Genomic DNA, 57,671 nt, shown 5'->3' on the forward strand with positions numbered 1-57,671 from the left:
CTTCAATTCCTAATTAATCAATGAACTTAATACTAGGTCTCGAAAAGAATTATGCTTCCTCTTTTTGTCTGAGTTCAAAGAGGTCTTCTACTTTCAGATTAAAAACTTGAGCAATTTTAAGAGCCATTTCCAGCGAAGGATTGTAACGGTTATTTTCCAAGTGAAGAATTGTCTCGCGTCGCATGCCGATGAGGTCGGCTAACTCCTGCTGGGTCATGCCTGTGGACTCACGAACAGATTTGAGATTAGTAATAATATTGCTTTCTTTGGACATACTTATCCTCTCCGTTCCAAGATAAGATAGACAACCGCAAAGATGAAAATCAAGGCAGCTATGCTAATAAAGATCTGGCCCATGTAAAGAGTGAGAGACCCCATATACCCAATGATAACTGCTAGAATCATCAGTGCGCCTAGTATAAAAACAAACATTAAGCTTGCTGCCTTTGCTAAATTAGCATAAAAGCGTTCGTCCGGAGTTTCCTTGACATTTTTCAAACAGAAAAAACCAAATACAATCACTTCAATAACGAGGCCAATTCCCAAAATCCATTCTTTAATACCAGAACTTTCGCTTGGGGTCGCAACCCAAATTCCTAATGTATAAAAAATACTTGCTGCAAACAAAAGTATCGTGTAAAGCTTAGCAGACAAGTCAAAAATAATCTTTCCCTTACCTTTCTGACTTTTATGAGACCATAGTTTCATATGTAGCCAGCTCCAAATAGCTATAATTTGACCTGACACTGAAATACCAGTAATAACTAACTTGGGTCCCCAACTAAGATTAGAACCAAATAAAACAATAAAATCAATAATGAGAGCTACGGCAATCATTGCAATGAGGCCACGCATTTTTTGACTTTTTTTCATGATAGACTCCTTTTTTTGTGTTATAAATACATAACATTTAAATGTTATGTTATAAATATATCACACTTAAATTTAGAAAGCAAGAATTTTATGTGTCAATGTGGTAATTATTTGAAAAAATTTTTTAATTAAAGACCTCGCTAGTCAAACAACTAAAGAATTCTTTGAAGCAATGCATCTGATTTGGTTTGGATAGTTTCGTTAATAATATTTGATGATAAAGAATTTTTGGAAAATCTAGATACTGTATGAATCTCTGCTTTTTTCTTAGACTGTATAAAGTCTGTCAGAATAAGCTTTGTAGGTGTAGAAGTTAATTTTTACAGAACTATATTATTCCCCTGTTTAGAATCTATGAATTCATATTTTATAAATTAATTAGTAGATATCGTTCTTAAAATCCTTGATATTTCGCTGTTTTTAGTCTAATTAAAATCTATACTTTCCAAACCAGATCTTGAGAAAAAAGGTAGAGAAAAAGGTAGAGTTTGAATTGAAATACAGTGCAATATATCGCATTTGACAAAAAGAAAAAACGCTTTAAATCAGCGTTTTTCTTATGTATCGATTCGTATTGAATGCTTACTTCACTTCTGTAAACACAACGTGTTTGCGAAGTTTTGGTGAGTATTTCTTCAATTGAAGACGGTCTGGAGTGTTACGTTTGTTTTTAGAAGTAAGGTACAAGCGTTCACCAGATTCTTTGTGTTCAAGTGTAATATTTACGCGCATGGTATCTCCCTTCTATTATTCAGCTGATGCAGCTTTAGCAATCTTACGTCCTTTGTAGTATCCTTTAAGTGATACGCGGTGAGAACGTGAGTAATCTCCAGTAGTTTCGTCAAAGTTTACAGATGGAGCTGTTACTTTGTAGTGTGTACGACGTTTGTTTTTCTTCGCTTTTGAAGTGCGACGTGCAGGTACTGCCATTTTGTTTTCTCCTTTTAAGATATAATTCAGTTAGGTTTGATTTTCATCAACTTTAATAGTATATCAAAACTTTTTTGTAAAGTAAAGTTACTTGACAAAAAAAGATTAATTTTTTTATAGTTCATTATTGAATTGTCTGAAAATTCAAGAATTTTCTTCTGTTATTCATACGAAAATTGTGCTATAATGGAACAAACTGAAACGGGAGGGACTTGAATGACAGAATTAGATAAACGTCACCGCAGCAGTATCTATGATAGCATGGTTAAATCACCAAACCGTGCCATGATGCGAGCAACCGGGATGACAGATAAAGACTTTGAAACACCGATTGTAGGGGTCATTTCAACCTGGGCAGAAAACACTCCATGTAATATTCACTTGCATGACTTTGGTAAGCTTGCAAAAGAAGGTGTCAAATCAGCTGGTGCTTGGCCGGTTCAATTTGGAACCATTACGGTAGCAGATGGAATTGCCATGGGAACGCCTGGTATGCGCTTCTCTTTGACATCTCGTGATATCATTGCGGACTCTATCGAAGCTGCTATGGGTGGCCACAACGTAGATGCCTTTGTAGCTATCGGTGGTTGCGACAAGAACATGCCTGGTTCTATGATTGCCATTGCCAATATGAATATCCCAGCTATTTTCGCCTATGGTGGAACTATTGCACCCGGAAAACTAGATGGCAAAGACATCGACTTGGTTTCTGTATTTGAAGGAATCGGAAAATGGAACCACGGTGATATGACGGCTGAAGACGTCAAACGCCTCGAATGTAATGCCTGCCCTGGCCCTGGTGGTTGTGGTGGTATGTATACTGCCAACACCATGGCTACTGCTATCGAAGTTTTGGGTATGAGTTTGCCAGGCTCTTCTTCTCACCCTGCAGAATCTGCTGATAAGAAAGAAGACATCGAAGCAGCTGGACGTGCTGTCGTCAAAATGCTTGAACTCGGTATCAAACCGTCTGATATCTTGACTCGTGAAGCCTTTGAAGATGCTATTACTGTTACTATGGCTCTCGGTGGTTCTACTAACGCCACTCTTCACTTGCTCGCCATTGCCCATGCGGCTAATGTTGACTTGTCACTTGAGGACTTCAATACCATCCAAGAGCGTGTGCCTCACTTGGCCGACCTGAAACCTTCTGGTCAGTATGTCTTCCAAGACCTCTACGAAGTCGGTGGTGTGCCTGCGGTTATGAAGTACTTGTTGGCAAATGGATTCCTTCACGGAGACCGTATCACATGTACTGGTAAGACTGTCGCTGAAAACTTGGCTGATTTTGCAGACTTGACACCAGGTCAAAAAGTCATCATGCCACTTGAAAATCCTAAACGTGCAGACGGTCCGCTTATCATCCTGAACGGTAATCTTGCTCCTGATGGTGCCGTTGCCAAGGTATCTGGTGTGAAAGTTCGTCGTCACGTTGGTCCAGCTAAGGTATTTGACTCTGAAGAAGATGCCATCCAAGCTGTCTTGTCTGATGAAATCGTTGATGGCGATGTAGTCGTTGTACGTTTCGTTGGACCTAAGGGTGGTCCTGGTATGCCTGAGATGCTCTCACTTTCATCAATGATTGTTGGTAAAGGTCAAGGAGACAAGGTTGCCCTCTTGACAGACGGACGTTTCTCTGGTGGTACTTATGGTCTGGTTGTTGGACATATCGCTCCTGAAGCTCAGGATGGTGGACCAATTGCTTACCTTCGCACAGGTGATATCGTCACAGTTGACCAAGATACTAAAGAAATTTCCATGGCTGTATCTGATGAAGAACTTGAAAAACGTAAGGCAGAAACAACCTTACCACCACTCTATAGTCGAGGTGTCCTCGGTAAGTACGCCCACACCGTATCTTCTGCATCACGTGGTGCCGTTACAGACTTCTGGAATATGGAACAATCGGGTAAAAAATAAATTCTTATATCATTCTATAAAGGATTATCTTATTACGGTCTAATATAATGAGCATACAAAGAGGATGAAGTTCTTATGAACTTCATCCTTTTTATATTAGAATAGCAAACAAAGCATGTTATCTATTCCACTTTTTTCTTTTTCCACAAGTAAATGAGTACGATGAGAGAAGTAATTGAAAGTACTATTCCAGAGTTTAACCCTGGTGGGCTATAACTCCATACAATCTCGTGTTCTCCTTCCGTTAGTGAAACACCCATAAAGAAACCAAGGGATTTTTGAACTTCTTGCTTTTGACCATCTACTGTTACACTCCAACCTGAGTGATATGGAATAGTGAAGGTAGCAAAGGATTGTTCATCATTTGTAACATTGACGTGTGCTTTCACTGTTGAATTTGAATAGGAATCAATGGTGATGTCATTTGCTTTTTTAAACCGTTCCAAAGCATTGGTTAGAGTTGGTATATCGATTGAATAGAATTTAAAACCACGAAGATCCCATTCTTTGGCTTTTCCTTCATCAATTGTAAATGTAAGCGTTTTGTTTATGTTTCCATTTCCAACTACCCATAATTGATTTTCTCTGAATCGATTTTCATAAGGATAACTTAATCCGTCTACCAACACTTTTGATTTAATAATTGAACCAGCTTGTCTTTCTGGAATTTCAACAAAGTACAACTTGTTTGGTTCAAGAGATAACTTCCATTCAATTTTTACCGGAGTACCCTCTTGAGTAATTGTGTATTTGTCACCATTTTTCGTTAAATTTTCAACATGGGCTTCTGATACACTTACTTCTTTAAGACCTGCCTTCTCAGCAATCCCCACAACTTGTAACAATTGATTTAAATTATTAACAGGTTTGTTCTTTTCAAAACTTACATTTATTGCAAAATCCTTATTTGTCAGATAACCCAAGGAAAGAGCATATGGATTCTGATAAACAGCAAAGTTCTTTAAGGTTCCTTCTTTCTGATATAAACCACGAATATCCGCAAAGACTTTATTTTCATCGCCATCCATCATAAACCGCGAAAAACCAAACATAGAATCTAAAATAATATTTCGTCCTGTATAGTTTACAACTGATTGAGAGGCAGGAAGTCCTAAGTGACTAAATTCTTCAATTAATGTATTCTCTAAACTCGATGTAAAGTGAGAGGCTCCATTATAATTATAAGCAATCGGAAAATTGGCATGCGACAATCCCTTATTCATCTCCAGACGTGTAAATTGATTTAATTTACTATAACCTTCTTCATCAAAAGCAATCGCATACTCCATTTGAGTCTTCAAACTAGAATTACTGACGAAAAATGGTACTCTTTTCAGTCCAATAAACGCACCCAATAGTAACTCTACAATAACAACTCCTGTTACTAGTTGTAGTCTTCGAGATAAATCGACCTTTGTTAAAAAGAATGCACATAAAATGATACTATAAATAATAAATGCCAGTATTTTCTGTAATGTTTCTACATAAGAAAGTGTAGCAAGCATTGAGAACAATAAAATTGACCCAAAACCTATAAGAGCTACCAAAAATTCATTAAATCGGAATCTATTTTTCCACTTCATCAAACTTTCGGAAGCTAAGACCAACATAAAGGCATTTGCAATCCAAGAATTTCTAAAATAGAAACCGACCGGACGTTGCCCCATATGCCAAATCTGATCAAAGCCTTGAATATTGAAGGAAAGTAGTAAAATCAATAATACGAATGTTGCAGATAATTTGCTACGAAGAGAAATTTCTTTTTTTACATAGAAAACAAACAGTCCAAAGAGACCTAAACTTCCAATGAAAAGATGTGGTAAGGCTTTTGAATCCCCCCACTCTTTTTCACTGAAGGAGCCTAAAATGAATTTCTGAGGAAGTGTTATAAGATCATTCACTATTTTAGAAGACCATTCAAATGTACTTCCTGCACTCGCCTTACTTTCTACCAAGGCACCAAACACTGGTAGCAGCCAGAACATTGCAAGTCCTACTCCAATCATTGCAAACAATGCAACCCTACCAATTTTCAATAGGTAGTCTTTCAAGAAAGCTTTCTTTGAAAAAACAGCATAGAATGCATAGAGAGCCACAAAAAGGCACATCATATACCCTGTATAGAAATTCGTAATCAAGCTGACTGCAAGGAAAATCGGTAATTTAAATGATCGTTTTCCTTCTACGATTTCTTCAATACCAAGAAGAATGACAGGAACGTAAATTAGATTATCTAAAAAGTTGGGATTGAAATGCTGTGATACAATAAATCCACTAAGCGCATAAGATGTAGATAAACCTAATGACAGCCAGTAATTTTTGCTAATACCTTGATATTTCTTTTCAAGAAAATATCCAAACGCCACTCCCATTACTCCAAAGCGAATGAGTGGAATCACATAACTCAAAATATGAAAAGTCGAAATTGGAAAAATTACGTATAAAAACGTGAAAGGACTTAAACTATTAAAGCCCCATACACTTGGCATTGCTCCTCCCAGGGATTTAGAGAAGGACCAAAACAGACCGCTAAAATCACCGCTCCAAAATAGTTTATGTAATCCGATATAAAGCGGAAAATATTGTGAAAGAAAATCTCCACTATGCACCGAATTTTGTGAAAAGGGAGTCAACCCTAAACAAAGGAAGACTCCTAACATACCCATAAATGGAACAAAGAATAGCGAACTAAATTTTAATTTCATTTTTGAAATTTTCATTATAGTCTACTCCTACTAAATTAAATCCATTTTTTATAAATTGCAAATCCATAAAGAGAGGTTGATAAGATTGAAATTAGAAAACCTACGACAAATCCATCTGGCAAGTAACTCATTTCAATTGTATGTTCACCTGGTGTGATCTTGTAGGCTAACAAACTATCCCAAACTTTAGCAGTTTCAACTACTTTTCCATCTACTTTAACAGTCCAACCTTTTTCATATGGGATACTGGTCATCATCCAAGTACTGTCATCAGTTATATTAACTGTTCCTTTAAAACTACGATTATCCCAATAAGTTAATTTTATTCCTTGTAGCTGACGTTCTTGAATGATACGATTTGCTAGAGCAGCATTAGAACGAGCCAAGCGCAGTCCAGATAAATTATATTCATTATCCGAATCAATTTCAATCGTTAAATCTGTAGGTTGACCAACTGAATTATGTGCAATTTGAATAAATTGCGTTTGTTGGAATTTATCTTGGAATTCATAATTTTTGCCATTTAACATGACACGAACTTTATTTTTATCTGTATGAGATAATTTTTGCGGAATTGCTACCCAATAATCCTCAGCAGATTGAGGTACTAAATGATAGGTAATCGTTCCTGGTTTTGAAGAATCAATACGCTTATAGGTTTCCGGTTTAGACGGATCTACAACTTCCATATTGTCCAATTTCATCTCATTTGCTCCGAGTACAGCTAAATAATTTTCGCTCGTCGCCCCCATAGCTTGTACAATCTTATTTTGATTTTGAATCGGTTGATGGTTCTCTAATTTCACATTCACCGTTGCATCATTAACACCATAAGCAATTGGCAAAATCAAACCTGTCTCGAATGTCTTTGTTCTAGCAGCTTCATAAACAGGTGCTTTTGTCGTAACATCTTTACGCGTTACCATGTTTCCGAATACATACAGTTTGGATGTATCAGGATAGTCCTCTTTAAGCACTGGTTTTGGAGTCACTAGATATTTTACTGAGAAGAGTGCATCTTGGAACGGAGTTCCTTGATAGTAGGTCGTTGCATTAATTCCGTTGTTTCCTAAACGGTCAAATAAATCACGTGTACTATTTTCCAGGTTGGAACTGAAAACCGATAGTCCCGGATAATCCACCATAAATGGATCATTCTTACTTAAATTGAATGATTTATTAATTCTGTAAAAATCACTGTGGTCAGGTCTAATTGGATTAATCGCTTCCTTTAATTGTAAAACTGCATCGTGATACTTATAAGCGTCTGTATACCCAACTCTTGATTGAACAAGCGCTGCATTAGCTGTTAACTCAACTACAGTCAAAGCAGCTATAATCATCCAAGCTCTTTTTACTTTAGGATAGAATAAAGCTGCAAGCAAAACCACAAAAATCAAAATCGTTGCAAGACGTTGCCAAACTGTTAAGAAAGAGTGTTGTTGTAACTGTACAATAGAAAAGATAACTGCACCGCTAATCAGTAGGAAGCTAGCTTCTCTTTTAGTAAATTTTTCTACTTCTCGTAGACTTAGATAAGCCAAATAAACTAAAAAGAAAGCAATAATCCATGAGAAGCGATAGAAAAATCCAGCAGGATTTTGTCCCATATGCCACAACTTACTTGTAAATTCATGGGCACAAGAAATCAAAAACACTACGAGAACAAAACTTGCTGCAATTTTACTCCATTTTGAAATCTTACTTGAAATAAAGTAATAAAGTGTTCCTAGTAAACCAAAGCTAGCCACATATATATTTGGCAAGTTAGGTCCAGCTGGCCAAGAAGTATTATCAAAAGCTCCTAAAAAGAGTTTTGCTAAAATCTCAAACGGATTGATTTGTAACTTCCAATCAAATCTCAGAGTGCTTTGCAAGCCCCCTTTTGTTGATACCAAACTAATCAGAATTGGGAGCAATACAGCTGATACTATTCCAACAGCTAGTATAGATGCGGCAGCTAATTTCCCTATTCTTGTTAGAATAACCTTTTTATTTCGTAAGTTCTCTGAACGAATAATGTAGAACAATGCATAAATGACCACAAAAATGCAGGTCATATAACCCATGTAAAATTGTACAAAGAGAGATAAAGCAAGCATGCCAATGTAGCCTTTTGGAGACTTGTTATCCAATACTTGTTCAACCCCAATTAAAACCAACGGAAGCATAACCATTCCATCATAGAAAATTGGGTTCATTTGATAACTAACATTAAATCCATTTAAGGCATAAATGGTAGCGACGATTGGAACCAAGTAGGCTTTGTTCTTTAATCCATCATAACGTTTAATCAAGAAATGTGCCATGGTTAATCCCATCGCTCCATAACGTAAGGCAATAACGATAGGTACCACCCATTGGAAATTTTCTTCAGAGGTTAATAGAAAGAGTAAGTTAAATGGACTCAACAAGTTGAAGCCCCAAATCCCTAACATCCCACCTCCAATGGATTTAGAGAAAGAGTAGAAGAAACTACTCCAATCGCCATTTAAAAATAAATGTTTGAAATAAGCATATAAGCCAATATACTGTGCGTTAAAGTCAACCGCCATGAGTGACTTTGTCCCGAAAGGAAAGAAGCCATCAATAGCCCAAGCCACAAACATGATGGCTATAGGTGCAATAAAACTTGCTAGATAGACTTTCTTCTTAGTCGTCATTTTGCTCTCCTTTCACAGTAATGTTCGTTTGGTCGACAAGATAATGTGGACGTTTCTTCACTTCATAATAAATCTTACCGATATATTCTCCGAGTACCCCAATAGAAATCAATTGAATTCCACCAAAGAGAACGACTGAGAAGATTGTAGTAAAGTATCCACTCACGAGTGAATCCGGTACTACGAGATATTGGATAAAGGTCCAAAGAACATAAACCAATGAAATTAATAAACAGAATAAACCAAAATTAATACACATACGTAGAGGTTTATCGTTGAATGATAAAATACCTTGAATCGCATAGTTCAATGAGAACTTCAACGAGTATTTTGTTTCACCTACAGTACGTACTTGGTTTTCATATTCGATGACTTTTTCTTTAAAGCCAATCCAAGCAAAAATTCCTTTAGAGAATCGGTTGTATTCTTGTAATGAAAGGATAGCGCTGACTGCTTTACGGCTGAAGAGACGGAATTCAGATACTCCATCCATTAATTCGATATCCATCATTTTATTCGCAAGTCGATAGAAATGTTTTGCTAAGAATGTACGATGTGGTTTTTCACCTGTGCGTGTGCGACGAGCACTCACGACGTCATAACCTTCTTCATACGCTTTAATCATTTGCGGAAGAAGTGCAGGTGGATGTTGTAAGTCCCCATCCATTAAGATGACAGCTTCGCCTGTTGCATATTCAAGACCAGCAATCGTCCCAGCTTCTTTCCCAAAGTTTCTGCTGAAACTAATATATTTCACACGAGAATCGCCAGCTGCGATGGCACGCATTTTTTCAAAAGTCCGGTCCTTACTACCGTCATTAATAAAAATAATTTCAAATTCGGCTTTTGTAATTTGATTGATTTCTTTAACCAATTCATCATACATTTTCTGAATCATATTCTCTTCGTTATAAAATGGAATTACTACAGATAATTTCATATCTATCCTACCTTATTCTTTTTATTATAATCACTTCTACTATAATAACATTTTTTTGAGTAAAGTGGCTACTCTTAACAAAAATTTTTGTTTATTGTATGAAATAAATAAACAAAAAAAGAAAAATATAAATCAGGTCTTTAATCCCGATTCATAATTCCTCTTATCACTCTATTTTTTATCGCGGAGGAAGTCCTAATGCTATACGCCCATAACGACTAATACGTGTAATCTTCCAAGCGGGAGACCAGGTGACCTCAACCTTGACATCTTCAATGCCTTCAATTTGTTTCAAACCTGCTACGATCTCAATCGGCAAACTTTCTGCACAATCACAGGCAGTATCAGTGAAGGTCATGACAACTGTACAAAGACCAGCCTCATCTAGATAAATCTCATAAATCAATCCAAGATTGTATACATCTAGCTCTACATCTGTATCATAAACTTTTTCGAGTACTTCAATGATTTGATCTTCCAAGGCTAGAGCACGGTCATTAATCTTAATGTCTTCTCTCATTGTATTCCCTCCATTTGTAAACTGCACCTATTTTCTCATAATTCTGACAATTTAGCAAGTTTTTCCCAATCCTGTTTAAAGCAAAAAAGTAGAGATTCTGTCTCTACTTTTTATTGATTATTTTGATTTGACAGGTTTATCTTCAAGAGTTTTTATAGCAGCATTAATAATTTCTGCATAAAGTTTAGCTCCTTCTTCCTGCTTAGTAGTATCACTACCGAAGTGAACTTGGTCTGTTCCTTTCCAAATTTCTGGATGATCTTTGGCCGCTTGATTCCAATCAGCAAGTGCAATATAAGGATATTTTTGTGCCAATTCACGCGCATAGCTTGCATACTGCTCAACATAAGGTTGCGTTTCCTGCGTTGTATCACCCTCGTATGGAGTTACAAGCACAAGCTGATGTCCCTTAGGTAGATTTGTGACTAAAGAATCGAGATCTGCTTTATAATCTTCAGGATTGTTTACTCCAGTTGCAATGACTACAATTTTGGGCAAGACCTTATTTTGGCTATAATTTAGCATCAACGCATTTGCTTGTTTAGTATTTCGGCTAACTTGCCCATCAATTTGAGCGTTCGTTAAAATTTCTTTAATTTCAGGGGTTGCACGCAAGGTTACAGAATCTCCGATGATTGCTACACCATCAGCTATATTGTAGCGACTTGCTTCTGCTTGGTCTGCCATAGTCTTAGTTCTAGTAATATTAGTTTGAGCTTGATTAAGACCATTAACCATCAAATCCGTTTCAAAAGCACCAACCTGCGGAGCAATAAGCATCACAATCAGTGTCAACAAGCTAAGAAAGCCGACGCTACCCGCAAAAATTGATTGAATATGTGGAATTTCTTTTATCTTTTGCAATAAGTTACTATTCTTTCCTGCAATGAAAGGTTCGATCACATAGAAAGAAAGGGTAGCAAAGAGATACGAGAATATCGTCGTTAAAATCACTGCCGGTATATTTCCCATCAATTGAGAGAAAATAATGTAAAACGGCCAGTGGAAAAGATAAACGGCATAGCTAGTATCCGCTAAAAAGCTGACAGCCTTTGGCTCTTCGATTGTCGGTGTTTTCTCATGTAACAGTCGTGCTGCAACAATCATCAGAAGGGCAGCTAAACTTGCTAACAAGAAGCCAAGTAAATAGGCAAATAAGTAAGTGAATTTCACGAAGAAGGTCAATAAGAGCAAGACTCCTAGACCAGCCCCGAAGACTAGCAAGGTTTGTCTCAAATCCAAGCTTCTATTCAAACGTTTGAGAAGAGGAGTCGTATGACGAACCCCTATCACGGTAGCAAGCACACTACCTAAGAAGAACGGAAATACATGAGTCAAAGTTGAGAAGTAGAGTGTTGAGTAGGAGCTAACGATAAAGCTACCAATAAACATAGAAAGGAAGCTAATCATAAAGGTTGCTGAGGAAAGTAGGAAAATCATTCCTCGTAGTTGCCCACCTGTTTTGGCTTGCTTAGACATGAGCCAAACTGCCAAGCCCCACAAGACATAATAATGAACTTCAACAGCTAAACTCCAGTTGTGAACAAAGAGATGGGGGATAAACTGAGACTCATAACTTCCTCCTGTCAACATTTCATAGAAGTTAGTCATAAATCCTAGAACACCAGCAATCTGACCACCAATTCCTGCCACATAATCTTGGCGAACCAAGAAGGTAAATGGCATAACGATGAGGACCATCAAAAAAACTGGCGGAAAAATCCGATAGAAGCGTCGTCTAAAAAATCCTAGGATATCAATCTTACCTTTTTGTCCAAATTCTTCCAATAAGAGAGATGTAATTAGAAAACCTGAAAATGTGAAGAAGACGTCAACCCCAAAGAAACCTCCTGGGAAAACCGTCTGAAAGAAATGGTACAAGAGTACCAAAAGCAAACCTGTAATCCTAATCAAGGAAAACCATTTAATACGCATACGAGTTTATTCTCCATTCATTAGATTAGCAAAAAAGCCATCTAATTTTCAATCCATAGTACCTTTATTTTATCAAAAAAAACAGAAAAATCCTAAGATAAAACTTAGGATTTTTAGCTGACATTAAGTTAAATTTAGAAATTACGTCCAGACTTGTTATAGCCATATTTTTCAACAAAATGCTCACGAAATTCCAAGAGATTGTCATCCATAATAGCCTGACGGACCTGCTTCATAAGATTGAGCAAGAAGTAGAGATTATGGTAACTTGTCAAGCGGATACCAAAGGTTTCATCAGCCTTGAGCAAGTGACGAAGATAGGCACGGGTGTAGTTCTTACAAGTGTAGCAATCACACTCAGGATCAAGCGGTGTAAAGTCCTCCGCAAACTGAGCATTCTTCACAACCAAACGACCTTGACTGGTCATACAAGTACCGTTACGAGCAATACGCGTCGGCAAGACACAGTCAAACATATCTACCCCACGAATCACCCCATCAATCAAGCTATCTGGCGCTCCCACTCCCATCAAGTAACGAGGTTTATTCTCAGGAAGGAGTTGAGTAGTAAAGTCCAAAACTGCATTCATTTCTTCATGTGTTTCTCCAACTGCTAATCCTCCGATAGAGTAGCCTGGGAAGTTCATGCTGACAAGGTCTTGAGCTGACTGACGACGAAGATCTTCAAATCCCGCCCCCTGTACAATCCCAAATAAACCTTGATCATGTGGGCGACTATGAGCTTTCAAGCCACGTTCTGCCCAACGGCTGGTACGTTCAATTGATTTTTTTACATAATCATAGGGTTGATAAAATTGAGGGCACTCATCAAAGGACATCATGATGTCTGAGCCCAGATTGTTTTGAATAGAAATGGCCTTTTCAGGTGAAAGAAACATCTTAGAACCGTTGAGGTGGTTCTTGAAGGTTACCCCTTCTTCTGTAATATTACGGCTATCCGCTAGGGAATACACTTGAAAACCACCGCTATCTGTTAAGATTGGTTGGTCCCAGTTCATAAACTTATGAAGCCCACCAGCACGGGCAATGAGTTCATCACCCGGGCGAAGCCACAAGTGATAGGTGTTGGATAGGATAATTCCTGAACCCATCTCTTTTAATTCTTCTGGTGATTGTGTTTTGACCGTTGCTTGAGTCCCTACTGGCATAAACATAGGGGTTGGGAAGGTCCCATGTGGCGTGATAATTTCCCCAAGACGAGCTCCTGTGTGTTTTTCTTTCTTAATCAATCGATATTTGATTGGTGAATCTGACATTTTTTACCTCCGAAGCTGGGAAAGACAGTCCCAGTTCTTACTTTGTGCCCAAGGGCATACTGTATGATTCTATCAAAAAAAACAGGAACTGTCACGAACTATGGTATAATGAAAGAATGAAGTACCCAAAAATTAATTTAAAAGAAGTTCGCGAGCAGGCTAGACAATTTCAAGCTGAGCACCCACGTCTGCTGCTTGTCTTTTTATTGCCAAGTATTCTCTTGATTCTATCTAGCTTTATCAGACCTTTATCCCTTCTCGACGAGGGAATTCTTGAACAGTCATTCTTGAGTTTTCTAGGGACCACAATCCAGTCTGCTCTCTTTCCGATAGCCGTTGGATTTACAAGTTCTATCATACTAGCTGGTGCTCTCTTTACTACGATTAATCTTTATAGAATTTCTGATATAGAGCTTTCCTTTAAAGATAGCCTGTCCTTGCTTGACAACCGCTTCTTTACCCAGACTTTTCTAACTCTCTTACTCAAGCGTTTCTATCTCTTTTTATGGAGCATCCCTAATCTTTTTGGGGTTTACTTGCTCTTTTATAGCAGTGCCATGGCTCGTAAATTTGTGGAACTTCATCCTGAATTTCCATCTGTTGACGTCACCAATCCAGATATCGAACACTTCCTGCTTACATTCGCGCTCTACTTCTTTGGTAGTGTCCTTGTAATGATTTTAGGAACCATTCTCTATCTTCCGCAATACTACGCTTATTCCCAAGTTGAGCTACTCCTATGTGATACCCTTGCAATTGGAATTGCTAAACCAAGTCGTGTGCTGCATACCAGCCGCTTTCTCATGAAAGGCTATAAGTTTCAACGCTTCGTCCTTGATTTACAGCTACTTCCTTGGTATATCCTTATCTGGATTAGCTTTGGAATTGCAAGCATCTCTATCTTCCCTTATATCTATAGTAGCCAAATTTTCTTTTATCAAAGACTTCTCGAAATCAAACGCAGAAAAGTTTAAGATTAGTTATTAAAAACCAGCACTTTCCATGAAGGTGCTGGTTGTTTTTATTTTAATAAGAGGATACTCAAAAGAGTTAAGATTGCTGGGCCACCTTGCTTGAGAATGATTTTTTTATCTGCAGTTAAGGCACCATAGGCCGCTGCTCCTATGACAAACAATACAAAGATTGTTACGATTTCTAAGCTATGTGAGAAATAAATTCCGTAAATAAGAAATACCCCAATCAAGGCATTGTAAATTCCTTGGTTTTTAAACAATGAGGTGACAGATGGTCGTGCTAATTCTTCCTTGTTCATATTAAAGACACGGCTGGTTGCGTCTGATTGGGTTGCAATACTTTCCAAATAAAAGATATAAAAATGCTCGAGGGCAACGATAGTTGCTAAAATAGTGGTCATGAGTGACATCGTTTTCTCCTTAAAATTCAATTTCTTCTAATCCTGATACTAGTTTTGTCAACAAAGCTGTTAACTCTTTCTGCTCAGTAGAGGATAAGATGGTCTCCATCTGTTCCTTCACTCGCAAGTGATGTTCAGGCGGATTGACCAAGAGTTGATTCTTGGCTTCTTGGGTTAATTCAACTAAGACTTCTCGCTGATTTATTGGATTCCGATTGCGACTGACATAGCCCTCTGACTCCAGTATCTTAAAATGACGAGTCAAGGCTGCTTGATCAATTTGCAATTTCTCCTGAACGGCAATTTGGTTACAGGTGGACTGTTGCAGTAAAAACTGCAGGATTTGGTAGCGGGTCAAACTAATTCCCAATTGTTTCTCAAAAAGTTGAGTAATCGTCTGATCCACTAAATGGAGCTGATAAAGCAATTCATGCATTTCTGACATTGTTCTTTCCTTGTTGATATTTGATTTATCAATATTTGACTTGTCAAGTATAATACAAATGAATTGACTTTACAAGTCTTTTGCTTATTCCGTTAAATTAGTCTTCTAGTCACAATCCCTCAAGGCTATGTTTTTCTATTTTATGCCTGGAGTTTATTTACGCTATCTAAGAGTTTGAAAACAAAAAAGAAGCAGAGACTGAATTAGTTTCCGCTTCTTATTAATCATTAATTCATAGATACGTGAACGTGGTCATAGTGGTTTTCTGTAACACTACCACGGTCTGGCATTGGATTCCAAGTGTATGCTGGTCCATATTTGCTATCGAATGGTGCATAGAAACGTTGTTTCCAGATGATGTAGCTGATGCCACGGCTAGCCATATTTTGGATAGCATAATCTGCAATCTGGTCTCCTAGGGCTGAACTTACTGGAACCATAAAGTCAATGGCAAGACCTTTTCCGTGGTCTCCACTATCACCAGGACGGTAGCCACTAAATGATGTAATACCAAACAAGTTCGCAACTTCTTCTTTAAAGGCAGCCGTTTGTGGTTGAAGACCTGCATTTTCTGATTTTGTAGCTGCGATACTTGCATAATCAGGAGCTGCTGGTGCCGCATAAGTTGGTGATGAAGCTTGGCTTGGTTCTGCCTGATAAGTTGTTGTTACTGGTTCAGCTTCTGTTGTTGCTGGCTCAGCTACAGTCGTTGTTTCTGCTATCGGTTCCTCCGAAACAGTAGTGGTTTCAACTACTGGCTGAACTGTTGTTTCTTCTACAACTGGTGCTTCAGTTACTGGTTGAACCGCTTCTGTAGCAACTTCTGTTGTTGCTGCAGGAACTGTTTCTGCTACTGGAGCTGCAACTTCGGCAGATACTGCTGGACTTGCAGGCTCTTCATCAGTTTGAGTTGTTACAGAATCAGATACAGTTTCTGTTTCTGCTACTGGTTGAGTCAAATCTTCAACTTGTACAGTTTGATTATCTACGATTACTTGGTTAGTTTTCAAATCTGCTGTTGCACTTGCTACATCAGAATCTACTTCTTCAGGTGTATAAACCTCAACCTCTGTCACTTCTTCTTGGTCATTAACAATTGTAGTCAGTACAGTTTCTGGGAAAATCAAGTCAATATTCGTAATCTTGTTCAAGTTGACAAGGACATTTAAGTCTACTCCCAAAGCTTCCGCAATTGTACTTAGGGTATCTCCATACTTAATGGTATAACTTGTTTTATTTTCGCTTTTAGCAACATCGTTTTGAATTTGCTCTACTGTACGTGGCGACCATGCAATTTCCTCTGCTTGAGCTGCCAAAGAAGGGGCAAGTGATAAAGCTACTGTTGATGCTAAAATAATTCTTTTCTTCATACTATTCAAACTCCTTTTCAAATGTAGTACCTGTCTATCATAACACAAAGAAAAAATTAAAAAAGCCCTTTTGGGGCTATTTAACAGAACTGTACATTCATTGTAACAAATCACATTACTTGAAATAGTTTGTTAGTTTCTTGTCATAAAGCTGACATATTCTTCTTTAAGAAAATTCTAGAAGGAAAGCAAACTAATATCTTCTAAATGCTCTATCTGTTGATTACAAGTTGCTGGAGATTCAAGGAAATTGATACTTTGAATGCCACTATTTTGAGCAAATTCGATATCCAAAGTTCGATCACCGATATAATAAGTTTGCTGAGGATTTAATTCATATTTATCTAGCAAATAGATCGCAGCTTCTGGACTAGGCTTCCGAGCAAATCCACTTTGATTGGTTAAAATTTCTGTAAAATAAGAATCTAGTCCTAACTCTCGTAAAATAGTCAAGGCATTATCACCTTTGTGAGTATAGACAAATTGCTGAATCCCTTGCTGATCTGCCCATGCTAGAACCTCACGTGCACCTGGCATCAAGACTACTTGGGCATTTTTTTCAGCCAAGCTCTGAGCACGAACTTGATCGAGAACTCCTACGTCTAATCCTCGTTCTTTTGCAATTTGCTCCAATAAATCCTGGACAGAATATTTCAAGATAAAAGCTCTAACTTCTTCCTTATTATAAGGAAGAGAAAACTGATGATAGGTTTCCTCAATTCCTGCTAAGATGGCTTCATAAGAATCCAACAAGGTTCCATCTAAATCCCAAATAAAAGCTATTTCTTGCATTTCTTATCCTTTCGATGTCATATAAACTTGGTAACGATAGCGTAGGAAAATCCATCGGAAGCCATTATCCAAAAGAGTTCCTGCCCAAATACCAGGCAAGCCCCAACCAAGAACAATTCCCATCAAGTAACCCGTTCCGATACGGATACACCACATCCCGATACTTGTTGCATAAAAGGGGAGGCGAGCATTTCCCAAACCCTGCCAGACAGCTGTATAAATGACTGTCCCCGTTGTCATAGGAGTTCCTAGTAGTGAGAATAGTGTCACCAAAACACTAGCTTTAATAGCTACAGGATCACTGGTGTAGAGGTAACTTAGCGATGTCCCAAGAGCATAGATACTAAGCGTCAAGGGCAACATGAGGAAGAAGGATAGCCAAAAAGTCTGCTTACTTAACTTATCCACCCTTGCCCAATCATTCTCCCCTACTGCTCGTGCCACCTGCATGACAGTTGCCGTCGCGACACCAAAAGCAGGCATGTAGTTAAATTGAGTCAAGACTTCACCAATCGCGTTTCCCGCGACAGCCTCTGTCCCAAAGGAAACAACCAAGGCAATAATGACCACATCACCAGCTCGCATCATGAGACGCTCTCCTGCAGCAGGTAAAGCCAAAGTCAGCAAGTCTTTGTCCAGTCCAAAACTTGGTCTTGTATATGGAAGTTTTAATTGTGACCATAAAATCACAACCCCAACCAAACGAGATAGGATAGTTCCCCAAGCTACACCAGCTATCCCCATATCAAGGACAAAAATAGCGATACTTGAAAAGACAATATTCAAGGCATTGGACAAGAGACTCACATAGAGGGGGAGACGAGGATTACGAGTGGCGCGAATCAAGGCACCGAGGCTAGTCACCAATCCCAAGAGAAGAATTGTCCCACCAACTAAAGCTAGGTAAAGTCCTCCACTTTCAGCGACCGCTTCTTCTGTTCCTAAAAGGCCAATCATCTCTTGTCCTGCAAAGATGGACAAGGCTCCTAAAAATAAACTCAAGAGTAGGGTGATTTTGAGTGCTTCTGTCACATGGTAGGCCAGTCTAGACTGGTCCTTCTGCCCCAAACTTTTTGAAATGACGCTTGAAATCGCAGCTCCTAGAGCAATAAAAATTGCCTGGTAAATGGTGATAATATTGCCCGCTACAGATACACCCGAAATGGCTATCAAACCTAGATGGCCCACCAGATAACTGTCCACCATTCCCATGAGCATCTGCAAGAAATTTTCACCCATGGCTGGCAGAGCTATGTTGAGAATATCTTTATTTTTCTTAAACAATCCTTCCTCCTGATGAAAAGAAACTCAGTTAGTTTCCCAACCGAGTTTACTTCCTCTCTATTAAAGTCCTAGATAAGATTCTACTGCAGTCTGCATATCTGCTGCTGCAACAGTTGTCTTGTGACGAACCGGAGCTGTTTCGAGACCATCAACTGCTGGTGGTACCGCAACACCTGAGATTTCGTGTAATTGAGCCAAGGCTTCAAAGTCACTAAGCCCTGATTGTCCAGTTACAGCTTCCACTGCAACGACTGGGAATTTGTATGGACTAGCTGTTGACGCAATCACGGTCTTGGTCGCATCACCTGTCGCTGCTTGGTATTTTTTATAAACAGCTGAGGCAACCGCTGTATGAGGATCCTCGATGTAAGAATCTGACTCGTAGACACGCTTGATTTCTGCTGCTGTCTCTGCTTCTGTCGCATACTCTGCTGCAAAGAGGTCCAAGACCTCTGCATCAAAATCTGTCAATTCATACTGACCTTGAGTGTTCAAGGCGTTCATGAGTTCAGCTGTCTTAACCGCATCATTTCCCAAAAGATGGAAAATCAAACGCTCCAAGTTTGAAGACACCAAGATATCCATCGATGGGCTAGTAGTGACCTTAAACTCACGCTTCTTGTCGTAGACACGAGTTTTGAAGAAGTCTGTCAAGACATTGTTGTCATTTGAAGCGCAGATCAACTTACCAACTGGTAGGCCGATTTGCTTAGCGTAAAAGGCAGCCAATATGTTCCCAAAGTTTCCTGTCGGTACGGTGAAGTTAACCTTGTCACCAGCCTTAATCTCGCCAGTTTTAACTAACTGAGCGTAGGCATAAACATAGTAGACAATCTGTGGTACCAAACGGCCGATATTCATAGAGTTGGCTGATGAAAACTGGAGCTTGTTGACTGCCAATTTCTCACGAAGGGCCACATCGTTGAACATATGCTTCACATTTGTCTGAGCATCATCAAAGTTTCCATCGATGGCGATGACATGAGTATTATCACCAGTCTGAGTGGTCATTTGCAATTCTTGTACCTTGCTGACACCGTCTTTTGGATAAAAGACGATAATTTCAGTACCTGGTACATCTGCAAAGCCTGCCATGGCAGCTTTACCAGTGTCACCAGATGTCGCAGTCAAGATGACAATCTTGTTTTCCAAGCCATGTTTCTTAGCAGCTGTTGTCATAAAGTATGGCAAGATAGACAAGGCCATGTCTTTAAAGGCAATGGTTGAACCATGGAAGAGTTCCAAGTTGTATTGGCCATCAAGTTTGACTAGAGGAGCAATAGCTGGTGTATCAAACTTGCTGTCATAGGCATTGTTGATACAGTAGTCCAACTCTTCTGCTGTAAAGTCATCCAAGAAGGCTGACAAGACCAGCTTGGCCACTTCTTGGTAAGAAGCATCTTTTAATGTATCAAAATCCAAATCTACCTTTGGATAGCTAACTGGAGTAAACAAACCTCCATCTGTTGCCAAACCTTGCAAAATTGCTTGGCTGGCTGTTACGGTATTTTTCGCATCACGCGTTGATTGATAAACTAATGTCATAAATCTCTATCCTTTATCTATAGTCTCATCCATTATAACATGATTTTTCAGAAAATTCTCCCTTTATAAGAAAATTATAGAGTCATTTCTTCTTTTAAAGGCTCTAAATAAGTCATTTCTCTCTGAGCTCTACTCTCAAGTCCTTGTTCTGCTATAGCCAGCAAGTCTTTGGAGAACTGGACAACACCAGCTTTTTCCTCATCTGTGAGTTGTTTCTTAGAAAACTGTCGTCTCAAAGACTTGTAGTCACGGCCAAAGTTCTCAAAGAAAGGAGCAGTTTCGAGATAAGTTTCAAGCTTGTCTAGATTTACCAACAAACCTAGATGAAAGGCTGCTGAAGCGAAGGTACGGTCTAGCGGTTGTGTACAAACACTACGAAATTCGACCGTTCCTCGTGTTGTCAAGTCTTGGAATTGATAGCTACGGTGCGTTTGAAAATCCTTCTCTTGAGGAACCAGAAGAGTTTCTTTTCCATTTAGAGTATAGGCAAGAATTTCATCAGTAGTTAGGTAATCTCTAGCTTGAATCGGAGAAAAATAGTAGGTTTCTCCATCTCGTTCTGCTGTGAAAATCGCAGAGTGGTCTAGATAATCAAAGAAATCATCTTCATCTTTGAAGAGTTTTGCATTGACACCGACGTTCTCTGGATAAATCCCATGCATAGAGTCTTCCCAAAAGATATCTCGTGAAATCTGAGTATCCCAGTCTGCTCCCGAAAACTCAGAATTGGCAAATAAGTAAGCTTTTGCTGCTTCAATTTGAGTGAAAGCATTGATGACACGTAGGTAGTTAGCAGTCGATACATCCAACTGAACTTGACTCCCACAGATAAAGGCTCCATATTGTGGGAAGTCATGCAAATTAGCTCTCTCTTGGCGACTTCCCATATGTAGGTAATCCATCAGCATCTGGTAGCGTGGATAAGCCACCGGTCGATTGTCATTCTGATCCCAGTTCGGGTGAATCCCCCATCCTTGGATAGCATGGCCCTTTTCGCCTAGTTTTTCCTGAATGACCTTCATATAAGCTTGAAATCGTCCTTCGACCTCTTGGATTTTCCGGGCTCTGCCAAAGGCAAACTCCAAGGTCGTGTAGGAAACCTCAAACAGAATCCGATCCTGACTTTTTGGTTCTACAAGTTGAATCGGATTTCCGTCCTGGTCCTCTTTTTCAACTTCCAGGCTGAGAGCATCCACTAAAAATCGCATCAAGTCCTTGGTGACTTCAATATCTGTGGGTTTCCCTTTCGTATGTACGATAGGAAACTCCAACTCAATCCCAATGTAGAGTTCTGGATTTTCTTTGATATTTTTTAAATAACGGCTTTTCAATAACTGAATAGAAGGGGACATACATACCTCTCGCTCTAAATTCTCTTACTAGAAACATCAATTGCTTTCTATATTATACCAAAAACCCTTCGAGAAAGAACTCAGAAAATTTGCTGGTAATTTTGGGAAGTCGATGTATGTCAAACTTTTCTCATATTTATAGGTATTCCTTCTCTAATACTCCAATATTTATTGTTCAATTTTCACAGTCTTATCAACCGGTTAAGCGATTACATAGTTTTTTACATAAAAACCATTGTACTATAGTAAATATTGTGATATACTTCACATGTAAAAATATGAGAGGGCAGTTTAAATCTGACTTCCTTGAAAAATTTTCAAGCAAAGCCCCTTTACCTCTGCGCCTCAATAAATCATCAAGGAGGATAGCTATGAAAGCTGTTGTTGTAAATCCAGAAGGTACTGGTGTTGCTATTGAAGAAAAAGTGCTCCGTCCACTCGAAACTGGGGAAGCTCTTGTAGAAGTTGAATACTGTGGTGTCTGCCACACTGACCTCCACGTTGCCCATAGTGACTTTGGTAAAGTTCCAGGACGCGTTCTCGGTCACGAAGGTATCGGTATTGTCAAAGAAGTCGCTCCTGATGTTAAAAGCTTAAAAGTTGGCGACCGTGTCAGCGTTGCTTGGTTCTTTGAAGGTTGTGGTATGTGTGAATACTGTACAACCGGTCGTGAGACTCTTTGCCGTTCCGTAAAAAATGCGGGCTACTCAGTTGACGGCGGTATGGCTGAACAATGTATCGTAACTGCAGATTATGCTGTTAAGGTTCCAGAAGGTCTTGATCCAGCCCAAGCTTCTTCAATCACTTGTGCCGGTGTTACTACCTACAAAGCAATCAAAGAAGCAAAAGTTGAGCCAGGTCAGTGGGTTGTTCTCTATGGTGCCGGGGGGCTTGGTAACTTGGCTGTCCAATACGCTAAAAAAGTATTCAACGCACACGTTATCGCAGTTGACATCAACAACGATAAACTTGCCCTAGCTAAAGAAGTTGGTGCAGATATCGTAATTAACGGTCTTGAAGTCGAAGATGTTCCAGGACTCATCAAAGAAAAGACAAACGGTGGTGCTCACTCAGCTGTCGTAACAGCTGTATCAAAAGTTGCCTTCAACCAAGCAGTTGACTCTGTTCGTGCAGGTGGTCGAGTAGTTGCTGTTGGTCTCCCATCTGAAATGATGGACCTAAGCATCGTCAAAACAGTTCTTGACGGTATCCAAGTTATTGGTTCACTCGTTGGAACTCGTAAAGACTTGGAAGAAGCCTTCCAGTTTGGCGCAGAAGGACTCGTTGTACCAGTCGTTCAAAAACGCCCTGTGGAAGATGCTATTGCTGTCTTTGATGAAATGGCAGCTGGAACCATCCAAGGTCGTATGGTTCTAGATTTTACTCATTAAGATAAAAAAATAAGTACAAAATCGAGGTAGGGATTAAAACCCCACCTCTTTTTTATTCGCAGAGAAATTTTGACATAACCACTATCCAATCGAGATAAGTTTTTTAACACCCAAAACTCTATCAATGAAAACCTCATTTGCCCTATCCACACTCTTCAAGCAACTAGTGAATTATTGAGTTTCAAGGTTAGAATAAGTAAACCAAGACTCTGTTCATCGACCTTTTTATATTAAATTTTTTTATCGTTCGATAGATAGCTTCAATAAATATTGATATGTCAATATCTTTAAAAATGGATTTTTCTTTCTCTTTTTAGCATTTATTATAAGTAGTTGATTTTTTGCTGAAAACGGTTTATACTTAAAGAGTCTTAAAGTTTTCTTAAACTACAAGTCAAACAATTTATAAGGAGGAATGACAATAATGAGTATCGGAATCATTATTGCAAGTCACGGTGAATTTGCCGCGGGTATTCATCAGTCAGGATCTATGATCTTTGGTGAACAAGAAAAGGTTCAAGTTGTAACCTTTATGCCAAACGAAGGTCCAGATGATTTATACGCCAAATTTAACAATGCTGTGGCTGCATTTGACGCAGAAGATGAGGTTCTAGTCTTGGCTGACCTTTGGAGTGGTTCTCCATTTAACCAAGCAAGCCGCGTAATGGGAGAAAATCCTGAGCGTAAATTTGCCATCATCACAGGACTTAACTTGCCGATGTTGATTCAAGCCTACACAGAGCGCCTCATGGACGCGAATGCTGGAGTGGATAAAGTCGCTGCGAACATCATTAAAGAAGCCAAAGATGGCATCAAGGCTCTTCCAGAAGAGCTAAATCCAGCTGAGGAAGTTGCAACTGCTGCAGCTGCGCCTGTAGCCCAAGCTGCTATCCCAGAAGGAACTGTTATTGGAGACGGTAAATTGAAAATCAACCTTGCCCGTCTTGACACACGTCTTCTTCACGGACAAGTCGCAACTGCTTGGACACCAGATTCAAAAGCAGACCGTATCATCGTTGCTTCAGATAACGTTGCAAACGACGATCTTCGTAAAGAATTGATCAAACAAGCTGCTCCTAACGGAGTGAAGGCTAACGTTGTACCAATCAAAAAATTGATTGAGGTTGCAAAAGACCCTCGTTTTGGTGAAACACACGCCCTTATCTTGTTTGAAACACCTCAAGATGCCCTTCGTGCTATCGAAGGCGGTGTACCAATCAAGACTCTTAACGTTGGATCAATGGCTCACTCAACTGGTAAAACAATGGTCAATAACGTATTGTCAATGGACAAAGACGACGTTGCTACATTTGAAAAAATGCGTGACCTTGGTGTTGAATTTGACGTACGTAAAGTACCAAACGACACGAAAAAAGATTTGTTTGACTTGATTAGCAAAGCTAACGTTCAATAATTAACATTAAATAGAAAAGGAATAAAACCATGTCAGATATTTCAATCATTTCTGCTATCTTGGTTGTAGTTGTTGCCTTCTTCGCAGGTCTTGAAGGTATCCTCGACCAATTCCAATTCCATCAACCAATCGTTGCATGTACCCTCATCGGTCTTGTAACTGGTAACCTCGAAGCAGGGGTTATGCTTGGTGGATCACTTCAAATGATTGCCCTTGGTTGGGCTAACATCGGAGCTGCCGTAGCTCCTGACGCTGCTCTTGCCTCTGTTGCTGCAGCAATCATCATGATTAAGGGTGGTAACTTTACTACTGAAGGTATCGCAGTCGCAACTGCAACTGCAATCCCTCTTGCCGTAGCTGGACTTTTCTTGACTATGATCGTTCGTACAATCTCAGTTGGTTTGGTTCACACTGCAGATGCTGCTGCTAAAGAAGGAAACATTGCAGCTGTTGAACGCGCTCACTACTTTGCCCTTATTCTTCAAGGTCTTCGTATCGCTGTTCCTGCAGCCTTCCTTATCGCTATCCCTGCTTCTGCTGTTCAAGATGCTCTTAAATTGATGCCAGACTGGTTGAACGGTGGTATGGCTGTCGGTGGTGCCATGGTCGTTGCCGTTGGTTACGCTTTGGTTATCAACATGATGGCTACTCGTGAAGTATGGCCATTCTTTGCTATCGGTTTTGCTCTTGCAGCAATCTCTCAATTGACTTTGATTGCCCTTGGTGTCATCGGTGTTGCTCTTGCCTTCATCTACCTCAACCTTTCTAAACAAGGTGGAAACGGTGGCGGAGGAGCTGCAACTTCTAACGATCCAATCGGTGATATCCTAGAAGACTACTAGAAAGGGGAACAATCATGGCTGAAAAAATTCAATTATCAAAATCAGATCGCCAAAAAGTTTGGTGGCGTTCACAATTCCTTCAAGGTTCTTGGAACTACGAACGTATGCAAAACTTGGGTTGGGCTTACTCTTTGATCCCAGCTATCAAGAAACTTTACACTAAAAAAGAAGACCAAGCAGCTGCTCTTGAGCGTCACCTTGAATTCTTCAACACTCACCCATACGTAGCTGCTCCAATCATGGGGGTTACTCTTGCACTTGAAGAAGAACGCGCTAACGGTACTGAAATCGATGACGCTGCTATCCAAGGTGTTAAGATCGGTATGATGGGACCTCTTGCTGGTATCGGTGACCCAGTCTTCTGGTTTACAGTTCGTCCTATCCTTGGTGCCCTTGGTGCATCACTTGCTGCAACTGGTAATATCGTTGGACCACTTCTCTTCTTCTTTGGATGGAATGCAATCCGTATGTCTTTCCTATGGTACACACAAGAGTTTGGTTACAAGGCTGGATCTGAAATCACTAAAGACATGTCAGGGGGTATCTTGAAAGACATCACTAAAGGAGCTTCTATCCTTGGTATGTTCATCCTTGCCGTTCTTGTACAACGTTGGGTATCCATCAACTTCACTATCAACCTTCCAGGTAAACAATTATCAGAAGGTGCCTACATCAACTTCCCAGAAGGTGCTGTTACAGGTGGAGAATTGAAGGGTATTCTTGGTCAAGCACTTAGTGGTATGAGCTTGGATAGCGTTCAACCACAAACGCTTCAAGGTCAGTTGAACTCATTGATTCCAGGATTGATGGGACTTCTCCTTACTTTCCTTTGCATGTGGTTGCTTAAGAAAAAAGTATCTCCAATCACAATCATCCTTGCCCTCTTTGCAGTTGGTATCGCAGCTCGTTTCTTCGGTATCATGTAATCTCGGTGAGAATTTACAAACAAAAAAGAATCAGGATTATCACCTGATTCTTTTTTGTATTCTTTTATTCTGCCAAGGCACCCATTGGATCCCAAGGTGCAAGCACAATTGGTTCTGCTTCATAAGCAGCTCGTTCTTCTGCTGTTAGTAATTCTTTACGGACAACAATTTGGTAAGTGTATTCGTCCATCCAAGCGTCTGAGGCAACAAAGTAACCATCTGCACCGACCTTGTCTCCCCATGAGTTTTCAACTTTCCACTTGATTGATTTACCATTTTCATCCAAATCAACACCTGTCAAGACCATTGCGTGGGTCATCAAGCTTTCGCTGTAATCCAAACGTCCTGCTTTGTCCTGAGTGAGTTGAATATCCATGCTTGATTCAAAATCATAAACATCAGTCGCAAGGATTCCGGCTTTACGGTTGCTGAGTTGGCCGACATCTGAACCAAACCAGACAGTTTCTCCTGTCTGCATTTGGGCAATCGCCAATTCTTTCAAGCGTTCCATCGGTACGTTGATGTAACGAACCGCACGGCTACCAACGACATTTCCCAACATCTCAACTGTGTAAGATTTCCCATAAGGTTTATCAGCAGTTGGAGCATTAATCACAGAAACGTAGTCTTCTAGTGGAAGGTCGACATATTTCTTGTAAAACTCTTGTGGAGTGATGCCTTTTTCGCTTTGGTAGTTATTGTCCTTATCACGATAAGCAAAGTCAAACTGACGTGGTGGAAGACCTAGTGACATAGCAAGGAAGTTAAAGATTTCTTGCAAGAGGTCTTCTTTCTTAGCTTGAACAGTCGCTTGGTCAGCACCAGAAGCCAAGAGGTCACGCAAGATTTGAGCATCTTGACGAAGCAATTTATTAAGGATGGCATTGAGCTCACGGCTACTGCTAGATGAAACAGACTCTGGATAAACAGACTTAGGTACGACACCGTATTTCTCAAAGAGAGAAACCACCATATCCCACTGACCACCATCTTGTTGTGGAGTTTGGAGCAGGAAGCTTACCTTACGGCTAGTCAAGTCTTGGTCTGCAGTCGCAATCACTTGCTCCAAGAACCAGTTAGATTTTTCATACTTGTCCCAGAAGAAGGTGTGGGCTTGTGACAATTCAAAGTTTTCCAGTTTGTATTGAGAAATGAGTTTGTGGCGGAAAGTATTAAGTGCCGCAAACATCCAGCAACGACCAGAAGCCTTCTGATTAGTGACCTTGTCCTTTGTCAAATCAAGTGAGAAAACTGGTGTGTTGTCGACATGACTTTGACGACGCTCGAGGGCTGCAAAAATTCCATTGTGGCTAGCAGCATTTTCGATAGCTTGATATTTAACATTTGCTTCATAGTTAGCAAATAATTTATCTGTAAATGATTCTTGAATCGCGTTCATAAAATCCTCCTTTTTTCTTACTGTCTATTATAACTCTTTTCACAAAGGAAGCAACCAAAAACTGAAAAAGGCAAGGATATTTTCCTCGCATTTTCCTAATATTTCATGGTGCTACTATCACTAGCTGACACTATCAAGCAAAGCTTCTAGCTCATCCTTGGTTAAACGACGCCATTCTCCACGTTTCAAATCCTCATCCAAGATCAAAGTTCCCATGGTCAGACGTTGCAAGTCCACCACTTCCTTGCCACAGTAGGTTACCATCCGTTTGACTTGGTGAAATTTTCCTTCTGCGATGGTCACTCGGACCAGACTTTGATTCTTTTCTGCATCCACAGACACAAGCTCCAGCTTGGCAGGTTGACAGGTAAAGTCCTTGAGCGGAATTCCTTGCGCAAATGTCTCAACATCTGCATCTGTCATGATTCCCTTGACCTGTGCCAGATAAGTCTTTTCCACATGGCGTTTAGGAGAAAGAAGAGCATGAGCTAGCTGGCCGTCATTGGTCAAAAGCAGGAGACCATGCGTGTCAATATCCAAGCGCCCTACTGGAAAAACTTCCTTGGTCCGAGCAATATCATCCAACAAGTCCAACACTGTTCTGTGTTTAGAATCCTCAGTCGCTGAAATGACTCCTTGGGGCTTGTTCATCATGTAGTAGACAAACTCTTCATACTCCAGCACTTGGCCATCAAAGCGAATCTCATCTCTTTCTTCATTAATCTGCAGTTTAGCTGACTTTTCTTTTTTGCCATTGACCGTCACGCGCCCAGCCTTGAGCAAGTTTTTGACTTCTGTCCGACTCCCCACAGCACAGGCAACTAAATATTTATCTAATCTCATAGGGCTATTATATCATGAAAAAGCATAGACTTAGAACAAAAAAAGCCGCCTGATTGGGCGACTTAATTTTTTATAGGGAGATTATTATGAAAAAGTTTTAGGAGTATAAGTTAAGTTCTTCTTAACTTATGAGATAAGTATACAGCTCCTATCTTAAAGTTTCCTTAAGTATTTTTAACTGTAAGATTTTTCCATTTTTCTCGCCAGTTTTTCTTGGATAAACGCTTTTGATAGAGCTTCATTCGGTCTTGATTTTCTAAAAAATGAGGAGTCGGACGAACTTGAAAGTTCAAAATATCCTCTAAACTATAAGGCACAAAGAGCTCTAAAGTTGCGTCAGCTTGCAAGCGAAGTCCTACTGCCGTGCAACGTTCAGGATATTTACTCATGGCATCGCAGGAATTTCTATACGGAGCCGTATGGGGACTATGCTGATGCATATAGACTTGATTTTTCAGCTCCCATTGATACTGGGGAAAGTCCTCTCTCAACTTGTTCTCTATAGCCAACGTTTCTTCATAACTCACATCTGGGTCAAAGAAAATCACATCCACATCCGTTTCACGGTCAAAGGCTGGTTTATCGGACAAAAGATTCCAGATAAAATTTCGGACCGAACCAGCTGCCAACCAGGAATCTTTCAATTCCAGGTCACGGATGATAGTCAGAATAGCCATCATATCATGATTTTCTCTAAAAGAATCTAAGATTTCAATCTTATTTTTCAATGTATTCATACCCTAAATGTTCATAGGCCTTAGCAGTCGCGACCCGTCCTGAACGAGTTCGCATGATAAAGCCTTTCTGGATCAGGTAAGGTTCATACATATCCTCTACCGTCTCACGCTCTTCAGCAATATTTACCGAAAGTGTTCCTAAACCGACAGGACCGCCACCGTACATTTCAATCATGGTGCGGAGAATTTTCTGGTCTACATAGTCCAAACCTTCATGGTCTACATCCAGCATGGTCAAAGCCTTATCCGTAATCACATCATTAATCAAGCCATCGCCCATAATCTGTGCAAAGTCGCGCACGCGCTTGAGAAGACGATTGGCGATACGAGGAGTCCCACGGCTACGGAGAGCTAACTCCGAAGCTGCTTCATGAGTGATTTCCATCTCAAAGATATCTGCCGTCCGCTCGACAATCTCTGTCAAGTCAGCATGTGTATAGTATTCCATGTGACCAGTGATCCCAAAACGTGCACGAAGAGGATTTGAGAGCATCCCTGCTCGTGTCGTCGCACCAATCAAGGTAAAAGGTGGTAAGTCTAGATGGACACTACGACTAGCTTCCCCTGCTCCAATCATGATGTCGATGTAGAAATCTTCCATTGCACTATAAAGCACCTCTTCTACTGACATGGGCAAGCGATGAATCTCGTCGATAAAAAGCACATCTCCTGGCTCCAAGTCATTCAAAATCGCTACCAAATCACCGGCTTTTTCGATAACAGGACCAGAAGTTTGCTTGAGATTGACTCCCAATTCATTGGCAATGACAAAAGCCATGGTTGTTTTCCCGAGACCTGGAGGACCAAACAAAAGAACATGGTCCAGCGCCTCATCACGCATTTTTGCTGCCTCGATAAAGATTTGAAGCTGATCCTTGACCTTGTCTTGTCCGATATATTCACGTAAATATTGGGGACGAAGAGTACGTTCAACCAACTCCTCATCACCCATGATTTCATTATCTAAAATTCTACTCATGTTCCTATTATAGCAAAAATCCAGCCCACAAACAAAAAAGCCACCTGATTTGGTAGCTTCTTTAGGGAGATTATTATGAAAAAGAAAAGTTTAGGATTTCTATTAAATAAAGTTAGGAGGTCTTTATTTAATATCCATATGATACAAGAGAAGACTTAAAGTTAGCTTAACCTATAAATTTTATTTTTTTGCTAGAGATTTTAACTACTACCAGCCAAAGCAGAAAAGTTAGGAGGCAGATACTCACCACTATTAAGTATGTTTCTTCCTTTGTTAAAAGGTTCTGCCAATTAAGCCGGATTCCTAATTTTTCTTGAAACTCTTCTAATAGGCTACTATTCCCCATAAATGTAGTTTCTAATTGCTCCTTCATTAAGACCTGTCTATAGAGGGAAGCAAGATAGGTAGCCGGTGTGCACTTCATGAGAACTTGAGCGAAGTTAGGAAGAATTCCCATTGGTACATAAGTTCCTACTAAAAATCCTGAAGCTGTACCTACAATGGTAGCCAATTTACCTAGACTATCTACTGACTGGAAATGGTAAACCAAGAGTGCATTTACCAATGTTGAAAGGAGACTACTTAGCAGCATGATTAAACTTATTTCAAATAGCTTACTCATAGCTGGAATTTCTTGAAAATAAAGGCTCATAACAATAAGCATAAAGGCTTGCATAACAAAGGAAATGATAAGGCTACTAATAAGATAAGACAGTTGCAAGCCCCAGCTCCCTAAGTCTGTCAAAAAGAGATCCTGATCCACTTGATTTTCACGGTCTTGTACCATCTGGGTCAAAGCTGTAAAACTGGTTGTAATCCCAGTCACAGCCAAGGTTCCACCCATCAGCCAGTTATTTAAAAGGCTCTTATTATCAGGAAGTTGGGACCAGGCATCCATCAAATTTTTCTGCAAAAAAATGATATAGAGTAGAAAGGAAATCAAAGCTCCTAGTAATGAGAAAAAGACTCCTGAACGATTACGAAAATACAACAAAAAATCACGTTTTAATAAGGCTAACATTAGCGCACCTCTCTTCCTGTAAGGGCTATGAAGGCATCATCCATAGTTCCTGGACGAAATTCAAACCCAGAAATCTTCTCACGAACTTGAGTCAAATAATCAATAGCTTCCAATTGGCTCTTAGGATAAAGACTATACTCAAACTCATTTTCCTTTTCCACAGGCATATTCTTAGGTAAGAATTTCTCCACCTGCTTATCTTTAAAACAAATTTTTAAAAGATTGGAAGCGTACTCACTTTTAATCTCAGTAGCAGAACCTTGGGCAATAACCTTTCCATGATCTATAATATAAAGTTGATCTGCCTCATCTGCTTCATCCAGATAATGAGTCGTTAAGATAATAGTCATCCCTTCATCTCTTTGTAGACGATACAATAAATCCCAAATGGATTTGCGAGTCTGAATATCTAGTCCAGTCGTAGGCTCATCTAGAAATAAAATATCGGGATTGGATAGGAGAGCCCGAGCAATGTCAACTCGACGTTTCTGTCCTCCTGATAAAGTTCCATAAAGTTGTTTCTGAAAAGCAGTCAACCCTAGTTGATTGATTAAATCTTCCACACGACCACCTTTAATCCCCTTATACTGCTGGGCTCGAATGGTTAGGTTTTCTTTGACTGTCAACTTTCCATCCAATACACCTGCTTGAAAAACAACTCCAATCCTAGTATTGGGCGCATAGATGATTTGACCATTAGTCGCTCGTTTAAGTCCGATTAACATTGAAATCGTGGTCGATTTGCCAGCCCCATTAGGTCCTAAGATTGCATTAAAACTCCCTTTTTTAAACTCTAAATTTATATTTCTAACTGCTATATGGTCTCCATACTTCTTAGTGAGGCCTTTTGCTTGTAAAATCATATTTCTTTCCTCCTTTTCACACCCTCAGTTTAACAAAAAGGAAAAAGAAAAAATATAGTTTGGTGTTATGTGGTCGAAATGGATGATTATGTGGTCAATTTTATTTTAAAATTTCTACAGGTGAACATAAAAAAAGCCACCGAATTTGGTGACTTCTTTAGGGAGATTATTATGAAAAAGAAAAGTTTAGGATTTCTATTAAATAAAGTTAGGAGGTCTTTATTTAATAACTATATGATATAAGACAATACTTAAAATTAGCTTAAGTGAAAAAAATTATTTTAAGTTTTTTCGATCCACCCAAATCATTCCTGTACAATCATAAGTAGTTAAGGTTTCAAACCCCAGAGAACGGTAAAACCCCAATGTTTTCTCTGTCTGTTCAGTCGCTAGTTGGATTTGGTAGGCATCCTTGTAGTCAGCTAAGGCTTCTTTCATCAAGTTACTACCAATTCCTTGGCGCTGATAGCTAGGTAAAACAATCAAATCCTGGACAAAAACGGATGAAAAACCGTCTCCAACCAGACGTACTAAACCAACGATTTCCTCACCATCACGGGCAAGATAAGTTGCTAGTGAGTGAGACAAGGCCTGCTCCAACATCTGTGGCTGATTGGTATAGTTTGTCCAACCAACTGCCTGATAGAGATGTAAAATATTATCTAAAGTAACAACTCCTTGCTTTCTAACGGTAATCATATCTCCACCTCTTAGAGCTCTCTTAAGTTCTTGTACTGCTGCCCATTTTTATCAAAATTTTCAGGAGTCAACCATGCTTCCAAACGAGTTTTGACTTGAGGCCAGTCCTTATCAATCATCGACAGCCAATCCGTATCTCTAGTTCGCCCCTTATAAACGACAGCCTGACGGAAGGTTCCTTCATAGACAAAGCCCAAACGTTCTGCTGCTTTTCTAGAAGGTAGATTTAATGCATCACATTTCCACTCATAACGACGATAGTTGAGCTCCTCAAAAATATAGCGAGCTAGGAGATATTGAGCCTCTGTCCCTATCCTCGTACCCTTAAGAGCAGGCGAAAAGGTGACGGCACCCACTTCTATTACTCGGTTATTCTGGTCAATGCGCATGAGAGAGAAAGTTCCCAATGCCTTACCCGTTGCCTTGTCTATTATCGCATAGTAAAAACGGTCCTTACAAGCTAACATCTGATTTAAGACGGTAACCAGTTCCTCCATATCTGCCACTGGTTCCTGAAAGAGGTAGGTCCACATCTCCCCAGGAGTATCTGGACCATAGACAGCTAGCAAATCCTCCGCATGCTTTTCCACTGAAAGAGCTTCTAGAATCGCATACTGTCCTTCTATCCGCACAAGTGAAGGCAAGACTCCAGGTGTGTCGTCTACAGGTTCACCAATCATCTGACCATATTCATTTATTGGCATAGTTTTCTCCTTGTCTCATACTTATAAGTTTAAAGATGTGAATAGTATATCACATCTCACAGATAATCTACAAAAAGTCCTCCAGAACTTAGCTCTGAAGGACTTTTAAATTTATTTCACAACAATATTTACAAGTTTGGTTGGCTTCAATAGTCCAGTGGACTATTGAAGGTGGCAGATATGGCTAATAAACTCGTTATTTAACGACAATATTAACGAGCTTGTTCGGTACCGCAATCACCTTAACGATTTCCTTGCCGTCAATTTCTGCCTTAACTTTTTCGTCAGCTAGAGCGATTTCTTGCAATTCTTCGCGTGACAGGTCTTTCGCAACCATGAGTTTAGCACGGACTTTACCTTTGATTTGGACGACGATTTCAATTTCGTCTTCAACCAATTTGCTTTCGTCCCATGTCGGCCAAGACACGTAAGAGATTGACTCCCCTGTTGCTGCCACTGTTTGCCAGAGTTCTTCTGCCAAGTGAGGCGCAAATGGAGCGATCAATTGGATAAAGCCTTTGGCGTAGTCTACATAAAGTTTATCTTCCTTGTTAGCCGCATTGACAAAGACCATGAGCTGAGCATTGGCTGTGTTGAATTTCATCGACTCGATTTGCTCTGTGACAGCTTTAACGGTTTCGTTATAAACCTTGTCTAGAGCGCCATTGTTTTCCGCAACGATTTCTTTACTTGTGATCAAACGGTAAACACGGTCAAGGAATTTACGGCTTCCTTCCAAGCCTTCTTCTGACCAAGCAATAGAAGCATCGAGTGGCCCCATGAACATTTCATAGACACGAAGGGTATCGGCACCGTATTGGTCTACCACATCGTCTGGGTTCACCACGTTCTTGAGAGATTTAGACATCTTGGCTGGTGCTTGCTCCAACTCTTCTCCTGTTTCCACATGGAAGAAGGAACCGTCACGTTTTTCAACCTTATCAGTCGCCACAAGAGCTCCACGGTGGTCACGGTAGCTTGTTCCCAAAATCATTCCTTGGTTAAAGAGTTTTTGGAATGGCTCTTTGGTTGGAACAACACCGATATCATAGAGGAATTTATGCCAGAAACGAGCGTAAAGCAAGTGAAGCACGGCGTGTTCTGCCCCACCCACGTAGATATCGACTGGCAACCATTGTTTGAGGAGATCCTCGTCAGCCAATTTCTCAGTGTTGTGTGGATCGATATAGCGGAGGTAGTACCAGCTTGAACCTGCCCATTGTGGCATAGTATTAGTTTCACGACGACCTTTAACGCCATCTTCACGAGTCACTTCAAGCCAGTCTGTCAAGTTAGCCAATGGGCTTTCACCAGTACCTGAAGGGCGGATGTCCTTGGTTACTGGCAAGACAAGTGGGAGTTCATCTTCAGGAACAGCTGTTGAAGTTCCATCTTCCCAATGAATGATTGGGATTGGTTCACCCCAGTAACGTTGACGGCTAAAGAGCCAGTCGCGAAGGCGATAAGTCACCTTCTCTTGGCCACAACCTTTTTCTTCCAACCAAGCCACAATCTTGGCAATCGCGTCTTCTTTGTTAAGCCCGTTCAAGAAGTCAGAGTTGACGTGAAGGCCATCCTCCGTGTAAGCAGCTTCTGCTACGTTTCCACCTTCCAGCACTTCCACAATTGGAAGGTCAAATTGTTTGGCAAATTCCCAGTCACGTTGGTCGTGGGCAGGTACAGCCATAACAGCACCTGTACCATAGCTAGACAAAACGTAGTCGGCAATCCAGATTGGGATTTCTTTACCATTGACAGGGTTGATGGCATAAGCACCAGTCCAAACCCCTGTTTTTTCCTTGGCAAGGTCTGTACGAGCCAAGTCTGATTTCAAGCTAGCTTGGTGTTTGTAGTCTGCTACGGCTTCAGCTTGTTCTGGACTGACGATAGCATCTACCAAATCATGCTCAGGCGCCAAGACAGTGAAGGTCGCTCCAAAAAGGGTATCTGGACGTGTCGTAAAGACGGTGAATTCCTTGTCAGTCCCTTTCACTTTGAACGTAACATTGGCACCAGTTGATTTCCCAATCCAGTTGCGTTGCATGTCCTTGATAGACTCTGGCCAGTCCAGATCATCCAAGTCATTGAGCAAGCGCTCTGCATAGGCCGTGATTTTGAGCATCCATTGGCGCATTGGTTTGCGGACAACTGGATAGCCTCCACGCTCAGAAGTTCCATCAGGAAGGACTTCTTCGTTGGCGATAGCAGTTCCTAGTTCCTCAACCCAGTTTACTGGTACCTCTGCTTCATAGGCTAAGCCTTTTTCGTAAAGCTTGGTAAAAATCCACTGCGTCCACTTGTAGTAGTTTGGATCCGTTGTGTTGACTTCACGGTCCCAGTCGTAAGAGAAACCAAGGGCGTTGATTTGGCGTTTGAAGTTGGCAATGTTTTCCTCGGTGAATTCCGCTGGGTCATTACCAGTATCCATAGCATATTGCTCTGCAGGCAAACCAAAGGCATCCCATCCCATTGGGTGAAGGACATTGTAGCCTTGCGCACGTTTGAAACGGCTGAGGATATCAGTCGCTGTGTAGCCTTCTGGGTGTCCTACGTGAAGACCCGCTCCTGAAGGGTATGGGAACATGTCAAGAGCATAAAAATTAGGTTTTGAGGCATCTGTTCCTGTCTTAAAAGTGTGATTGTCAGCCCAGTATTTTTGCCACTTAGGCTCGATTTCTTTATGATTGTAAAAACTCATGCTGTCTCTCCAATTTTCGTGATGCTCCTATTATACCATTTTTAGAAAAAATATTGTTCCTCTTTTCGTGTTTTTTATCGTTTTGACCCATGAATATTCGACTATTTTACTGTCTTTTTTTGAATTTTTTCCTATTTACATAAATATCCTGATAAAAATTTCATATTAAATAATATAGATGCATGATAGTCCTTTTTATGGTAGAATATAGGAAAGTGCTTTCTCAGAAGGAGGAAAATATGAACAAACAAACCATCGCTGTTTTAGGGCCTGGTTCTTGGGGTACTGCACTGTCACAAGTTCTTAATGACAATGGACACGAAGTGCGTATCTGGGGAAATATTCCTGACCAAATTGATGAAATTAATACACAACATACTAACAAACGCTATTTTAAGGATATTGTATTAGACGATGAAATTGTGGCCTATCATGATTTGGCAGAAGCATTGAAGGGTGTTGATGCTGTCTTGTTTGTGGTACCTACTAAGGTGACCAGATTGGTAGCTCAACAAGTGGCTGCTGTTTTGGATCATAAAGTGGTGGTCATGCATGCTTCAAAAGGTCTCGAGCCCAATAGTCACAAACGTCTTTCAACCATTCTAGAAGAAGAAATCCCTGAAGAGTTACGTAGTGAGATTGTAGTTGTATCTGGTCCTAGCCATGCAGAAGAAACGATTGTACGTGACATTACCTTGATCACGGCTGCATCCAAGGATTTACAAACTGCTCAATATGTTCAGACACTCTTTAGCAACCACTACTTCCGTCTTTATACAAATACAGATGTGATTGGAGTAGAAACAGCTGGTGCTCTTAAAAATATCATTGCCGTTGGTGCAGGAGCCCTTCATGGACTTGGCTTTGGAGACAATGCAAAGGCAGCTATTATCACGCGCGGCCTTGCAGAAATTACCCGTCTTGGTGTCAAGCTTGGTGCAAATCCGTTAACTTACAGTGGACTTTCTGGAGTTGGAGATTTGATTGTTACCGGAACTTCTATCCACTCACGTAACTGGCGTGCTGGAGATGCTCTTGGACGTGGTGAAGCCTTGGCAGATATCGAAGCCAATATGGGAATGGTCATCGAAGGAATTTCAACAACCAAAGCGGCTTACGAATTGGCACAAGAACTTGGAGTTTATATGCCAATCACCCAAGCCATCTACCAAGTTATTTATGAAAATGTTAATATTAAGGATGCCGTTGCTGAACTCATGAGTACTGAGTTCAAAGCGGAAAACGAGTGGTCATAATCACCGTTAGAAAGGATGCTCATGAAGCAAAAAGTTAGAAAAGCTGTTATCCCTGCTGCGGGGCTTGGAACTCGTTTCCTTCCAGCAACCAAAGCCTTGGCCAAAGAAATGTTGCCAATCGTGGATAAACCAACTATTCAATTCATCGTTGAAGAAGCCCTTAAATCTGGAATTGAGGATATTCTTGTAGTAACAGGGAAATCAAAACGATCTATCGAAGACCATTTTGATTCAAACTTTGAACTAGAGTACAACCTTAAGGAAAAAGGAAAAACCGACCTTTTAAAACTAGTTGACGAAACAACTGGTATGCGCCTTCACTTCATCCGTCAAACACACCCACGTGGACTCGGAGATGCCGTTTTACAAGCCAAAGCTTTCGTTGGAAATGAACCGTTTGTGGTTATGCTTGGAGATGACCTCATGGATATCACAGATGATAGTGCTATTCCATTGACCAAACAACTTATAAATGATTATGAGCAAACTCATGCTTCTACTATCGCTGTGATGCCTGTCCCACATGAAGAAGTTTCTTCATACGGTGTTATCGCTCCTCAAGGGGAAGGAAATGGCGGTCTTTACAGTGTTGAAACCTTCGTTGAAAAGCCAGCACCTGAAGACGCACCAAGTGATCTAGCCATCATCGGCCGTTACCTTCTCACACCTGAGATTTTCGGTATTCTTGAAAATCAAAAACCTGGTGCGGGAAATGAAATCCAACTAACAGATGCTATCGATACCCTCAACAAAACCCAACGAGTATTTGCTCGCGAGTTTAAAGGTGCACGTTACGATGTCGGAGATAAGTTTGGATTTATGAAGACGTCCATTGAATACGCCCTCAAACATCCTCAAGTCAAAGATCACTTAAAAGACTACTTGATTGATCTTGGAAAAGAACTTTCAGAGGAGAAATAAATCTTTAAAACTAGGTTGAGTATACCTGGTTTTTTTGTTGCTAAGCACCTCTAAACCTATATTAAGACTAATTTCTTAAAACAGATGCTTTTATGGTATAATAATAAGAGGTGAAGAAATAAATGAAGAATAAATTGTTAGAATATAAAGAAAAAGGACTGGCTTTCCTTCAGTTCCTAAAAACAAAACTTAAAAAAATAGATTTAGGCAAAATTGGTCGTAATAATTCTAAGAAGAAAAAACAAACCAAAACTAGTATTTGGGCAATCTTTGCCAATATCTTGCTGGGAATTAAAGCAACCTTTAATACCCTATTTATCATCGCCTTCATTGGTGGACTTTTAGGTACTGGGGTTGTTTTGGGTTATGCTGTTTCTCTATTTGACAAAGTAACCATTCCTCAGACAGAAGATCTGGTCAAACAAGTGAATGATATCTCATCTATCTCCGACATTCGATATGCAGACGGCTCCTTAATTGGATCAATCGAAAGTGACCTCCTTCGAACTTCTGTTACATCTGACGCTATTTCAGATAATCTCAAACAAGCTATTGTTGCAACCGAAGATGAACACTTTGCGGAACACAATGGTGTCGTTCCTAAAGCTGTGATTCGTGCCAGTCTAGGAAAATTCATCGGCCTTGGTTCCTCTAGTGGAGGATCTACCCTAACACAGCAACTTATCAAACAACAAGTAGTGGGTGATGCTCCTACACTTGCTCGTAAAGCAAGTGAGATTGTGAATGCCTTGGCCTTAGAGCGAGCCATGAGTAAGGATGAAATTCTAACTACCTATCTCAACGTCGCTCCATTTGGTCGTAACAATAAAGGTCAAAATATCGCAGGTGCTCAACAAGCTGCTAAAGGGATTTTTGGGGTTGACGCCAATCAACTTAGTGTTCCACAAGCAGCCTTTATAGCGGGTTTGCCACAAAGTCCTATCTCCTACTCTCCTTATGAAGCGACTGGTGAAATGAAGAGTGAAGAAGATATGGAACTTGGAATCAAGCGCTCCAAAGATGTTCTCTACAATATGTACCGAACTGGAGTTCTCAGCCAAGAAGACTACGAAACCTATAAAGCTTATGACATCAAGCAAGATTTCTTGCCTGCAGAAAATGTAGATGTAGCTGCGAAAGGATTCCTCTACTTCACTGCACTCAATGAAGCTACTAACCTCATGTATGATTATATGGTCAAAAAAGATAACGTTTCTGAACAAGAACTCAAAAATGAATCCATCCAAAAATCTTACCATGAATTAGCTGAAAAAGAGATTAAAAATGGAGGTTATCGAGTCACAACTACCATTGATAAAACAATCCATACGGCTATGCAAAATGCAGTCGCAAACTATGGTTACCTTGTAGATGATAGCTCAGGTCAACCTGAAGTTGGAAATGTCTTAATGGATAATCAAACAGGAGCAATTTTAGGTTTTATAGGCGGACGAGATTACCAAAACAATCAAAATAATCATGCTTTTGATACTAAACGCTCTCCTGCCTCTACTACTAAGCCACTATTAGCTTATGGTATTGCTATTGACCAAGGATTGATGGGAAGTGCTAGTATCCTATCAAACTATCCTACCAACTTTGCTAACGGAACCCCTATCATGCACGTCAACAGTCCAGGAACAGCTATGATAAACCTTAAGGAAGCCCTCAATTATTCATGGAACATCCCTGCCTACTGGACCTATCGTATGCTCCGTGAAAAAGGAGTTGATGTCCGTTCTTACATGGAAAAAATGGGCTATGAGATCCCAGAATACGGCATTGAAAGTCTTCCTATGGGTGGAGGAATCGAAGTTACTGTAGCTCAACATACAAATGGATATCAAACACTTGCTAATAATGGAGTTTACCATAAAAAATACATGATTTCGAAAATCGAAAAAAGCAATGGCGAGGTCATTTATGAGCATAAAGACGAACCTGTTCAGGTCTATTCTAAAGCTACTGCAACCATTATGCAAAGTCTATTGAGAGACGTTCTTTCATCACGGGTAACCACAAGCTTCCAAAGCGATCTTGCTTCCATCAATTCTAAGTTAGCAGGTGCTGATTGGATCGGTAAAACTGGTACAACTAACGAAGAAGGTGATATGTGGCTCATGCTTTCAACTCCAAGATTGACTCTTGGAGGCTGGGTTGGTCACGATGATAATAGTCCCCTAGCTAACGGCGCATACTTCCGTAATGCTAAGTACATGGCTAATCTGGTAAATGCTATTCAACAAGCTTCTCCTTCTGCTTGGGGAACTGAGCGTTTCAGCCTTGATTCAAGTGTAACTTCTTCTCAAGTTCTTAAATCAACTGGTCAAAAGCCAGGACGAGTTAATCTCAACGGAAAAGATTACGAAATTGGTGGAGAGACTGTTACAAGTTACTGGGCCAACCAAGCTGGTGCCCCAACTACGACCTTCCACTTTGCAATTGGTGGTAGTGAGGCTGACTATCGACATGCTTGGAATACAATTGTTGGAAATCTAATAAAACAAGATAACAATAACGATAATAACAGTAGCAACAGCAATAATAACAACGGTAACAGTAACAGTAATAACAGTAGCAACAGCAATAATAACAACGGTAACAGTAACAGTAATAACAGTAGCAACAACAATAATAACAACGGTAACAGTAACAGTAATAACAGTAGCAACAACAATAATAACAACGGTAACAGTAACAACAATACTACTAGCAGTCGCAACAACTCTTCTTCGAATAGATCCCAACGCTAGTACATCTATTATCAAGAGTATTTGTCCTAACTCGACTTTTATATGAATCACTATCAAAAGAATATTTTCAAGGGAACCATATATTCTCTCCTATCCGGATTAATATGGGGTATTTGTGGTATTTTAGGAGAATTCTTCTTTACACATTATCCAGTCTCCTCTGGTTGGATTACTTCTATGCGACTAAGCCTTGCAGGTGGTTTTATACTCATCTTGTCCGGCTTTAAGTTTCGTTCACACTTATTCGAGCTTTGGAGAAATCGTCACAACTACCTACCTTTTCTGGCTTATGCTATCTTAGGAATTTTCTCCGTTCAGTATTTCTTCTATCTCTGTGTAGAATACTCTAATGCGACAACGGCAACTATCCTACAATTTATCAGCCCTGTTTTCATTCTCATCTACAACCGTCTTATCTACAAGAAAAAAACTTCTAAAAAAGCAATTTTCTATGTTTTGACTGCTATGCTTGGGGTCTTTCTGATGGCTACCAAAGGCGATCTGTCTAAACTATCCATCACTCCCCTCGCATTGCTGACAGGACTTCTCAGTGCGCTTGGTGTCATGTTTAATGTCATCTTGCCCCAACCGTTTGCTCGAAAATACGGTTTTGTGCCAACTGTTGGTTGGGGAATGTTGCTGGCTGGACTCTTTAGTAATTTTCTCTATCCTGTTTATAGAATTAGTTTTCAGCTTGATTGGGTAAGCATCTTGATTTGCTTGACCATTGCCTTTTTGGGAACAGCCTTTGCTTTCTTCCTATCGATGAAAGCCGTCTCTCTCGTTTCCCCATTGGTGGTGTCGGTCGTTAGCGCAAGCGAACCTCTATCCTCTGCTATCCTCAGTGTCCTTTTCCTTGGCATGGTTCTGGATGGTTTCTTGGTACTAGCCATGATTTTGATTATCGTTCCTATGGTTTTCTTGTCCATTGAAGAATCTAAATCCAAGAATTAAACACCTTCTTTTAACACTTAAGGCTTCAAAATTGAAGCCTTTTTTGGTAGAATAGTAAGCATTACAAAGAGTGAGGAGACACCTATGACTGCTACAAAAATGAATGCACAAGAAATTATCCAATTTATCGCAAATGCTGAGAAAAAGACAAGTGTAAAAGTGACCTTTGAGGGGCAACTTGCTGGAACTATCCCTGCTTCTGTTATCAAGCTTGGAAATGTTCTCTTTGGAGACTGGAAGGATATCGCTCCACTTCTCGAAGGACTTACAGAAAACAAGGACTATGTTGTTGAACAAGACGCTCGCAACTCTGCTGTACCTCTCCTTGATAAACGTGATATCAATGCTCGTATCGAGCCAGGCGCTATCATCCGTGACCAAGTTGAGATTGGTGACAATGCTGTTATCATGATGGGAGCTGTTATCAATATCGGTGCTGAAATCGGTGCTGGCACTATGATTGATATGGGAGCTATCCTTGGCGGACGCGCTATTGTCGGTAAAAATAGCCACGTTGGTGCAGGTGCTGTTCTTGCAGGCGTTATCGAGCCAGCTAGTGCAGAGCCTGTCCGTGTAGGTGACAATGTACTCATCGGCGCTAACGCTGTAGTTATCGAAGGTGTTCAAATCGGTAGCGGTTCTGTTGTCGCTGCAGGTGCCATCGTCACTCAAGATGTTCCAAAAAACGTTGTGGTAGCAGGCGTTCCAGCTCGTGTTATCAAGGAAATCGATAGCCAAACCCAACAAAAAACAGCGCTAGAAGATGCGCTTCGCACCTTGTAATGAGTAACAGAGGCGGAAATATTTCCAGCCTCTTTCTCGTATCAATAGAAGGAAATTAACTATGTTAGATTTGATTCAAACTCGACGCGATCTTCACCAAATTCCTGAGATTGGTTTAGAAGAATTCAAGACTCACGCTTATTTACTCAATGTTATTGAGAAATTAACAGCTGGTAAGGATTTTGTTCAGATTCGTACTTGGCGAACAGGTATTTTAGTTTACTTGCAGGGAAGTCAGCCAGAAGGTACCATTGGTTGGCGGACAGACATTGATGGCCTCCCAATCGTTGAACAAACAGGTCTTCCTTTTGTCTCTCAACACCAAGACCGCATGCATGCTTGTGGGCACGACTTTCACATGACCATTGCCCTTGGAAGTCTCGAACGTGCTTTAGAAAAACAACCAAAAAACAACCTCCTCTTTCTCTTTCAACCTGCGGAAGAAAATGAGGCAGGCGGTATGCTCATGTATGAAGATGATGCTTTTGGCGACTGGTTGCCTGACCAATTCTATGGACTTCATGTTCGCCCCGACTTAAAAGTTGGACAAATTGCGACCAATACCCATACACTCTTTGCAGGAACTTGCGAAGTCAAGATTCGTTTCAAGGGTAAAGGTGGTCACGCTGCCTTTCCACATGAAGCCAACGACGCTCTGGTTGCAGCTAGCTATTTTGTGACCCAAGTTCAGTCGGTTGTCAGCCGTAATGTCGATCCTATCGAGGGAGCTGTTGTCACTTTCGGTGTCTTTCAAGCTGGTACAACCAATAATGTCATATCTGATACAGCTTTCTTGCATGGAACCATTCGAGCTCTCACACACAGCATGAGCCTCTTGGTTCAAAAACGTGTCAAAGCTATCGCTGAAGGTATCGCAGCTGCTTTTGATATGGATGTGGAGATCGAACTCAAGCAGGGAGGCTATTTACCAGTCGAAAACAACCCTGAATTAGCCCGGGAATTGATGACCTTCTTTGATGAAACAGAGGGCATTGAACTAATCGACATCGAACCTGCCATGACAGGGGAAGACTTCGGTTACCTTCTCTCCAAGGTTCCTGGTGTCATGTTCTGGCTAGGTATTGATAGTCCCTACGCTCTTCACCATCCAAAGATGAGCCCTAAAGAAGAAGCTCTAGCTATCGGTGTCGAGGCTGTATCAAGCTTTTTAGCCAAGAAAGCTGCGGAGTAAACTATGAAGAAAAGCTTACGCAAGCAGGTCTTGCAAGGACTTAAGTCTCTATCCAAGGAAGAAAAGCAGAGCATGAACGATTGGCTCACAGAGCAGTTCTTTCAACATCCTTTTTATAAGGAAGCAAAAACCATCGCTACTTACCTGTCTTTTCCTCATGAATTTCAGACAGCTGAACTCATCGAACAAGCTCAAAAAGATGGGAAGACGATTCTCATTCCCAAAACTTATCCACAAGGGAAAATGGACTTGGTGCTCTATGAACCAGAGAAACTTGAAAGAAATTCTTTTGGACTTCTTGAACCACAGGGAGAGGCTACTATCCTTGAACCCTCGCAGATTGACCTGATTCATGTTCCCGGTTTAGCTTTCAATACTTCTGGTTATCGGGTTGGCTACGGAGGTGGCTATTACGACCGCTACTTGGAGCATTTCCCAGGCCATACCATTAGTACGCTTTACCCATGCCAGATTCAGAATTTTCAACCTGATCACTACGATATTCCCGTTGAGGAGGTACTCATCTATGAAAGAGATTTTTGATCGTCGTTATCCTGTCACGAGCTTCTTTCTTCTCGTGACCACCCTGGTTTTTATACTCATGTTTCTAACTAGTGGTTTCAACTACACAAGCGCAGCCACCTTGTATAAATTCGGAGCTGTTTATCCCCCAGCAATCAAGGCCATGCCTGAACAAATCTGGCGCCTATTCTCAGCAACCTTTGTTCACATTGGCTTGGAGCACTTTTTAGTCAATATGCTTTCTCTTTACTTCTTGGGACGTCAGATGGAGCAAATCTTTGGCTCCAATCAGTTTTTCTTTATCTACCTTCTATCAGGTATGATGGGAAATCTCTTTGTCCTCGTTTTTAGTCCCAATGCCATTACTGCAGGTGCTTCAACTGCCCTCTATGGCATGTTCGCTTCTATTGTCGTTCTCCGTTATGCCTCACGCAACCCCTATCTTCAACAGCTTGGTCAATCTTACCTCTCCCTCTTGGTCATCAACCTAGTAGGTAGTGTTTTAATACCAGGAATCAGCCTTGCTGGACACGTAGGTGGAGCTGTCGGTGGCACATTACTAGCTATCGTTTTCCCAGTTCGAGGAGAACGAAAAATTTACAGTCCAGGCCAACGTGGTCTAGCAACCCTAGCCTTTATTGCTCTGTCAGCTTTGTTACTTTTTATCGGATTATTATAAAACAAGAAAAACCATTGGAAAAACTCGTAAAGAATTGATTTCCAATGGTTTTTTCTTAATCTAATTGGTTATTTTACTTTTAAAATCCATTATTGTCACTGAGTTCTTTGAACCAGTGGCCTGATTTTTTCAGACGGCGTTCTTGCGTTTCTAAGTCTAGCTCAACCAAGCCATAACGGTTTTTATAGCTATTGAGCCATGACCAACAATCGATAAAGGTCCAGATCAAGTAGCCTTTACAGTTGGCACCATCTTCGATAGCACGATGAAGCTCACGAAGGTGACCTTTAACAAAGTCAATACGATAATCATCCTGAATCATTCCATTCTCACGGAATTTATCTTCACCTTCAACGCCCATCCCATTCTCTGTCAACATCCACTCGATATTGCCATAGTTTTCCTTGATGTTTTGAGCGATATGGTAAATCCCTTGCTCGTAGATTTCCCAGCCACGGTGTGGATTTATTTTACGCCCAGGCATGACGTAAGGTTCATAGAAATGCTCTGGCAAGAGCGGGCTGTCAGGATGCCTAGCAAAACGTGGCGCCATGACACGCAAGGGTTGGTAGTAGTTGACTCCAAGGAAATCTACTGTGTGCTCACGAATAAGTTCCAACTCCTCAGCTGTAGAATCTGGGAGCAAATCATGCTCAGCTAAAATTTCCTTCAATTCTTCTGGATAAGTTCCCAAGACAGATGGATCTAGGAAAGATTGTGCCTGAAAGAGGTCGGCAATGCGTGCAGCCTTGACATCCGCAGGATGCTGACTACGTGGATAGGCTGGTGTCAAGTTGAGGACAATTCCAATCTTAGAATCAGGCAAAACCTCATGACAAGCCTTAACCGCAAGACTACTAGCCAGTTGAGTGTTATAAGCTACCTGAACTGCAGCTTTGGCATCCACCTTATGTGGATAATGGGCATCATAAAAATAGCCAAACTCAACAGGAACGATAGGCTCATTGAAGGTAATCCATTGGTCCACCAAGTCTCCATAGGTCTCAAAACAGAAACGAGCATAGTCTTCGTAAGCCTTAATGGTCGCCTTGTTTTCCCAACCATCGCCATCCTCTTGAAGGGCAAAAGGCAGATCAAAATGATAGAGATTGACTAAGAGACGGATTCCCTTAGCCTTAATAGCTTCAAAGACCTGACGGTAAAAAGCCACACCTTGAGGATTGACTTCCCCACGCCCCTGTGGGAAAATACGAGACCACTGGATAGAGGTCCGAAAGGCTGTATGACCTGTTTCTAACAAAAGTTCGATATCCTTTTCCCAGTTTTCATAGAAGGTCGATGTTTTGTCTGGTCCAATCCCATTATAGTAGCGATTTGGTTCCACTTGAAACCAATAATCCCAGAGATTATCTCCCTTTCCATCACCAGGCACTCGCCCTTCTGTCTGTGGCCCAGAAGTTGAGGAACCCCAGACAAAATCCTTTGGAAATTTTAGCATAGCTCTACCTCTTTATTTACTCTTTTTATCTTTATTTTATCTCATTATAGAGAAAAAACAAGGCAAAAACTAGTTACATTTTTGTCTTGTTTTTCTTCTGATTATAGATTTTATTTATTTGTTAGGATTTCAAGGGTTTCAAGCAAGTTATCTGCATGAACTTCGATTGTATCCCCTGTCGCCTTGATCTTCACTTCTACAATCCCGTCAGCTGCTTTCTTACCAACAGTGATACGGATTGGAAGACCAATCAAGTCGCTGTCACTGAATTTAACACCGACACGTTCGTTACGGTCATCCGTCAAAACTTCGTAACCTTTGTTTACCAAGGCTTCTTCGATACGGTTGGTTAATTCAAGACTTGCTTCGTCCTTGACATTAACTGGAATCAAGTGCACATCAAATGGCGCCAATTCTTTAGGGAAATTGATTCCCCAAGCGTAACGGTATTCCCCTTTAGGTGTTTTGTTCACAAAGAGGCGAGCGTGTTGCTCCATAACTGCTGAAAGGAGACGACTAACACCGATACCGTAGCATCCCATGATGATTGGTACCGCACGGCCATTTTCGTCCAAGACATCTGCACCCATACTTGCTGAGTAACGAGTCCCCAGTTTGAAGATGTGACCAATCTCGATACCACGCGCAAAGTTGAGAACACCTTGTCCGTCAGGAGAGATTTCACCCTCACGAACTTCACGGATATCGACATACTCAGCAGTGAAATCACGACCTGGGTTAACACCAGTCAAGTGGTAACCATCTTCATTTGCACCAGCAACCGCATTACGGCTATCTTGTACCTTGCGGTCAGCGATAATCTTAACATTTTCTGGAAGATTTACTGGGCCAAGTGAACCAAAGTCCGCTCCCAACAATTCTTTCACTTCTGCCTCAGTTGCAGGTTCCAAGAAATCTGATCCAAGATAGTTTTTCAATTTTACTTCATTGAGTTGGTCATTGCCAACGAGTAGAGCCACAACCGGTTCCTCGTCTGCGATATACACCAAGGTCTTGATTGTTTGCTCTTCAGAGACACTCAAGAAAGCAGCAACTTCATCAATCGATTTGACACCTGGTGTTTCCACGCGAGTTACTTGATCTTCAGTCACAACACGGTTGCTTGGTTTATAGGCATTAGTTGCCATCTCCAAGTTAGCTGCATAGCTTGACTCACTTGAGTAGGCAATGGTATCTTCACCTGAAACCATCCATTTGAGCAATTCTGCCTTGATTTCTTTCTGTACATCTACAGGAATCTCATCAAATGATGCGACAGACTTGTCTAAAACAACCCAACGGTCAAGGTCTGTACGAGCAGGTGTGATGGCCATAAATTCTTGGCTATCCTTACCACCCATAGCTCCACCGTCACCGATGATGGCTTTGAAGTCCAAACCACTACGAGTAAAGATACGCTCGTAAGCTGCCTTGTACTCATCATAGGTTACATCCAAGCTATCGTAGTTAGCATGGAAGCTATAGCCGTCTTTCATGATGAATTCACGCGTACGAAGAAGTCCATTACGTGGACGTTTTTCATCACGGTATTTAGGTTGGATTTGGTACAAGTTCAGTGGCAATTGCTTGTAAGACTTGACAGAATCACGGACAATCGCTGTGAAGGTTTCTTCGTGAGTAGGACCTAGGATAAAGTCAGATCCTTCACGGTTTTTCAATTTGTACAAGTCTTCACCGTAAGTATCATAACGGCCAGATTCACGCCAAAGGTCCGCACTGAGAAGGGCTGGCGCCAACATCTCAACCGCACCAATTTTGTCAAATTCCTGGCGCATGATTTTTTTAGCTTTTTCGATAACACGGTTAGCAAGTGGCAGGTAAGAATAGACTCCTGCTGATACTTGACGAACATAACCAGCACGCAACATAAGAGCGTGGCTGATAACTTGAGCATCGCTTGGCATTTCGCGAAGCGTTGGGATTAGCATTTTACTTTGTTTCATATTTTTCCTCTAATTCTTAAAAGAAGGTTCGCATGATGTCGTTCCATGTAACGGCGATCATCAAGACAACCATAATCACAACTCCGACTAGAGTAACATAGGTTTCAATTTCTTGTTTCAGTGGTTTGCGGCGAATAGCTTCGATGATGTTGAGCACGATTTTCCCACCATCAAGTGCCGGGATAGGAATTAAGTTGAAAATCCCGATATTGATAGAAATCATAGCCAAGAAGAATAGGACGTTTTCAAGTCCATTCTTAGCAGCATCGCTACTTGCCTTAAAGATGGCAACAGGACCACCCAGTTTATTCAGGTCAGGTTGGAAAATCAAGTTTTTCAAGGCATTGAGAATGCGCAAGGCTGAGTCAGCTGCAGATGTGAATCCACCTACAAACATAGACCAGATATCTGATTTGAGTCTCCGTTGAACACCCAAAATATAACGCCCTTGGCTTTCCTCAGGTGTCACACTGACTTGTTTTTCAGTTCCATTTTCAGAGACTGTCACATCTAAAACAGGTGCTGTTTTATCCTTGGTCTCTGCTTCCACTGCCTGAATCAAATCTTGCCAGTTACTGATTTCGTGTGAACCGACTTTAGTGATTTGGGCCGTATTTTCAATACCGACCTTTGCAATCGCGCTATCAGGGATGATACTAAAGTTATTACTTTGTGTATCACGAACACCACCTTGCATGAAAATCAAAATCCAGAAGACGACAACTCCTAGGATAAAGTTATTCATGGGGCCTGCAAAGTTGGTAATCAATTTGCCCCAGACAGTTGCATTTTGATATTGATCGTCTAGCGGAGCGATACGAACTTCCGTTCCATCAGATTCCACAATAGTTGCATCATGGTCTACGGAGAACGTTTTTTCCTCTTCTAAGACCAAACCTGTGATAAAGAGTTTATCCTCAAAGTCATATTGGGTTACCTGCATCGGAAGGGCTGTTTGGTCGACCTTCTTACCAGAAAGATTGATACGCTTAACCTTGCCATCCTCGGCCAAAGTCAAACTAACAGGAGTTCCTGTCTTAATCTCTGTGGTATCCTCGACCCAACCTGCCATGCGGACATAACCACCCAACGGTAGGAGACGAATCGTGTAAGCTGTCCCGTCTTTCCCGATATGGGAAAAGATTTTTGGTCCCATTCCAATGGCAAATTCACGAACCAGAATGCCAGACTTCTTGGCAAAGTAAAAATGTCCGAACTCGTGAACCACCACTATAATTCCAAAAACAAGGATAAAGGTTAATAATCCTAACATTTAATACCTGTTCACCTTTCCTTAAAATAAGCCAAAGAGGTGCATAATAGGGAAAACTGCTAGCATAGAATCAAAACGATCCAGTACTCCGCCATGCCCTGGGATAAAGAAGCCTGAATCCTTGACTCCAAAATGGCGTTTCATGGCACTTTCAATCAAGTCGCCCAATTGACCTGCAATACTAAAGAAAATGGCAAAGAGCATCATTTTATAAATGCCATAAGGAAGGGCAACTGTGCTATCCACTAACATAAAGATGAGTGTGACAAGCATAGCAGCGACAATCCCACCAAAAGCTCCTTCGACTGATTTATTAGGAGAAACTCTTGGAGCCAATCTTCTCTTACCGAAATTCATTCCTACGAGATAAGCACCACTATCTGTTGCCCACACGATACAGAGAGCCAAAAGTGCTTTATCCAAGCCAGCGATTCGAGCATCGACTAAAGCGTTGAATCCAAAACCAACATAGAAGCTCATAGCAATTGGGAAGGCGGCATCCTCAATCGTGTAGTTTTTGCTGAAGACAGTCGCTCCAAGCATAACAAAAATTACAACACTGTATGCGACGACATTTCCATCTACGGGCAAAAAGGTCAGATAGTTTTCCAAGGGAATAGTTAGTACAAAAGTTGCTAACAAGATCAACAAACCCTCAGGGGTCATGGTGTTTAAGCCTTTCATCTGAAGCAATTCACGAACTCCAAGCATGGCTAAAATACCCATCACAATCTGTAACCAAAGCCCTCCAACCATCAAGAGTGGGATAAAGATAGCTAGGGCCAAAGCGGCAAATATAGTCCTCTTTATTAAGTCCTTTTTCATAATTCTCCTATACTCCTCCAAATCGACGATTGCGGCGGTTAAACTCTGCAATAGCTTCCTTCAAGGCTTCCTCATCAAAGTCAGGCCACAAGACATCTGTGAAATAAAGTTCACTATAAGCTGCTTGCCAAGGCAAGAAATTACTCAAGCGAAGCTCGCCACTAGTTCGGATGATTAAATCTGGATCACGCAAAGTTTTCGGCAAATGCCCTGTAAAGAGATATTCTCCAATCAACTCTTCTGTAATATCGCCTGGATTCACCTTGGCATCCAAAACATCCTGCGCAATCAACTTGACTGCCTGTGTAATTTCAGCTCGTCCACCGTAATTAAGGGCAAAATTGAGAATCAAACCAGTATTCAACTTGGTCAACTCTTCTGCCTTTTTCAAAGCTTCAAAAGTTTGTTTAGGCAAACGATCAGTCTCCCCAATCATTTGAATCTTCATATTCTTTTGGTGCAACTCAGGGACATACTTATCGTAAAATTCAACCGGAAGGTTCATGATAAACTTAACTTCCTGTTCTGGACGAGTCCAGTTTTCAGTCGAGAAGGCATAAACTGTCATAGCTTTGACACCCATATCACTAGCAGCAATGGCTACTGTTCTCAGAGCATCCATCCCAGCCTTATGACCAAAGACACGTGGCTGCATGCGTTTTTTAGCCCAACGACCATTCCCATCCATGATAACTCCGATGTGAGCTGGCACTAGCGCCGGTGTTTCTGTAACTTTATCTTTTTTTAAAAATCCAAACATGATTGTATTCCTATTCAAAAATCTATCGTTTCATTATACCATATTTTTCGCATTTCTTCTATCATCTTTTCTTATTCTAAGGCGGAATTTCCTATATAACTCCTATCTTTCTAAACTAACAAGCCTTGCATTTCCCAAAGAAAGTTGATACAATAAAACATAAAGATTTATCCTTGTTTAGTCACAGGGGTTTTTTATTGAAAGGATTTTACCATGTCAAAAAAACTACAACGTAAAAAACAACTAAGAAATAGTCTTCGTCGCTCAGGCGCACTTTCAAACGCAGTAAACAAGGTTGTCGAAGAAACAAAAAAAGTTGTGAAGCACGCTGAAAAAGCAGCGAACAACGCTGGTAAAGCCGTTTCTAAACAAGTTGAAAAAACTGTAGAAGCAACTAAAGAACAAGCTCAAAAGGTTACAAGCTCAGTAGAAGAATTCGCAGCCAACCTAGGTGGACTTTCAGTCGACCGTGCCAAGACTTTCTACGATGAAGGAATTAAGTCTGCTGCTGACTTCAAAAACTGGACAGAAAAAGAACTCCTTGCTTTGAAAGGAATCGGTCCAGCTACAATCAAGAAATTAAAAGAAAACGGCATCAAGTTCAAGTAATCTTTCTTGTTCCTTGCTTTTCCGTCAAAAACTTGTTAAAATATAGCCATTAGAGGTGTTTTGAGTCCCACATTTTACAGAAAGTGGCGGAGCTGAGAAGTCCACAAATGTGTCAAAACTGGTTGCTAGTGAGTTGAAATTAAAAATTGCATATAAATCTTTTTGCTTCCTTTTAGGACTAGGCAGCGAGTTGCAGGCTGTACTCAAGTACGGCAAGACGAGCTAACGACGTCATAAAAGAGAAACAAGAAGATTAGAGTTGCGGGCTCTGCCCGAAATTGGGTGGTACCGCGGATTAAACACATTCGTCCCTGTCAGATTGATGACAGGGGCGATTTTTTTGTTGGACCCTAGCAAAAGGAAATTGTCATGAAACAATCTTTTAACACCAGCAAACTTTACTTTGGTTTTCCTATCTTCATCTTAGGATATCAGGACCAGAACTTTGGGCACAATATTACGACTTGCAGTTCCTCCTATAGTCTAGGCGATTGGCTAGTCATCGGTGTTGGTGCTAAGGAAAATGCGGCAGACCAGATTAAGCATTATCAACAGTTCACCGTGAACATCCCTGACGAAAACCTCATGCTTGAAATGGAGCAAGCTGGTTTTATCAGCCATCGGGAGAAGTTGAATCACCTGGGCCTTGACTATGAGATTTCTGAACGGACTCAGGCTCCGATTTTGGAGGCTTGTCCAGTCGTTTTGGATTGCCAAGTAGATCGAATTGTCGAAGAAGATGGCATCTGCCATATCTTTGCCAAGATTCTTGAGCGACTGGCTGATCCAGAACTCTTAGATGACAAGGGACATTTTATAAATGACCGTTTTGCACCGACTTACTTTATGGGGGATGGCCATCAGCGCGTTTATCGTTATCTAGATGACCGAGTTGATCCCATGGGAAGCTTCATTAAGAAAGCGAGGAAAAAGGATGACAAGAGCAACATTACCTGAACGAACCGAAACGGAGCGACTGATCTTACGAGTCCGTACAGTAGCGGATGCTGAGGATATTTATACCTACGCTAGTCTCCCAGAAGTTTCTTACCCAGCAGGTTTTCCACCTGTCAAGACCTTGAAAGATGAGATTTATTACCTAGAGCATATCCTTCCCGAGCGTAATGAAAAGGAAAATCTCCCAGCTGGTTATGGAATTGTGGTCAAAGGGACTGATAAAGTCATTGGCTCTGTTGATTTCAACCATCGCCACGAAGACGATGTACTGGAGATTGGCTATACCTTGCACCCAGACTATTGGGGCCGAGGCTATGTGCCCGAAGCAGCGCGTGCCTTGATTGACCTAGGTTTTAAAGAATTGGGACTTCACAAGATTGAACTAACCTGCTTTGGCTACAATGCCCAAAGTCAACGTGTCGCTGAGAAGCTTGGTTTCACCCTCGAAGCTCGCATAAGAGACCGCAAAGATGCCCAAGGCAATCGCTGTGATGATTTGAGATATGGCTTGCTGAAGAGTGAGTGGGAAACTGAATAATTAAGTAGTGATAAAAAATTGCATAGTATTAATAACATATAAAGTATTGAGGTATAAAAATGGAAAACGAAAGTTTAGATTTAATTATTAAGGAAGTAGAAAATCAACAGGAGAAAGAGTTAGTTCGTTTTGAATCAAACTTATCTGAAGGAATAAATAAGTATAAAGAAGTATTACCTGCTGATTTAATAACACCCCAGCTACAAGAAAAAATTGACAATGAAGTAAAATTACAATTAGTTGAATTTCAAAAAAGTATTGACTTAAAACCTAAAGCATTATACCATGCTTTAAAAGTGGAAGCTGAACTCAATCCAGATATTGAAAAAGATGAATTAAAGAAAAACGCTTATGATTTCTTGGAAAAAACAACAAAGAACAAATATCTGAAAAAAATTATTCGCGAGCTAAAAAAAGGAGTATAAAATGGCAAAAGTTGGGGATTTAGCTGTCAAAAGTGGAAAAGCTGTTATTAAATTTATGTTTGAATTGATAACAGATTATCTAAAAAGTGAAGAATTTAAAAAACAAATGAAAATCATGGTTGAAACTTTAGTAACTAAAATAGTTGAAAAAGTTATAGAAGAAAAGAATAGAAATAACTAGAAAGGACACACACATGTCTAAAGAACTTTCACCTAAATACAATCCAGCTGAGGTTGAGGCTGGTCGTTACCAAAAATGGCTTGATGCTGATGTTTTCAAGCCTTCAGGCGATCAAAAGGCTAAGCCTTACTCTATCGTGATTCCACCACCAAACGTAACTGGGAAACTCCACCTTGGTCACGCTTGGGATACGACTTTGCAGGATATCATCATCCGTCAAAAACGCATGCAAGGTTTTGATACGCTTTGGCTTCCAGGGATGGACCACGCGGGGATTGCGACTCAGGCTAAGGTTGAGGAGCGCTTGCGTGGTGAGGGCATTACGCGTTATGACCTCGGTCGTGAAAAATTCCTCGATAAGGTTTGGGAATGGAAAGACGAATATGCCACTACTATCAAGGAACAATGGGGCAAGATGGGGCTCTCTGTAGACTACTCTCGCGAACGTTTCACTCTTGACGAAGGTTTGTCAAAAGCAGTTCGCAAGGTCTTTGTGGACCTTTACAAGAAAGGCTGGATCTACCGTGGTGAATTTATCATCAACTGGGACCCAGCAGCTCGCACAGCCCTTTCTGATATCGAGGTGATTCACAAGGACGTCGAAGGTGCCTTCTACCACATGAACTACATGCTGGAAGATGGCTCACGCGCCCTTGAAGTTGCTACAACTCGTCCAGAGACTATGTTTGGGGACGTTGCCGTTGCGGTCAATCCAGAAGACCCACGCTACAAGGACTTGATCGGTAAAAACGTCATCCTTCCAATCGCTAATAAATTAATTCCAATCGTTGGAGATGAACACGCAGATCCTGAGTTTGGGACTGGTGTTGTGAAAATCACACCTGCCCACGATCCAAATGACTTCTTGGTTGGTCAACGCCATAACTTGCCACAAGTTAATGTCATGAACGACGACGGAACTATGAACGACTTGGCCTTCGAATTTGCAGGCATGGACCGTTTTGACGCCCGTAAAGCAGTCGTTGCTAAGTTGGAAGAAATCGGTGCCCTCGTTAAAATCGAAAAACGTGTCCACAGTGTTGGTCACTCAGAGCGTACAGGTGTCGTGGTTGAGCCACGCTTGTCAACGCAATGGTTCGTTAAGATGGACCAATTGGCCAAAAATGCTATTGCCAATCAAGACACAGACGATAAGGTAGAATTCTACCCACCTCGTTTCAACGATACCTTCCTCCAATGGATGGAAAATGTCCACGACTGGGTAATCTCTCGTCAGCTCTGGTGGGGTCACCAAATTCCTGCTTGGTACAATGCTGAGGGTGAAATGTACGTCGGTGAAGAAGCTCCAGAAGGTGACGGATGGACTCAGGACGAAGACGTCTTGGATACTTGGTTCAGTTCTGCCCTTTGGCCATTCTCTACTATGGGCTGGCCTGATGTCGACTCAGAAGACTTCAAACGTTACTTCCCAACTTCAACCTTGGTTACAGGTTACGACATCATCTTCTTCTGGGTGTCTCGTATGATCTTCCAATCCTTGGAATTCACTGGCCGTCAGCCATTCCAAAACGTGCTTATCCACGGTCTCATTCGTGACGAGCAAGGACGCAAGATGTCTAAATCACTCGGTAACGGGATTGACCCAATGGATGTTATCGAGAAATACGGTGCCGATGCCCTTCGCTGGTTCCTTTCAAACGGTTCTGCACCAGGCCAAGACGTGCGCTTCTCTTACGAGAAAATGGATGCTTCATGGAACTTCATCAACAAAATCTGGAACATCTCTCGCTACATCCTCATGAACAATGAAGGTTTGACCCTTGAGCAAGCAACTGCCAATGTCGAAAAAGTAGTCAACAAGGAAGCTGGAAATGTCACAGACCGCTGGATTCTCCACAACCTCAATGAAACTATCGGAAAAGCGACTGCTAACTTTGACAAGTTTGAGTTTGGTGTCGCTGGTCACATCCTCTACAACTTTATCTGGGATGAGTTTGCGGACTGGTACGTTGAGTTGACTAAGGAAGTCCTTTATAGCGATAACGAAGAAGAGAAAGTCATCACACGCTCTGTTCTCCTTTACACTTTGGACAAGATCCTTCGTCTTCTTCACCCAATCATGCCATTCGTGACTGAGGAAATCTTTGGACAAATCTCAGAAGGCTCTATCGTTACAGCAGCATACCCAACTGTCAACCCAGCCTTTGAAGACCTCGCTGCCCACACTGGCGTGGAAAGTCTCAAAGACTTGATCCGTGCTGTTCGTAATGCGCGTGCGGAAGTGAACGTAGCTCCAAGCAAGCCTATCACCATCCTTGTTAAGACTAGCGATAGCGACTTGGAAGCCTTCTTTAACAGCAATGTCAACTACATCAAACGCTTCACAAATCCAGAACACTTGGAAATCGCATCAAACATCCCTGCACCTGAACTGGCTATGTCAAGCGTCATCACAGGAGCAGAAATCTACTTGCCACTGGCAGACCTCCTCAATGTCGAAGAAGAACTGGCTCGTCTCGACAAGGAACTGGCTAAATGGCAAAAAGAACTGGATATGGTCGGTAAGAAACTCTCTAACGAACGCTTCGTAGCCAATGCCAAACCAGAAGTCGTCCAAAAAGAACGCGACAAACAAGCCGACTACCAAGCTAAATACGACGCAACCGTAGCACGTATTGATGAGATGAAGAAGTTGGTGAAATAAACATAGAAACACGGCGGATATCGTTTGATATATAGATAATAAAGGAGAAAATATTTTGACTAACATTTTAGAATTGTATTCTGAAGATACGCTTTTAGAAAATATTGATAATGAGCGAATTGATATCGATGCTGAAGTTGAGGATGAAGTTGAATCAACTACATCTAGTAGAAAACTATATATAGATAAAGTTGATAAATCTACCTCAGATTTAATACGAATGATAAAAGAAGGGGAGTTGATTTTACAGCCTGACTACCAAAGGAAATTTGTTTGGAATCAAAAAACAATGTCACAATTTATTGAATCTTTATTATTGTCAATCCCTATACCAACTATATTTTTATCAGAAAATGATGATGATACGCTAGAAGTGATAGATGGTCAACAACGTTTAACAACAGTTTTTACTTTTTTTAAATCAATTCTTAATGAAGATGATTTAAAAAATGTTAAGAAAGGAAATGAATATCTAAATTATATGGAACCTCTGGAATTAAGTGGACTTTCAAC

Annotated in this window: 52 protein-coding genes (1 of these 52 running past the window's edge); 21 read left to right on the forward strand and 31 right to left on the reverse strand. The window is 40.8% G+C overall.

Going from position 1 to position 57,671, the window contains the following annotated elements; translation table 11 throughout:
- Positions 1-49 precede the first annotated feature (49 nt).
- The 4 genes from TZ94_RS02180 to rpmF all read right to left on the reverse strand — a co-directional run bounded on the left by TZ94_RS02180 (position 50) and on the right by rpmF (position 1,803).
- A complete protein-coding gene (locus tag TZ94_RS02180) occupies positions 50-274 on the reverse strand; it encodes a helix-turn-helix transcriptional regulator (protein WP_045613392.1) in 225 nt (74 codons plus the stop codon).
- A gap of 2 nt (positions 275-276) precedes the next feature.
- Positions 277-873, reverse strand: a complete 597-nt coding sequence (locus tag TZ94_RS02185; RefSeq protein ID WP_045613734.1) for a membrane protein — start codon at positions 871-873, stop codon at positions 277-279.
- A gap of 582 nt (positions 874-1,455) precedes the next feature.
- Positions 1,456-1,605, reverse strand: a complete 150-nt coding sequence (gene rpmG, locus TZ94_RS02190) for a 50S ribosomal protein L33 (RefSeq protein ID WP_001265622.1) — start codon at positions 1,603-1,605, stop codon at positions 1,456-1,458.
- Between the two features lie 15 nt (positions 1,606-1,620).
- A complete protein-coding gene (gene rpmF, locus TZ94_RS02195) occupies positions 1,621-1,803 on the reverse strand; it encodes a 50S ribosomal protein L32 (RefSeq protein ID WP_000290417.1) in 183 nt (60 codons plus the stop codon).
- A gap of 216 nt (positions 1,804-2,019) precedes the next feature.
- Between rpmF and ilvD the strand changes: the two genes are divergently transcribed.
- Positions 2,020-3,723: a dihydroxy-acid dehydratase gene (gene ilvD / locus TZ94_RS02200; protein WP_045613736.1), complete on the forward strand. Its 1,704-nt coding sequence runs from the start codon at positions 2,020-2,022 to the stop codon at positions 3,721-3,723.
- A 122-nt stretch (positions 3,724-3,845) separates the two neighbouring features.
- On the opposite strand, the gene TZ94_RS02205 is transcribed toward ilvD, so the two are convergent.
- The 6 genes from TZ94_RS02205 to tgt all read right to left on the reverse strand — a co-directional run bounded on the left by TZ94_RS02205 (position 3,846) and on the right by tgt (position 13,763).
- A complete protein-coding gene (locus TZ94_RS02205) occupies positions 3,846-6,443 on the reverse strand; it encodes a YfhO family protein (protein WP_045613738.1) in 2,598 nt (865 codons plus the stop codon).
- A gap of 20 nt (positions 6,444-6,463) precedes the next feature.
- Complete coding sequence (locus TZ94_RS02210; RefSeq protein WP_045613740.1) at positions 6,464-9,091, reverse strand: YfhO family protein; 2,628 nt, start codon at positions 9,089-9,091, stop codon at positions 6,464-6,466.
- A complete protein-coding gene (gene pgfS / locus TZ94_RS02215) occupies positions 9,081-10,031 on the reverse strand; it encodes a glycosyltransferase PgfS (protein ID WP_045613741.1) in 951 nt (316 codons plus the stop codon). The genes TZ94_RS02210 and pgfS overlap by 11 nt, the downstream gene beginning before the upstream one ends.
- A 178-nt stretch (positions 10,032-10,209) precedes the next feature.
- Positions 10,210-10,551 carry a metal-sulfur cluster assembly factor gene (locus TZ94_RS02220; RefSeq protein WP_045613743.1) on the reverse strand — a complete coding sequence of 114 codons (342 nt, stop codon included), beginning with the start codon at positions 10,549-10,551 and terminating at the stop codon, positions 10,210-10,212.
- Between the two features lie 117 nt (positions 10,552-10,668).
- Positions 10,669-12,486 carry an acyltransferase family protein gene (locus tag TZ94_RS02225; RefSeq protein ID WP_045613746.1) on the reverse strand — a complete coding sequence of 606 codons (1,818 nt, stop codon included), beginning with the start codon at positions 12,484-12,486 and terminating at the stop codon, positions 10,669-10,671.
- Between the two features lie 134 nt (positions 12,487-12,620).
- Positions 12,621-13,763, reverse strand: coding sequence for a tRNA guanosine(34) transglycosylase Tgt (gene tgt, locus TZ94_RS02230; protein ID WP_045613749.1), 1,143 nt, complete (start codon positions 13,761-13,763; stop codon positions 12,621-12,623).
- Between the two features lie 116 nt (positions 13,764-13,879).
- Here tgt and TZ94_RS02235 point away from each other — a divergent pair, with 116 nt between their 5' ends.
- Positions 13,880-14,737: a DUF975 family protein gene (locus tag TZ94_RS02235; RefSeq protein WP_045613751.1), complete on the forward strand. Its 858-nt coding sequence runs from the start codon at positions 13,880-13,882 to the stop codon at positions 14,735-14,737.
- A gap of 47 nt (positions 14,738-14,784) precedes the next feature.
- Here TZ94_RS02235 and TZ94_RS02240 read toward each other — a convergent pair whose 3' ends face one another.
- From TZ94_RS02240 to TZ94_RS02270, 7 genes are all read right to left on the reverse strand, one after another.
- Positions 14,785-15,147: a DUF1304 domain-containing protein gene (locus TZ94_RS02240; RefSeq protein WP_045613753.1), complete on the reverse strand. Its 363-nt coding sequence runs from the start codon at positions 15,145-15,147 to the stop codon at positions 14,785-14,787.
- A 10-nt stretch (positions 15,148-15,157) separates the two neighbouring features.
- Positions 15,158-15,583, reverse strand: a complete 426-nt coding sequence (locus TZ94_RS02245) for a MarR family winged helix-turn-helix transcriptional regulator (RefSeq protein ID WP_045613755.1) — start codon at positions 15,581-15,583, stop codon at positions 15,158-15,160.
- 227 nt (positions 15,584-15,810) lie between these two features.
- Positions 15,811-16,953, reverse strand: coding sequence for a LysM peptidoglycan-binding domain-containing protein (locus tag TZ94_RS02250; protein WP_045613757.1), 1,143 nt, complete (start codon positions 16,951-16,953; stop codon positions 15,811-15,813).
- A gap of 177 nt (positions 16,954-17,130) precedes the next feature.
- A complete protein-coding gene (locus TZ94_RS02255) occupies positions 17,131-17,745 on the reverse strand; it encodes an HAD family hydrolase (protein WP_045613758.1) in 615 nt (204 codons plus the stop codon).
- A gap of 3 nt (positions 17,746-17,748) precedes the next feature.
- Positions 17,749-19,029 carry an MATE family efflux transporter gene (locus tag TZ94_RS02260; protein WP_045613760.1) on the reverse strand — a complete coding sequence of 427 codons (1,281 nt, stop codon included), beginning with the start codon at positions 19,027-19,029 and terminating at the stop codon, positions 17,749-17,751.
- Positions 19,030-19,089: 60 nt separating this feature from the next.
- Positions 19,090-20,574 (reverse strand): threonine synthase, encoded by a 1,485-nt coding sequence (gene thrC / locus TZ94_RS02265; protein WP_045613762.1) that lies wholly within the window; start codon positions 20,572-20,574, stop codon positions 19,090-19,092.
- Positions 20,575-20,648: 74 nt separating this feature from the next.
- Positions 20,649-21,926: a gamma-glutamylcysteine synthetase gene (locus TZ94_RS02270; protein WP_045613764.1), complete on the reverse strand. Its 1,278-nt coding sequence runs from the start codon at positions 21,924-21,926 to the stop codon at positions 20,649-20,651.
- A gap of 371 nt (positions 21,927-22,297) precedes the next feature.
- Between TZ94_RS02270 and adhP the strand changes: the two genes are divergently transcribed.
- The 4 genes from adhP to TZ94_RS02290 all read left to right on the forward strand — a co-directional run bounded on the left by adhP (position 22,298) and on the right by TZ94_RS02290 (position 26,499).
- Positions 22,298-23,317 carry an alcohol dehydrogenase AdhP gene (adhP, locus tag TZ94_RS02275; RefSeq protein WP_045613766.1) on the forward strand — a complete coding sequence of 340 codons (1,020 nt, stop codon included), beginning with the start codon at positions 22,298-22,300 and terminating at the stop codon, positions 23,315-23,317.
- Positions 23,318-23,741: 424 nt separating this feature from the next.
- Positions 23,742-24,731 carry a PTS sugar transporter subunit IIB gene (locus TZ94_RS02280; protein ID WP_045613768.1) on the forward strand — a complete coding sequence of 330 codons (990 nt, stop codon included), beginning with the start codon at positions 23,742-23,744 and terminating at the stop codon, positions 24,729-24,731.
- 29 nt (positions 24,732-24,760) lie between these two features.
- Positions 24,761-25,573, forward strand: coding sequence for a PTS mannose/fructose/sorbose transporter subunit IIC (locus tag TZ94_RS02285; RefSeq protein WP_045613769.1), 813 nt, complete (start codon positions 24,761-24,763; stop codon positions 25,571-25,573).
- Between the two features lie 14 nt (positions 25,574-25,587).
- Positions 25,588-26,499 (forward strand): PTS system mannose/fructose/sorbose family transporter subunit IID, encoded by a 912-nt coding sequence (locus TZ94_RS02290; protein WP_006149277.1) that lies wholly within the window; start codon positions 25,588-25,590, stop codon positions 26,497-26,499.
- Between the two features lie 64 nt (positions 26,500-26,563).
- Here TZ94_RS02290 and pepC read toward each other — a convergent pair whose 3' ends face one another.
- The 9 genes from pepC to leuS form a co-directional block, all read right to left on the reverse strand.
- Entirely contained in the window at positions 26,564-27,898 is a 1,335-nt protein-coding gene (gene pepC / locus TZ94_RS02295) for an aminopeptidase C (RefSeq protein ID WP_045613770.1), read from the reverse strand.
- A gap of 120 nt (positions 27,899-28,018) precedes the next feature.
- Positions 28,019-28,741, reverse strand: coding sequence for a pseudouridine synthase (locus tag TZ94_RS02305; protein WP_045613772.1), 723 nt, complete (start codon positions 28,739-28,741; stop codon positions 28,019-28,021).
- 164 nt (positions 28,742-28,905) lie between these two features.
- Positions 28,906-29,478, reverse strand: coding sequence for a nucleotidyltransferase family protein (locus TZ94_RS02310; RefSeq protein WP_045613773.1), 573 nt, complete (start codon positions 29,476-29,478; stop codon positions 28,906-28,908).
- The gene (ruvB, locus tag TZ94_RS02315) at positions 29,459-30,457 is read right to left on the reverse strand and encodes a Holliday junction branch migration DNA helicase RuvB (RefSeq protein ID WP_071788248.1); all 999 of its coding nucleotides are present in this window, start codon (positions 30,455-30,457) and stop codon (positions 29,459-29,461) included. Before ruvB ends, TZ94_RS02310 begins: the two co-directional genes overlap by 20 nt.
- A 166-nt stretch (positions 30,458-30,623) precedes the next feature.
- Positions 30,624-31,478 (reverse strand): ABC transporter permease, encoded by an 855-nt coding sequence (locus tag TZ94_RS02320; RefSeq protein WP_045613774.1) that lies wholly within the window; start codon positions 31,476-31,478, stop codon positions 30,624-30,626.
- Positions 31,478-32,341 carry an ABC transporter ATP-binding protein gene (locus TZ94_RS02325; RefSeq protein ID WP_045613775.1) on the reverse strand — a complete coding sequence of 288 codons (864 nt, stop codon included), beginning with the start codon at positions 32,339-32,341 and terminating at the stop codon, positions 31,478-31,480. Before TZ94_RS02325 ends, TZ94_RS02320 begins: the two co-directional genes overlap by 1 nt.
- Before the next feature lie 276 nt (positions 32,342-32,617).
- Complete coding sequence (locus tag TZ94_RS02330; RefSeq protein WP_045613776.1) at positions 32,618-33,040, reverse strand: GNAT family N-acetyltransferase; 423 nt, start codon at positions 33,038-33,040, stop codon at positions 32,618-32,620.
- Between the two features lie 11 nt (positions 33,041-33,051).
- The gene (locus TZ94_RS02335; protein WP_045613777.1) at positions 33,052-33,744 is read right to left on the reverse strand and encodes a GNAT family N-acetyltransferase; all 693 of its coding nucleotides are present in this window, start codon (positions 33,742-33,744) and stop codon (positions 33,052-33,054) included.
- A gap of 196 nt (positions 33,745-33,940) precedes the next feature.
- Positions 33,941-36,442 (reverse strand): leucine--tRNA ligase, encoded by a 2,502-nt coding sequence (gene leuS, locus TZ94_RS02340; protein ID WP_045613778.1) that lies wholly within the window; start codon positions 36,440-36,442, stop codon positions 33,941-33,943.
- Positions 36,443-36,681: 239 nt separating this feature from the next.
- Here leuS and TZ94_RS02345 point away from each other — a divergent pair, with 239 nt between their 5' ends.
- The 8 genes from TZ94_RS02345 (at position 36,682) to TZ94_RS02380 (ending at position 45,502) form a co-directional block, all read left to right on the forward strand.
- Positions 36,682-37,698: an NAD(P)H-dependent glycerol-3-phosphate dehydrogenase gene (locus TZ94_RS02345; RefSeq protein ID WP_045613780.1), complete on the forward strand. Its 1,017-nt coding sequence runs from the start codon at positions 36,682-36,684 to the stop codon at positions 37,696-37,698.
- A 21-nt stretch (positions 37,699-37,719) separates the two neighbouring features.
- Positions 37,720-38,619: a UTP--glucose-1-phosphate uridylyltransferase GalU gene (gene galU, locus TZ94_RS02350; protein WP_045613910.1), complete on the forward strand. Its 900-nt coding sequence runs from the start codon at positions 37,720-37,722 to the stop codon at positions 38,617-38,619.
- Positions 38,620-38,741: 122 nt separating this feature from the next.
- The gene (pbp1b, locus tag TZ94_RS02355; RefSeq protein ID WP_045613782.1) at positions 38,742-41,372 is read left to right on the forward strand and encodes a penicillin-binding protein PBP1B; all 2,631 of its coding nucleotides are present in this window, start codon (positions 38,742-38,744) and stop codon (positions 41,370-41,372) included.
- 42 nt (positions 41,373-41,414) lie between these two features.
- Positions 41,415-42,326, forward strand: coding sequence for a DMT family transporter (locus tag TZ94_RS02360; protein ID WP_045613784.1), 912 nt, complete (start codon positions 41,415-41,417; stop codon positions 42,324-42,326).
- Positions 42,327-42,410: 84 nt separating this feature from the next.
- Complete coding sequence (gene dapD / locus TZ94_RS02365) at positions 42,411-43,109, forward strand: 2,3,4,5-tetrahydropyridine-2,6-dicarboxylate N-acetyltransferase (protein WP_045613786.1); 699 nt, start codon at positions 42,411-42,413, stop codon at positions 43,107-43,109.
- A 61-nt stretch (positions 43,110-43,170) separates the two neighbouring features.
- Positions 43,171-44,301: an N-acetyldiaminopimelate deacetylase gene (locus TZ94_RS02370; protein WP_045613788.1), complete on the forward strand. Its 1,131-nt coding sequence runs from the start codon at positions 43,171-43,173 to the stop codon at positions 44,299-44,301.
- 3 nt (positions 44,302-44,304) lie between these two features.
- Entirely contained in the window at positions 44,305-44,844 is a 540-nt protein-coding gene (locus TZ94_RS02375; protein WP_045613791.1) for a 5-formyltetrahydrofolate cyclo-ligase, read from the forward strand.
- Positions 44,828-45,502 (forward strand): rhomboid family intramembrane serine protease, encoded by a 675-nt coding sequence (locus TZ94_RS02380; RefSeq protein ID WP_045613793.1) that lies wholly within the window; start codon positions 44,828-44,830, stop codon positions 45,500-45,502. The genes TZ94_RS02375 and TZ94_RS02380 overlap by 17 nt, the downstream gene beginning before the upstream one ends.
- A 79-nt stretch (positions 45,503-45,581) precedes the next feature.
- Here the strand turns inward: TZ94_RS02380 and TZ94_RS02385 are convergent, their stop codons facing one another.
- The 5 genes from TZ94_RS02385 to TZ94_RS02405 form a co-directional block, all read right to left on the reverse strand.
- On the reverse strand, positions 45,582-46,961 hold the full coding sequence (locus tag TZ94_RS02385; RefSeq protein WP_045613795.1) for a glycoside hydrolase family 1 protein: 1,380 nt from the start codon (positions 46,959-46,961) through the stop codon (positions 45,582-45,584).
- Positions 46,962-47,071: 110 nt separating this feature from the next.
- Positions 47,072-48,925 carry a proline--tRNA ligase gene (locus TZ94_RS02390; protein WP_045613797.1) on the reverse strand — a complete coding sequence of 618 codons (1,854 nt, stop codon included), beginning with the start codon at positions 48,923-48,925 and terminating at the stop codon, positions 47,072-47,074.
- Between the two features lie 16 nt (positions 48,926-48,941).
- Positions 48,942-50,198 (reverse strand): RIP metalloprotease RseP, encoded by a 1,257-nt coding sequence (rseP, locus tag TZ94_RS02395; protein WP_045613799.1) that lies wholly within the window; start codon positions 50,196-50,198, stop codon positions 48,942-48,944.
- A gap of 21 nt (positions 50,199-50,219) precedes the next feature.
- Entirely contained in the window at positions 50,220-51,023 is an 804-nt protein-coding gene (locus TZ94_RS02400) for a phosphatidate cytidylyltransferase (protein ID WP_045613801.1), read from the reverse strand.
- A 7-nt stretch (positions 51,024-51,030) separates the two neighbouring features.
- Positions 51,031-51,783: an isoprenyl transferase gene (locus TZ94_RS02405; protein WP_045613803.1), complete on the reverse strand. Its 753-nt coding sequence runs from the start codon at positions 51,781-51,783 to the stop codon at positions 51,031-51,033.
- Positions 51,784-51,996: 213 nt separating this feature from the next.
- Here TZ94_RS02405 and TZ94_RS02410 point away from each other — a divergent pair, with 213 nt between their 5' ends.
- The 7 genes from TZ94_RS02410 to TZ94_RS02440 form a co-directional block, all read left to right on the forward strand.
- Positions 51,997-52,392: a helix-hairpin-helix domain-containing protein gene (locus TZ94_RS02410; RefSeq protein ID WP_006151340.1), complete on the forward strand. Its 396-nt coding sequence runs from the start codon at positions 51,997-51,999 to the stop codon at positions 52,390-52,392.
- 369 nt (positions 52,393-52,761) lie between these two features.
- The gene (locus TZ94_RS02415; RefSeq protein WP_045613807.1) at positions 52,762-53,349 is read left to right on the forward strand and encodes a flavin reductase family protein; all 588 of its coding nucleotides are present in this window, start codon (positions 52,762-52,764) and stop codon (positions 53,347-53,349) included.
- Positions 53,327-53,887 (forward strand): GNAT family N-acetyltransferase, encoded by a 561-nt coding sequence (locus TZ94_RS02420; protein ID WP_045613809.1) that lies wholly within the window; start codon positions 53,327-53,329, stop codon positions 53,885-53,887. The genes TZ94_RS02415 and TZ94_RS02420 overlap by 23 nt, the downstream gene beginning before the upstream one ends.
- 59 nt (positions 53,888-53,946) lie before the next feature.
- Positions 53,947-54,312, forward strand: a complete 366-nt coding sequence (locus TZ94_RS02425; RefSeq protein ID WP_045613811.1) for a hypothetical protein — start codon at positions 53,947-53,949, stop codon at positions 54,310-54,312.
- Between the two features lies 1 nt (position 54,313).
- A complete protein-coding gene (locus TZ94_RS02430; protein WP_045613813.1) occupies positions 54,314-54,493 on the forward strand; it encodes a hypothetical protein in 180 nt (59 codons plus the stop codon).
- Positions 54,494-54,506: 13 nt separating this feature from the next.
- Positions 54,507-57,158, forward strand: coding sequence for a valine--tRNA ligase (locus TZ94_RS02435; protein ID WP_045613815.1), 2,652 nt, complete (start codon positions 54,507-54,509; stop codon positions 57,156-57,158).
- 55 nt (positions 57,159-57,213) lie between these two features.
- A protein-coding gene (locus tag TZ94_RS02440) for a GmrSD restriction endonuclease domain-containing protein (RefSeq protein ID WP_045613817.1) crosses the window boundary here: on the forward strand, positions 57,214-57,671 show its 5' portion. Its footprint extends 790 nt past the window's final position; 458 of the gene's 1,248 nt are visible here — the first part of the coding sequence; its start codon is at positions 57,214-57,216; its stop codon lies beyond the right edge, outside the window.

It is taken from the genome of Streptococcus infantis, from assembly GCF_000960085.1.
GTDB lineage: Bacteria > Bacillota > Bacilli > Lactobacillales > Streptococcaceae > Streptococcus > Streptococcus infantis_C.

Bases quoted from the DNA above. Each gene is read 5' to 3' on its own strand.
- TZ94_RS02205 (WP_045613738.1), bottom strand. From the start codon at position 6,443: ATGAAAATTTCAAAAATGAAATTAAAATTTAGTTCGCTATTCTTTGTT.
- TZ94_RS02225 (WP_045613746.1), bottom strand. From the start codon at position 12,486: ATGCGTATTAAATGGTTTTCCTTGATTAGGATTACAGGTTTGCTTTTG.
- TZ94_RS02320 (WP_045613774.1), bottom strand. From the start codon at position 31,478: ATGTTAGCCTTATTAAAACGTGATTTTTTGTTGTATTTTCGTAATCGT.
- TZ94_RS02380 (WP_045613793.1), top strand. From the start codon at position 44,828: ATGAAAGAGATTTTTGATCGTCGTTATCCTGTCACGAGCTTCTTTCTT.
- dapD (WP_045613786.1), top strand. From the start codon at position 42,411: ATGACTGCTACAAAAATGAATGCACAAGAAATTATCCAATTTATCGCA.
- TZ94_RS02415 (WP_045613807.1), top strand. From the start codon at position 52,762: ATGAAACAATCTTTTAACACCAGCAAACTTTACTTTGGTTTTCCTATC.
- TZ94_RS02245 (WP_045613755.1), bottom strand. From the start codon at position 15,583: ATGTCAGAAATGCATGAATTGCTTTATCAGCTCCATTTAGTGGATCAG.
- adhP (WP_045613766.1), top strand. From the start codon at position 22,298: ATGAAAGCTGTTGTTGTAAATCCAGAAGGTACTGGTGTTGCTATTGAA.
- galU (WP_045613910.1), top strand. From the start codon at position 37,720: ATGAAGCAAAAAGTTAGAAAAGCTGTTATCCCTGCTGCGGGGCTTGGA.
- TZ94_RS02385 (WP_045613795.1), bottom strand. From the start codon at position 46,961: ATGCTAAAATTTCCAAAGGATTTTGTCTGGGGTTCCTCAACTTCTGGG.
- pbp1b (WP_045613782.1), top strand. From the start codon at position 38,742: ATGAAGAATAAATTGTTAGAATATAAAGAAAAAGGACTGGCTTTCCTT.
- TZ94_RS02180 (WP_045613392.1), bottom strand. From the start codon at position 274: ATGTCCAAAGAAAGCAATATTATTACTAATCTCAAATCTGTTCGTGAG.
- TZ94_RS02370 (WP_045613788.1), top strand. From the start codon at position 43,171: ATGTTAGATTTGATTCAAACTCGACGCGATCTTCACCAAATTCCTGAG.
- TZ94_RS02335 (WP_045613777.1), bottom strand. From the start codon at position 33,744: ATGCCAATAAATGAATATGGTCAGATGATTGGTGAACCTGTAGACGAC.
- thrC (WP_045613762.1), bottom strand. From the start codon at position 20,574: ATGACATTAGTTTATCAATCAACGCGTGATGCGAAAAATACCGTAACA.
- pepC (WP_045613770.1), bottom strand. From the start codon at position 27,898: ATGAACGCGATTCAAGAATCATTTACAGATAAATTATTTGCTAACTAT.
- pgfS (WP_045613741.1), bottom strand. From the start codon at position 10,031: ATGAAATTATCTGTAGTAATTCCATTTTATAACGAAGAGAATATGATT.
- TZ94_RS02210 (WP_045613740.1), bottom strand. From the start codon at position 9,091: ATGACGACTAAGAAGAAAGTCTATCTAGCAAGTTTTATTGCACCTATA.
- TZ94_RS02410 (WP_006151340.1), top strand. From the start codon at position 51,997: ATGTCAAAAAAACTACAACGTAAAAAACAACTAAGAAATAGTCTTCGT.
- tgt (WP_045613749.1), bottom strand. From the start codon at position 13,763: ATGTCAGATTCACCAATCAAATATCGATTGATTAAGAAAGAAAAACAC.
- TZ94_RS02250 (WP_045613757.1), bottom strand. From the start codon at position 16,953: ATGAAGAAAAGAATTATTTTAGCATCAACAGTAGCTTTATCACTTGCC.
- TZ94_RS02430 (WP_045613813.1), top strand. From the start codon at position 54,314: ATGGCAAAAGTTGGGGATTTAGCTGTCAAAAGTGGAAAAGCTGTTATT.
- TZ94_RS02290 (WP_006149277.1), top strand. From the start codon at position 25,588: ATGGCTGAAAAAATTCAATTATCAAAATCAGATCGCCAAAAAGTTTGG.
- TZ94_RS02240 (WP_045613753.1), bottom strand. From the start codon at position 15,147: ATGTCACTCATGACCACTATTTTAGCAACTATCGTTGCCCTCGAGCAT.
- rseP (WP_045613799.1), bottom strand. From the start codon at position 50,198: ATGTTAGGATTATTAACCTTTATCCTTGTTTTTGGAATTATAGTGGTG.
- TZ94_RS02420 (WP_045613809.1), top strand. From the start codon at position 53,327: ATGACAAGAGCAACATTACCTGAACGAACCGAAACGGAGCGACTGATC.
- rpmG (WP_001265622.1), bottom strand. From the start codon at position 1,605: ATGCGCGTAAATATTACACTTGAACACAAAGAATCTGGTGAACGCTTG.
- TZ94_RS02360 (WP_045613784.1), top strand. From the start codon at position 41,415: ATGAATCACTATCAAAAGAATATTTTCAAGGGAACCATATATTCTCTC.
- TZ94_RS02375 (WP_045613791.1), top strand. From the start codon at position 44,305: ATGAAGAAAAGCTTACGCAAGCAGGTCTTGCAAGGACTTAAGTCTCTA.
- TZ94_RS02285 (WP_045613769.1), top strand. From the start codon at position 24,761: ATGTCAGATATTTCAATCATTTCTGCTATCTTGGTTGTAGTTGTTGCC.
- ruvB (WP_071788248.1), bottom strand. From the start codon at position 30,457: ATGAGTAGAATTTTAGATAATGAAATCATGGGTGATGAGGAGTTGGTT.
- ilvD (WP_045613736.1), top strand. From the start codon at position 2,020: ATGACAGAATTAGATAAACGTCACCGCAGCAGTATCTATGATAGCATG.
- TZ94_RS02435 (WP_045613815.1), top strand. From the start codon at position 54,507: ATGTCTAAAGAACTTTCACCTAAATACAATCCAGCTGAGGTTGAGGCT.
- TZ94_RS02220 (WP_045613743.1), bottom strand. From the start codon at position 10,551: ATGAGAGAAGACATTAAGATTAATGACCGTGCTCTAGCCTTGGAAGAT.
- TZ94_RS02405 (WP_045613803.1), bottom strand. From the start codon at position 51,783: ATGTTTGGATTTTTAAAAAAAGATAAAGTTACAGAAACACCGGCGCTA.
- TZ94_RS02325 (WP_045613775.1), bottom strand. From the start codon at position 32,341: ATGATTTTACAAGCAAAAGGCCTCACTAAGAAGTATGGAGACCATATA.
- TZ94_RS02425 (WP_045613811.1), top strand. From the start codon at position 53,947: ATGGAAAACGAAAGTTTAGATTTAATTATTAAGGAAGTAGAAAATCAA.
- TZ94_RS02255 (WP_045613758.1), bottom strand. From the start codon at position 17,745: ATGCAAGAAATAGCTTTTATTTGGGATTTAGATGGAACCTTGTTGGAT.
- TZ94_RS02280 (WP_045613768.1), top strand. From the start codon at position 23,742: ATGAGTATCGGAATCATTATTGCAAGTCACGGTGAATTTGCCGCGGGT.
- TZ94_RS02270 (WP_045613764.1), bottom strand. From the start codon at position 21,926: ATGTCCCCTTCTATTCAGTTATTGAAAAGCCGTTATTTAAAAAATATC.
- TZ94_RS02235 (WP_045613751.1), top strand. From the start codon at position 13,880: ATGAAGTACCCAAAAATTAATTTAAAAGAAGTTCGCGAGCAGGCTAGA.
- TZ94_RS02310 (WP_045613773.1), bottom strand. From the start codon at position 29,478: ATGAATACATTGAAAAATAAGATTGAAATCTTAGATTCTTTTAGAGAA.
- rpmF (WP_000290417.1), bottom strand. From the start codon at position 1,803: ATGGCAGTACCTGCACGTCGCACTTCAAAAGCGAAGAAAAACAAACGT.
- leuS (WP_045613778.1), bottom strand. From the start codon at position 36,442: ATGAGTTTTTACAATCATAAAGAAATCGAGCCTAAGTGGCAAAAATAC.
- TZ94_RS02345 (WP_045613780.1), top strand. From the start codon at position 36,682: ATGAACAAACAAACCATCGCTGTTTTAGGGCCTGGTTCTTGGGGTACT.
- TZ94_RS02400 (WP_045613801.1), bottom strand. From the start codon at position 51,023: ATGAAAAAGGACTTAATAAAGAGGACTATATTTGCCGCTTTGGCCCTA.
- TZ94_RS02185 (WP_045613734.1), bottom strand. From the start codon at position 873: ATGAAAAAAAGTCAAAAAATGCGTGGCCTCATTGCAATGATTGCCGTA.
- TZ94_RS02390 (WP_045613797.1), bottom strand. From the start codon at position 48,925: ATGAAACAAAGTAAAATGCTAATCCCAACGCTTCGCGAAATGCCAAGC.
- TZ94_RS02330 (WP_045613776.1), bottom strand. From the start codon at position 33,040: ATGATTACCGTTAGAAAGCAAGGAGTTGTTACTTTAGATAATATTTTA.
- TZ94_RS02305 (WP_045613772.1), bottom strand. From the start codon at position 28,741: ATGAGATTAGATAAATATTTAGTTGCCTGTGCTGTGGGGAGTCGGACA.